The sequence below is a fragment of the Rhodanobacteraceae bacterium genome, from assembly GCA_024234055.1.
GTDB lineage: Bacteria > Pseudomonadota > Gammaproteobacteria > Xanthomonadales > SZUA-5 > JADKFD01.
On the sequence record JACKOW010000006.1, the window covers coordinates 173,015 to 230,685 of the forward strand.

Consider the following 57,671-nt stretch of genomic DNA (forward strand, 5'->3'; position numbering starts at 1 on the left):
GACGACAGCAGCACCAGCACCACGCCCCATGTCGCCCAGCCCGGCAGGCGCTTCAGGCGGGCCAGGTGGCGGCGGGAGGGATCGGGCTGGGGCATTGGGGGTCCGGGTGGGGTGGTTGGCAACTGGCAACTAGCGATGAGCGACTAGCAACTGGCAACTAGCAACTAGCAACTAGCGATTAGCGCGTCATTTTGGGGTTGATCGCAAGGGGCCTCAATGGGCGTTATTGCGAGCCACCTGTTTCGGCCCGACACTGCCCACGGGCCATGAACCACAACCTGCCTGTAGGAGCGACCTCGCGTCGCGACCGGCAAGCCGCAGGTCCGCCGCAGCGGTCGCGCCGCAAGGGCGCTCCTACGGTTGGGCGGCGCCGGGGACTTCAATCGCGGACAGAGTCCGCTCCCACAGGCAACCCCCACCCTTGCCAGCAACCGACAACCAACAACCGACAACCAACAACCCTAATCCCGGCGCACATCGACGCCGTACTTCTCCATGCGTCGATACAGGGCCTGGCGCGACAACCCCAGGCTCTGGGCGGCTTCGGCGACCACGCCGCCGGCGCGAGACAGGGCTTCCTCGATCTCGTCGCGGCTGGGTTCGCGCAAACCGTTGTCGCTACCGTGCTGTTGGTGGCTGGTCGCGGGTAGCCCGAGATCCTCCACCGTGACCACCCCGCCTCGGCACAGCAGGCTGGCGCGGGTGATGGCGTTCTTGAGTTCACGCACATTGCCGGGCCAGGGGTGGGCTTCCAGAGCGCGTCGGGCGCTGTCGGCCAGGCGCAGTTCGCTGCCCAGGAAATGCTCGGCCAGCGGCACGATGTCTTCCCGCCGATCGGCCAGTGCCGGCAGCTTCACTTCGATGACGTTGAGGCGGTAGTACAGATCCTCGCGGAATTCACCCTTGCGGATCATCGCCGGCAGATCGGCATTGGTGGCCGACAACACCCGCACCTTGACCTCGCGGGTGCGGTTGCTGCCCAGGCGCTCGAAGCGGCCGCTTTCGATCACGCGCAGCAGTTTCATCTGTCCGGCTGGTGGCAGATTGCCGATCTCGTCGAGAAACAGGGTGCCGCCATCGGCCGCCTCGAAACGCCCTTCCCGGGCCTTGCCGGCGCCGGTGTAGGCACCGGCCTCGGCGCCAAACAATTCCGCCTCCAGCAGATCCGAGGGCAGCGCGCCGCAGTTCACGGCAATGAAGGGGCCGTCCTTGACCCGTGAGTTGGCGTGGATGATCTCGGCGATGCGCTCCTTGCCGGCGCCATTGGGCCCGGTGATCAGGATCGGCACATCGGCGCTGGCAATCTGACAGGCCAGGCGCAGCACGCGCTCGGTGCTCGGAGCCGCATAGACCATGCCGCGCAGGTCGAATTCGCGCGCCAGCGAACGCCGACCTTCGGATTCGCGCACGGTCAGCTTGCGTGCCTGGCGGCTGCTCTCCGCCAGTTCCAGCAGATTGCGCACCGTGGTCAGCAGCCGCTGGTCATCCCAGGGCTTGCTCAGATAGTCAGCGGCACCGGCCTTGACCAGTTCAACGGCCTGTTCCAGATGCGACCAGGCCGTCAGCAGGATCACCGGCAGATCCGGATGGCGCTCGCGGATCTGCCGGAACAGCGCCACGCCCTCCTCGCCCGAGGTGGTATCGGCCGAGAAATTCATGTCCTGGATGACCAGGTCGATAGACTGGCTCGCCAGCACCTCCAAACCCGCGCGCGGGCTGGCTGCGGTGCTGACCGAGTGCCCGTCCAGACCCAGCAGCAGTTCCAGCGCGGTGCCGATGGCGGGGTTGTCGTCGATGATGAGGATTGCCGACATGACTATGTGTTTGCTCGGAGGTTGGTGGGGCAATCAGCAACTGGCAACTAGCGATTGGGGCGAGTTTCCTGTGGATATGCGTTGCGGTCGAGCGACTTGCGGAGCGATTGAAGCATTCGGCCGAGCTCGTTCGCCGAACGGAGCAGGGGGTCAATCGCCTCGCGCGTCAGTCCAAGTCGTGCGGCGAGCAGGCATTGCGTCTCCAATTCGGCCAGGGAACCCATTGCGATCGCGAGAAAGCGTGCGAATTCTCTGGTGGATAGGCGAGATCGCCCTTCCGCAATACACGAAGGAACCGAGACAGCAGATCGACGCATCTGTTGCGCGAGTCCGTAGCGCTCGGTGTCCGGTAACGACCGCGCAATTGGGTACGCGGCCTCTGCCAGATCCATCGCACGCTTCCAAACTTCGAGATCGCGGTAGCTCACGGGGACGCCGATATCAAGTTGAATTTGACGATTAGGGCGCATCACCAAGAGCCTGCGCAAGTTCCATAGGCATCGAACCCATAAGCAGCACCGAACTCCCTTCAGCGCGCCCCAATCGCCAGTTGCCAGTTGCCAGTTGCTGCTTTCAAGCTGACCGCGTCGCTATCGCCGGGGCAATCCGGCTGGCGCGCAGGGCGGGGCCGAGGACGGCCAGTTGACCGATGATCAGCACCACCACTGCGCCCAGCGGTAGCCAGGTCCAGGGCAGGCGATCGAAACCCAGGTACTGCACCAGCACCACGTTGATGCCCAGCGCCAGGGCCGAGCCGGCAGCGATGCCGATCAGGGCGATCAGGGCGTTCTCGGTCTGGAAGTAACGCACGATGTCGCGCTGGCGGGCACCAAGGGCGCGGCGGGTGCCGATCTGCTTGGTGCGCTGGGTCACCCAGAAGCTGGCCTGGCCGACGATGCCGAAGGCAGTGACCGCCAAGAGGGCGACGCCGATCACGGCCAGCAGCACGGCCATGGCGCGGTCATTGCGATAAGCCTCGGTGCGGATCTCGTCGAAGCCGCGGATGGAGGGAATGATGCGGTTGCGCTCGACCGCGAACAGCTTTTCCTCCACCTGCGACATGACTCGGTCACGTTCGCCGGGCTGCGTGCGCACGATGAAGCCACTGGATCCAATCAGCTTGTAAGGCGACACGATGGCGCGATCGGGATTGCGCGAGCGCGGCCAGGGGGTGGCGAGGTGATCGGTCACGCCGATGATGCGCTGCTGGGGCTCGCCGCGATCGCCGGTGATGTTGATCATCTTGCCGATCGCGCTTTCGCCGGGAAACAGCTTTTCAGCCAGACCCTTGCTCACCAGCACCACGGGGGGATTGGGCTGGTCACCTTGCGTGAAGGGCTTGATCTCGCCCGGCTCGAACATCCGGCCCTCGATGATCCGGGAGCCCAGCGCATCGAGGAACTGCTCGTCGCCCATGTACATGGCCGCCGAGCGATCAGCGCCGTCGGCCCGGTCCTCAGCCTTGAGCGCCACGCTGGTGTTCCAGCCGCTGCGGCCCATCGGAATGCTGAAGGTGGGGGTCACTGCCACCACGCCGGGGATGGCGCGCACGGTAGCCAGATCCTGATCGGTGGCCTGCTCGTCGGGGCGCACCTGTCCGATGTTCTGGTTGTGGAACAGGAACACATTGGGCTCATCGACGCCACTGGCGAGCGACATGGCCTCGATGCGCTCGTTCACGATGAACAGCACGTTGGCCAGGATGGCGAGGGTCAGCGCGATCTGTGCGGCGATCAGCGTCGCCGCCACCGGATTGCGCCTGAGGGAGGACAGTATCGGTCGGATTTCCATGGGGGATTCCTTGCGGGATGACTGGAGCGTAGGGCACGAGGGCATGAGGGCATGAGGGCGCGAGCGCACGTAAAGGCAAGGGCTCTTCGCTTGCCGCTCTTGCGTGCCCTCTTGCCCTCGTGCCCGCGCCTCCATCAATTGGTTTTCAGCTGCGAGGCCGGGGCGATGCGGCAGGCGCGCCAGGCCGGGTATGCGCCAGCGCCGATGGCGCCGATGATGGCTACCAGCAGCATCAGGCCGAACAGGCTGGTGTCCAGTGTCGCAACCTTGTCGAAACGCGGTATCAGCATGCGGACCATGGCCAGTCCGCCCAGGGTCAACGCCAGGCCCAAGACCGCACCCAGGGCTCCGATCAGTCCCGATTCGATCAGGTGCTGGGCGAAGATCTCCCGGCGCTTGGCGCCGAGCGCACGGCGAAGGCCGATTTCCCCACTCTTGCGCAGGAATTTGGCCAGCAGCAGCCCGGCAGCGTTGAGCAGGCAGACCACCAGAAAGGCCACACCGACGCCGGCAAAGATGCGGGAATCATCCGGCACTACCTGATTCTGGCTCAGCCATTCCATGACATTGCTGAGCTTGTTGTTGTCTGGGCGCGGGAAGCGACCGGACTTGCGCTGTTCGGCCACATAGGCGGTCAGATAGGCCAGGTATTCCTCGCGCGCCTTGGCGTCGGGCAGTTCCACCCAGTATTGGGTCATCACGCAATCTGAGGCTCTAAGGCCGTCAAAGCCAATGCCTGGTGGTGGCTCGAAGCAGTTGATGCTGCCGTCGATGTCCATTTCCTTGGCGGTGGCCACGCTGAAAGGCAAGAAGATGTCCTCTGGATTGCTCAGCGTGTCGGTGGTGATGTCGTAGAACAGCGGATTCAGTTTCCAGGTATCGAGCACACCGACGATCGAAAAGTCCTCGTCATTGAGACGAATGCGTTCGCCAACGACCTCGGTGCGCTTGAAGACGCGATCCGCCAGTTCGCGCGAAATCACGACGACTCGCGCCTCGTTCTGGTCGTCAGCCCTGGACCACGGGCCACCTTGCAGGAAGGGGGCATCGAACATCGCGAAGAAATCGGCGCCGGCAGCGCGCACGTTGGCCAGCCGCGGTCGTACCTCGGGATCGCTGGGAACCACACTGACACTGGAACGGCGCATGGCGGTCTGGCGCATGGCCTTGGCATCGGCCATCAGGCGCTCGGCATCGCCGTGCGTGAGTTGGTTGGGTGGCAGATTGTTTTCCTCGTCGAAAGCCGAATCCTTCGACCAGTTGTCCAGCTGCACCGCATAGAGCACATCACTCTTTTGCGGAATCGGATTGCCCGAGAGCCGGTAGAGGACCGTGAAGGCGGTCATGGCGGTCGCCAGGCCGAGCGCAATGGCCAACACCATCAGCGCCGACAGCACCGGCGTGCGCTTCAGGGCCAGGGTGGCGAGTTTCAGATAGTAGGTGAACATCGTGGGGAACTCCGAAATCTGGTCAGCTGCGGGACGGGGCAGGGGAAACGGGGCACGGGGCAGGGGAAGAGCCGGTACCGCGGGCTTCCGGGTTGTCGCTCCTCCCGCGCCCCGTTTTCCCTGCCCCCGCTCCATCAAGCCACCGCCCGCGGCTTGTCGACGCCGCGAATCGGGGCGAAATCGGCTTCGGCCAGATCCACCACCTGACCGTCGACGATGTGCACATGGCGGCGCGCGCGGCGGGCCAGTTCCAGATCGTGGGTGACCATGATGATGGTCGTGCCCTGACTGTTGATCTCCTCCAGCAGTTCCAGCACGCCGCGGGCCATGACCGTGTCGAGGTTGCCGGTGGGTTCGTCCGCCAGCAGCAGCTTGGGTTCACCGGCCAGCGCCCGGGCAATGGCCACGCGCTGCTGCTGGCCGCCGGACAGTTCGGCCGGATAGTGGTGCAGTCTGGAGCCCAGGCCCACCCGCGCCAGCGAGGATTCGATGCGGCGTTTGCGTTCAGCCTTGGGGAAGCCGCGGTAGCGCAGCGGCACATCGACGTTGTCGTACAGATCCAGATCGGCGATCAGGTTGAAGCTCTGGAAGATGAAGCCGATCTTCTCGTTGCGCAGGCGCGAGCGGGCATCGTCGTTGAGGTTCTTGACGTCGATGTCATCCAGTTTGTACACGCCATCGGTGTGCTCTTCGAGCAGGCCGGCGATGTTCAGGAAGGTGGTCTTTCCCGATCCGGAAGGGCCGGTGACCGCGACGAACTCACCGGCATTCACCGTCAGGGTCAGATCGCGCAGCGCGTGGGTTTCGACCAGCGAGGTGCGGAACACTTTGCGAAGGTTTTGCATGTGCAGCATGGTGATATCCCTTTCCGTAGAAGGCTTTACTGGTAGGTCACGTCCGCACAGCGGACTACCTGACATCTCGCGGCGGGGCTTGCGTGGTTGGCTGCGCAAGCAGCTGATCGGCATGCCTCGACACCGTCCTCATCGCGTCAACAACACTTCATCAACACCCGGCAGATCATCGATGCCGGCCAGGATCACCTGCTGTCCGGGCCTCAAGCCATCGACGACCTCGAAGGCCTTGACCGAGCTCGAACCCAGTTGAATCGGCTGACGCCGGGCCACATCGCCGTCGATGACCCAGGCAAAGGCGGGGTCGCGCTCGAAGGCCGGACCGCGTTCGACCAGGGTGACATCGGGTTTCTCTTCCAGCAGCACCCGCACCTGAACGCGCTGGTTCTGGCGCAGTGATCCGGCGCTGGCGTCGGTCAGGCGGATGCGCGCCAGCACCTGGGCATTCTGGACTTCCGGCGATACCAGCCTGACCTCGCCCTGGCGGCGCTCGGCGCCGATCGAGATCTCGGCACTGAGTCCGGGCACCAGCGCATCGGCATAGACTTCGGAGACGGCCGCTTCCACTTCCAGCTCGGTCAGATCGACCACCATCATCAGTGCCTGATTGGCAGCGACATTGGCGCGATCGGTCACCAGCCAGTTGCCGACGATGCCATCGAAGGGCGCGCGCACTTCCAGCGCTGCCACCCGACGCTGCAACTCTTCCACCAGCAGCCGTTGACTGGCCAGTTGCTCGTCGTAGGTCTTCAGATCCAGCACCAGCGAATCGCGCTCCAGGCGCAGATCGGCCTCGGCGCTGGACAGCGTGATCTTCGCGCCCTCCAGCACATCCTGGGCGCGCTTAAGATCGACCTCGGGCAGCACCCCCTTGGCGTAGGCCAGCTGGGTGCGCTCAAGCTCGCGCGCGGCGGCCTTCTGGGCGATGCCGGCGGCATCGATGGCACGCTGCTTTTCCAGCACCGTTCGGCGGTTGTTGATGTCCTGGCGTTCACGCTCGGCCGATACCCGGGCCAAGGTCGATTGCTCGCGCTTGAGTTCGCTTTCCAGCTCAGGGCTGTCGACGGTCGCCAACAGCTGATCCTTCTGCACCATGGCACCTGGTTCGACGGCAAAACGCACAATGCCCGGCGCCGAGGTGTAGAGCGAAGGGCTGCGGGCGGCGACTACCCGGCCTTGCGAGGTGAGATCGCGGACCAGCGTGCCCTGACTGACCTCGCCGATGCGCACGCGCTGACGCGAGAGCGTGTGTTCTGCAGTCAGGGTTGGCGCCACGGCAAAGCCGGCAGCCACCAGCACAACCAACACCGCAGCACCGAGCCACAGGCCGCGCCGGTGCAGCGGATTGGCGGTAGCGCGCAGAGGACGATCGGTGGCGGAGGTGTCTCGGATCATGGGGGCGCCGCAGCATGGGTGACGGAAAGGTCTAAGCATGACCCATGCCACTTTATAACTATATGATTGTACGACCTTATTCTCCCGTGTTCGGAAGATCGGACGCCCATCGGACGGTCTACGGACAGCGAAGTCGGGGCGGCCCGGGCAGGCTTGCCGTCGCCACCAGTCGGCGCCCGTCCCCGAGCCGCTTGCCCGACGGCACGCGCTGCCGTAGCGTGCTCGATTGCCATCCCGCAGCCGAGCGAGACCTACCATGCAATGTCCCAAGTGCCAGGCCGATATGGAAAAAGTGGCGACTGCCCACGGCGTGGTCGATCGCTGCACTGCTTGCAAGGGCCTGTGGTTCGATCTGATGGAACATGAGGAGCTCAAGGCCGATGCCGACATCATCGATATCGGCAGTGAGGAGCTTGGCCGCAGGCACAACGCGATCGACCGGATTCACTGCCCGGTGTGCCCGAACAGCCAGATGCTGCGCATGGTCGATCCTCAACAGCCCCACATCTGGTTCGAGAGCTGCCCGGTCTGCTACGGACGTTATTTCGACGCCGGCGAGTTCCGCGATTTGAGCGAACACAGCCTGGGCGATCTGTTCAAGCGCTGGCGCGCCAAGGCGCGCGACTGAGTCTGGGCGGCTGCCGACCGGCACTCTTCCAGCGAACTGAAGACGCCCCAGACCATGCAGCTGGCTGCACTCTCCATCCTCCGGTCCAAACAGTGGGTACCGCTGACAGCGGACGATCTGACCAGTCTCGACCGCGAAGGTGCGCGTGGCCTCAACAACGCAACCATGCACAGCCTGAGATTGGCCCATCGCCGAGCGTGGTCGGCGCTGGTCACCCTCGGTATTCTCGTCTTCGGTGCCCGAACCCTGGGATGGCCAGCTTCGGGACTGTTGGCCTTCCTCGCAGTGAGCGCCGCACTGCCGGTGTTGATGGATATCGTGCGTTGGAGCATGGCGCGCCGTTGGATCAGGTACAGCTACCTGCGGGAACACCGCACCCATGAGCTGCTGATGCTGGCTTGGCAGGTCGAACGCGAACAGAGCGTGCGGCTGGCCCCGACGTCGGCGCCGAGCGAAGGGAAGACGCTGATAGTCGCGGTGCTGTGCACGCTGTTCGGGCTGCCCGGCGTGGGTGCGCTGCTGGTGGCCCTGGACTGGACCAATCTCGAACAAATCTGGGCCAATTACTATCTGCCCTTGCTGACCCTGGGCTACGTCGTTTGGACGCTGGTGCGCGACTTCGCCGACATTCGCTACGTCATGGGCGCCAATGTGGGCACACGCTCGCTCTGTCTGGAGAGCGATGGCGCTCTGGACATTTATGCCTTGGCCGCTGTCTTCGGTGTGCTCATGCTGCCATTGGGCGCGGTGGGCGCCCTGGTCCTGCCGTTTCTGGTCCAGCTGCTGCGACTGGCTTGGTGCGTGTGGCGCTACGTATGGCTGCGGCAGGCGCGGCACATGCTCAGCCGACGCGTACACTTGCATCAGACCGCATCAGCCAGGGCTCTGGCCGGAGCAGCAGATGGCCAGACAGACGCAGGTTCAGCCGGGTGAGCCGAAATCCAGATAGCTGGGGTCATGAAAGGTCGCTACCCAGCGCGGCCGATAGGCAACAGCCAGTGTCAGCACTGCTCCGGTGGCAAAGCCTTCGGGAAACATCAGGGCTGGAACCGTGAGCAGGAAGTTCTCACCCAGGGTGCCGAGGTCAAAGACGCCAAGGCTGAGCAGGATCAGGCACTTGCCGATCTGAGCGGCGGCAATCGAGAGTGCGCCGGCCAGGAAGGCGTTGAACAGCAGATACACAAACAGATGCGCCGGCAGCCTTCGCTGCGCGAAATCCAGCAGTGCGGTTGTGATCAGCACCGGCAACAGACCGGTCAGCAGCAGATCCAGTGCCGGGCTGAGCCAGTAGCGCTGCCAGGACAGGGCCACCAGTCCTACCGCCAGCGCCTGCAGCAGGGTGGCGAAGCGCCAGCCCAGCATCAGTGCCGCAATGCTGGCGCCGAACAGATGCAGATCCAGCCCAGGCTGCAACTCGATGCGCCCCAGACGGGCACCCACGCTCAGGGCCAGCAGGGCGAAGAACACCGCCTGCGCCTCCAGATCACGCAAACGCCGCCATTCGATGCCGAGCAAGGCCAGCACCAACACAGCCAGCGCCAGCAGCATGGCGGCGACCGTCAGCCAAAATGGAAGTGCAGGCACTGCGCGGCAGTCTCATGTGATCCAGGCCAGCCTTGAGTCTGGCGCAGGCGGAAGCACTTCGGGCTGATCGGGATCAGATGCGGGGCAGGGGGCACGGGGCAGGGGGCACGGGAGAAGCCGGCGTCATTGCGAGCCACCTGTTCCGGCCTGAAACTGCCCACGGGCCATGAACCACAAACCCGCCTGTAGGAGCGACCTCGCGTCGCGACCGGCACCGCGACGACCCCGTCCTGAGGCAGGTCGCGGCAAGAAGCCGGACGCCGAGAACACGAAGGACAAGCAGAGAGAACACGAAGAAAAGCGTGAATATCTTCGATCTGCCCGGAAAACGGTCGTGCGTAGCCCGTTGTGCCGCGCAGCGCTCTGCGGGCGGTGACGCGAAAGCGTCCCGCTGAGCCGCTGCGCGGCACAACGGGCTACGACAGGCGGTTTTGCGCCAACTTCGTCAATTCAATGACCTACGATATGGGTTCATGGAGAGCGTAGCGAAGCAATCCGGGAGTGTGCGGCGCTACCTTGGATTGCTTCGTCGCCGCGCTCCTCGCAATGACGCATCAATAACCTACGACATGGGTTCATGGAGAGCGCCGGCCATTGTGGGTCCAGACAAGTCTGGACCGACAACAGCCAGAAGCCCGTAGCCTTTCCCGTGCCCCGTGCCCCGTGCCCCGTGCCCCGTGCCCCGTGCCCTCCTGCCCTCCTGCCCTGCCCTCGTGCCCTCCTGCCCTCGTGCCCTCGTGCCCTCGTGCCCTCCCCCCCCCGCCCTTCGACCAATGGTGAATAGCCGTTGCCGGCTGACGCTCGCACCATGCACCTGCCGCAAATCGCGGCGTGCGCCGAGTCTGACCATCAGGACCGCGGCGACGCCCGCACAGACTCAGATCGGAGGGGAGGACAGCATGAACGCAGGACAACCGAAGCGTCGCCCGCTGGCGCGCATCCTGGCACTGACGCTGGCGCTGGGTGCGCCTGTGGTCGGCTTTGCCCAGACCGGCAAGGAAGCCGAACTGGAGACGCGCATCCAGATGCTCGAAGCACAACTGGCGGAGCTCAAGGCCATGGTGGCCGAACAGAAGGCAGCCACAGCGCCGGCACCGGCGCCGGCTGCCGGTTCGCCGCCACCGATACAAGCGACCACGATCACGCCGGGGGCGGTCGCCGGAACCAAATTCACGGTGGGCGGTTTCGTGCGCACCGAGATGATGTACACCAAGACCGAAGACGGCGAACTCGCCGACAGCAGTGCCGGTCGCGACCTCTACCTGCCTGGCGCCATTCCCGTGGGCGCGCCCGACGAGGGTTCCGCCGACTACGATTCGACCATCAAGTTCTCCCGACTGTGGTTCGGTGTCGACAACGTCTCCGATGCCGGTGACAAGGTCACGGCGCGGGTGGAGTTGGACTTCTTCGGCGGCGCGCTGGGCAACGAGGTGGCCACCAATACCTACGGCGCCACCATCCGTCACGCCTTCGTCGGTTGGAATCAATGGCTGGTGGGTCAGACCTGGTCCAATTTCATGGATGTGGCGGCGCTGACCGAGGCCGTCGATTTCATCGGCCCCACCGATGGCACCATCTTCGTGCGCCAGCCGCAGGTGCGCTACAGCAACGGTCCCTGGAGCTTCTCGCTGGAGAACCCGGAAACCACCATCACCCCCTTCGGCGGTGGCGCCCGCATTTCCAGCGATGACGCCAGCGTGCCGGACTTCACCGCGCGCTACACCCACAAGGCGGCCTGGGGCCACCTCAGCGCCGCAGTCCTGGTGCGCCAGCTCAGTTATCAGACCGCCGGGGCCAACGGTTTCGACGATACCCAGGTCTCGATCGCCGGCTCGCTGTCCGGCCGCTACAACTTCGATGCCAGCAACGATCTGCGCTTCGCCATCAATGGTGGCGGCGGTATCGGTCGCTATCTGGGACTGGGTATCGCCAGCGACGCCGTGCTCGATGCCAATGGTGATCTGGATGCGCTCGACGGCATCGGTGGCTTTGTCGGCTTCCACCATGCCTTCAACTCGCAACTTCGGGGCAATATCTACTACGCCGCTTCGAAGTACGACAACAAGCGCGCCAACACCGGTACCGGCGTCACCGAGAGCGTCAGTTCGATCTCTGCCAACCTGCTGTATTCGCCGCTGCCCAAGCTGGATGTCGGCGCCGAACTGCGCTTTGCCGATCGCGAGCTGGAAAGTGGCGTCGATGGTTCGCTGACCCGACTGCAGTTCCTGGCGCGCTATTCGTTCTAGCCGGCGCAGAGCGAGGGCACGAGGGTACGGATCGAGGGCACGAGGGTACGGATCGAGGGCACGAGGGCGAGAGGGCACGAGGGCACGCAATGCAGACTCGGCGAGATTGAAAGTCTTCGTGCCCTGGTGCCCTCTCGCCCAATCGCGGGTTCGGGAGGATATGCGTGGCTCGCCATGACATGGCTCTGGTGGGTGCAGACTTGTCTCGACGCCTTTTTGCCGGGAATCCAGAAGCGTCCAGACAAGGCTGGACCGACCAAAGCCCTCACCCCTAGCCTTTCCCGTGTCCCGTGTCCCGTGTCCCGTGTCCCGTGTCCCGTGTCCCGTGTCCCGTGCCCCGTGCCCCGTGCCCCGTGCCCCGTGCCCCGTGCCCCGTGCCCCGGCACCTCCGCAACATTCCAAGCAGCGCCCACGACGGACTTCTATACTGCGGGTGAAACCGGGCCGGGGGGCCCGGGCGCCCTCTCTTGAAGTCCGTCCTATATGAAGAAGACCCAGCTCTATTTTCTGGCGTTTGTGGTTGCGGCTATTGGCCTGAGTTGGGCCTGGTACAAGTGGCAGGTATTGCAGTTTCCGCTGAGTCCGCGCGAGGAGGTGGAAGTCTGGTCGGTGGAAGCCCGCCTGGAATTCCAGGGCAATGGCGGGCCCAACAAGGTGCGCCTTCAGCTGCCTTCGCGTGGTCCGGCGGCCATACCCGGCTTCACCGTCATCGACGAACGGCTGATCTCGCGGGGTTACAGCGAGCAGGTCACCAAGACCAAGGAAGGCCGCCAGGTGGAGTGGGTGGTGCGCCGTGCCTCCGGTCGCCAGGTGCTCTACTACCGCGTCAATGTGGTCCGCGACAGCACGCCCTATGTCGAAACCGGCGAGCCCAAGCTGCGCACGCCGCCGGATCTGAGCGAGGCCCAGACCGCGGCCATCGACACCATCTTCGAAGACGTCAAGATGCGTTCGGCCGATGTCGCCACCTTTGCCCGCGAGTTCGTGCGCGAGTTCGCGGCCGAGGATCCGCGTGACGAGGCCCGGGTGCTGCTTGACGGTCTGGACACCATGGAAGACCGCGCCCAGTTCATTGCCCGGGCGCTGGCGATTCGCAGCATCCCGGCGCGCGTGCTGCACGGTCTGCCGCTGGGCGAGCCCACCGCCTTCGAACAGCTGCAGCCCTTCCTGCAGGTCCACAACGGCACTGACTGGATCAGCATCAGTGTCACCACCGGCGAGGAAGGTCTGCCGGAGAATTTCTTCCTGTGGACGCGCAGCGCCCGCGATCTGCTGGTGGTGCAAAGCGACAAGCGACCCAAGGTCGAATTTGCCGTGCAGCGCAACCTGGCCGATGCCGTGGCCATTGCCAAGCGCCGCACTGAGGTCCGCAGCGAGGGTCTGGTCAAGTATTCCCTGCTGGGCCTGCCGGTGGAAATGCAGGGCGTGTTCAAGATCCTGCTGACGGTGCCGATCGGCGCCTTCGTCATGCTGGTCATGCGCAATCTGATCGGCGTCAAGACCTTCGGTACCTTCATGCCGGTGCTGATCGCGCTGGCCTTCCGCGAAACCCAGATCATCTCCGGTGTCATCCTGTTCTCGCTGGTGGTATCGCTGGGCTTGCTGGCACGCTTCTATCTGGAGCGATTACGGCTGTTGCTCGTGCCCAGGCTGACCAGCGTGCTGATTCTGGTGATCCTGTTGATGAGCATGATCAGCGTGATCGCCCACCAGCTGGATATTCCGGTGGGCTTGTCCATTGCCCTGTTCCCGATGGTGATCATGACCATGACCATCGAGCGCATGTCCATCGCCTGGGACGAGCGCGGACCGGGCACCGCCATCAAGGAGGGCATCGGCACGCTGATCATCGCCTCGCTGGCCTATACCGTGATGACCTGGGCGCCGCTGGAGCATCTGGTGTTCGTGTTCCCGGAACTGCTGTTGGTGCTGCTCGGCATCACCCTGCTGCTGGGGCGCTATTCCGGCTATCGATTGACTGAGTTGTTTCGTTTCCGGGCGCTCGCCGCCGAGCGCGAAGAGGCGCTGAAGAAAGGGCCGCCGGCTGACACGGACGCCAAGCCATGATCAACCCCTTCCGCATTGCCAGGCGCTTGCGCGAGATCGGCCTGGCGGGCATCAATCAGCGCAACGCGGATTTCGTGCTGCGCTACAACGCCCGCCGCTTCTATCCGCGCGTGGACGACAAGGTGCTGACCAAGAAGCTCGCCATCGAGCACGGCCTGCCGGTGCCCGAGCTGTATGCCGTGGTTCGAGAAGAACACGAGATCGAGGAGCTGCACGCCACGCTCAAGGATCGCGAGAGCTTCGTTGCCAAGCCGGCACATGGCTCCGGCGGTGACGGCATCCTGGTGATCACCGGTCGCCGCGGCGCCAAGTACCGCCGCAGCAACGGCCAGCTGATGGATCAGGACGATTTCGAGCACCATCTGTCGAACACCCTGTCGGGCCTGTTCAGCCTCGGTGGCCAGCCAGACGCGGTGCTGATCGAATACTGCGTGCAGTTCGATCCCATCTTCGATCACGTCAGCTACAAGGGCGTGCCCGATGTACGCGTGATCGTGTTCAAGGGCTATCCGGTGATGGCCATGATCCGCCTGCCCACGCGCATGTCCGATGGCAAGGCCAATCTGCACCAGGGCGCCATCGGTGTCGGCATCGACATTCCCACCGGGCTCACCCGACGCGGCGTCTGGGGCAACGAGCCGGTCAAGGAACACCCCGATACCGAGCACTCGATCATTGGCCTGGAAATTCCACGTTGGGACGAACTGCTGATGATCGCGGCCCGGGCCAGCGAGATGAGCGGACTCGGTTACGTCGGCGTCGATCTGGTGCTCGACAAGGACCTCGGTCCGCTGATCCTGGAGCTCAACGCGCGCCCGGGTCTGGCCATCCAGATCGCCAACGGCAACGGCCTGGTGCACCGTTTGCGCAAGGTCGAGGCGCTCGAAGCCATCGACCCCGATCCCGCCGCCCGCGTGGCCTGGTCCCGCCGCGAATTCCCGACGCTGTAGCCGCGGCCCAGGGCCGTAACCCTGTGGGAGCGGGCTCTGCCCGCGACGGGCGATGCGCCAATCAGGGTCGTTCAGGTGCCGAGCCACGAGAGCGGGAAAACAGCCAGAATCATCAACGCGGAGAACGCAGAGAGTCGCGGAGAACGCAATGAGGAGCCGATCCAGGATCGCCCTTTGCGTTCTCTGCGTCCTGCTGCTGTCGTCAGGTCGCCGCGAGTTCGGGTTCTCGCGGAGGCCGTGAGCACAACGATCGCAACGCGAGGTCACCCCAACCTGTGTGCGGTCGCTGCCCGCGATCAGTGAATCGCCAGGTTCTGGGTTTGTCCGTCGCGGCTGAAGCCGCTCCCACAGGAAGAGAGGGTTGGCCTACTTCCCGCGCAGCTTGAACTTGGGTTTGCTGCGCGGCTCGAAGGCCTTGGGTGCCTTGACCGTCAGCTTGGCTTCGGCACTGGCGCCGTCCAGATCCAGGGCCAGGGTGTAGTCGCCCGGAGTCAGGTACAGCGGGTGTCCCAGACGCCGTGATTCGGCCAGTGGCGTCTTTGCCAGCACGCCCTCCAGGCTGGCGTTCTCGTCGGCATCCTGGTTGGCCTTGTTGACCCGGGCCACTTCGGCGGCGATGCCCAGTTCGGCATCGGCGAGCAGATCGTATTCGAGGCGGTTGATGCCGCGCTCGGCGGTGACCGGGATTTCGCGCACCAGATTCTTGTCTGCATCGAGCACCTTGAGCGTGCCGCTGCCGGCTTGCGCGGCCCAGTACTGGATCACCGATTTCGGCTTCTGCTCGTTGTGGTCGAACCACTCGCTCGGCTCCGAGCGCCAGCCGCGCGAATAATCGACGTCGGCCACGTGGAACAGATGCGCAGCCTTGGCCCGCACCTCGCTGCTCAGATCCTGAAGCGGCAGCACATCGACAATCCAGACGCTGCGGCCGTGGGTGCCAGCCACCAGTTCGCGATCGCGCGGGTGCACCACCAGATCGTGCACCGGCACGTTCGGCAGATTGCTCTGCAGGGATTGCCAGCTGCGGCCACGGTCGATGGACACGTAGACGCCCCGATCGCTGCCCACGTAAAGCACATCGGCATTGACCGGATCTTCCTTGATCACGTTGACCGGTTCGGCTGGCAGATTGGCGCTGATGCTGCGCCAGCGCTTGCCCAGATCGTCGGAGACATAGACATAGGCCGCCATGTCGTCGTCGCGATAGCCATTGAGACTGGCATAGACACGGTTGCGGTCATGGGCCGACAGCACCACGCGGCTGACCCAGCGATCCTTGACCAGACCGCGGGTGATCTCGCGCCACTCGACGCCGCCGTCTTCGGTGACCCACACCAGTCCGTCATCGGTGCCGGCTACCAGCAGGCCGAATTCACGCGGCGATTCGCTGACCGTGGTGATGGTGGCGAAGGGTACGTCGCCGCGATCCTGGCTGCGGCTGAGATCGCCGGAAATGGCGCGCCAGTGGCGGCCCTGGTCGAGTGAGCGGAACAGCTTGTTGGCGCCGAAATAGAGGATGTCCGGATTGTGTTCGGACAGCAGGATCGGGGTGTTCCAGTTGTAGCGCAGCGCGCTCTCGGCGAGTGCCGGTCGCGGTCGCACTTCGCCACCGTCCTTGCCGCTGCGTCGATACCAGCCGAACTGAAAGCCGGTGTAGTGCACGCTGGCGTCGCGCGGATCGATCTGCACCTGCATGCCGTCACCGCCATTGAGGAAACGCCAGCCATCGCCGCTCTGTTCCCAGAAGCTGCCTGGGGCGTCGAGGTCGATGCTGCTGGAACCTTTCCAGCTGCCGTTGTCCTGGAGGCCGGTGTAGACGTTGTACGGTTCCTCCATGTCGACCGCCACCGAATAGCTCTGGCCCACCGCCTGATGATCGAGCTTGAGCCAGCTGGCACCGCCGTCGTAGCTGACATCGACGCCGCCGTCATTGCCGTTGAGAATGCGCTCGGGATGGCTGGGGTCGATGGACCAGGCGTGATGGTCGACGTGGACCTGGGGGGCATTGATCCGGCCGCTCCAGCTGACGCCGCCATCCTCGCTGACCGCGGTCGGCAGTCCCAGCACGTACACCCGATCGGCGTTGTCGGGCGCGGCCTTGATGGCGCCGAAGTAGTAGCCGTAGGTATAGGTGAAATCGCGGATGGGCTCGCGGTTGACCTTGGCCCAGCTGGCGCCGGCGTCGTCCGAGCGCCACACTTCCAGACCCTTGATGTCGGTGTCGAACAGCGCCGCGTTGCCATCGCGCAGCTTGGCGCGCAGCTGATCCATGCTCAGCTCGTCGGACTTGATCCTGGCGATCAGGGTCTGGGCGTCGATGGTCGGATCAAAATCGTTGCCGCGGATGAACATCTCGATCTCGTCCGGGTCCTGGCGCAGGAACTCGTCCTTGCTCATGGTGCGCAAGGCGTTTGCTCGACAGCGGTCGGTCGCCGAGCCGGACCTGATCGGCGGGCAGCGGCTCCTGGTTGTCGATGCTGGCGTAGATGCGCTGCGGATTGGCCGCCGAGATGCTGAGACCGATGCGACCGACATGGGCGCCCCTGGGAAAGCTTGTCAGCCGCGTCCAGCTGTCGCCGCCATCGGTGCTCTTGTAGACACCGGAGCCAGGACCGCCCTCGACAAAATTCCAAGGCCGTCGCGAGCGCTCCCACATCGCCGCATACAGCGTGCCGGGCGCGGCCGGATCGATGACCAGATCAATGGCTCCGGTCCATTCGCCGTCACCGGCGAGGACTTGCTTCCAGGACTTGCCGGCGTCGTCGGTGCGATAGATGCCGCGCATGCCGCCCGGCGTATACAGCGGCCCCTGCACCGCCACATAGACGCGCTCACTGCGGGCCGGATCGACCAACACCCGGGCGATACGATCAGCGCCCGTCAGCCCGGCATGTTCGAAACTGGCGCCGCCGTCGCGGCTGACGAACATGCCCAGGCCCGAGTACGAGGAGCGCGAGGAATTGGCTTCGCCGCTGCCGATCCAGAGCGTGTCGGGTGCCTGCGGGTCGATCGCGATGTCGCCGCTGATCATGCTCGCCAGCTGATCGCTCAGGGGCGTGAAGGTGACGCCGTTGTTGGTGGTCTTCCACACACCGCCCGAGGCATAAGCCACATAGAAGGTATAGGGATGCGCTGGATGTACCTCGATGTCGACGATGCGACCGCCCTGCACGGTGGGCCCGATCGAGCGCCATTTCAGGCCCTTGAACAGACTCTGCTCTTGCAACTGCTGATGCTGCTCCCAGGCCTGCCAGCGGCTGTCGGCATCGGTGCGAGTGGTCTTGGCTGCCAGCGGTGCAGTGAGGGCCACGGCCAGAGCAAGTACGAGCATGGGGCGCATGGGTCCTCCCGGGGACGGCGCAATCGAGGTAGGCGCGAACGATAACCCGCAAAAGGAGGTTTGGAGCGGCCCGATCGTGCCAATCGGAGACGGGTGGGGGTATTGGGGGGCACGGGGCACGGGGGCAGGGGCAAGGGGCAAGGGGCACGGGGGGCAGGGGCAAGGGGCACAGGGGCAAGGGGCACGGGGCACGGGGAAAAGCCGGCGTCGTCCGGACGCTCGCCGTCCATGTTGCCAACAGCGCCCAGACAAGTCTGGACCTACGGAAGCCCTCAAGCCCGCAGCCTTGTCCCGAGTCCCGAGTCCCGAGTCCCGAGTCCCGAGTCCCGTGCCCTCGTGCCCTCGTGCCCCGCGCCCCCAAGTCCTCGGGAACGCGATAGGATGAGGCAGTGCTCACTCAGGAGAGGCCAATGCTGCCCGACGCTGCCCAAGCCTTGTGGAAGGCACTGCGCAAGACCGATCGTCAGGCGGCCAAGGATCGGGTCGCGGCGCTGCGCAAGCGGCTGCCGGATGCGCCGCCCGAGGAGCTGCACCGGCTGCTGGTGCAGAGCAAATGCCTGCAGGCCGGGGCCATCGGCGCGCTCTCGGCGGTGGTGGAACTGGTGCCCGGGGCCGGCAAGCTGGCGGGCGCGGTGTTGGGTCCGGTCATCGACGTCGGCACGGTCACGGCGCTGCAGTCGGAACTGGTGCTGGAGACCTTCGAGGTCTACAACGTCGATCTCGGCGATGCCGGTGAGCGCTTCGCCATTCTGGCCATTGCCGCCACCAATGTCGGCGCCACCCATGCTTCCAGCATCGTCGCCAAGCTGCTGAAGCGCTATGCCGGCGCGCTGATCGGCGGGTTCGTGCTCAAGCGCGCATTGCCGGTGACGCGCATCGCCACCGTCGCCACCAAGAACATTGCCCTGACCTATGCCATCGGCATGCGCGCCCAGGCCGTCGCCCGCTTCCGCGATGCCGATCTTGAAGAGTGGCCGAAGCTGATGCGCCAGGTCACCAATATCGACGAAAGCACCCTGGTCGAATGGGCCACCAGCGCCGCGCGTACCGCCATCGATCAAGTGCAGGAATCCACCCGCGCCTGGGTCGGCCGCGTGACCCATCTGTTGCCAACGCTGCCGACCATGAGCGATCTGCGGCGGATGGTGCCGGGGGCAACGGACGCGCAAGCGGTCGAAGACGTTGCCAAGCCGGCGCCCAAGGCGCGGAAGACTGCGGCGACCAAGGCCAGGCCCACGGCCAAGCCCAGGGCGAAGAAGGCGGTCGCGAAGCCGACGGCGGCAAAGCCGCGGACCCAGGCCGCGCCACCTGCCGCCAAGGCAGCCAAAAAGCCGCCAGCCCCAAGGAAGGCAGCCGCCAAGCCGGCCAGCAAGGGCAAGACCAGCATTAGTCGCCGCCGCAGCAGCTGAGAAGCCAACGCCAGAAGGTGCCCGTCACCCCGTGGGAGCGGACTCTGTCCGCGATCGGGATGCCACCGAGAGCCAATGATGGCCAGCGCGCGGGCTTGACCATGAGAGCGGCCTCGCGCCGCGACCGGCCAGCCACAGGACCCATGCCGTGATTGGGTTGCTACGGCGCTCCGACCAGCATGTCAGCGCTCACGAGGGCGTCACTCCCGGTGGAGGGCGTCACCGGCTTCGTTTCAATCCCGGTCAAGTGAGTGCATCAAGTTCCGGATTCACGCGCCGCACTCGTCGGAAAACGTGATTTTCCATGCGTATTTCCATCGAATCGACACAAACTCGCGCTATCTTCCGCTGTTCGGGCGCGTCAGGCGCGCCGATTTCTGATTTCCGGGGTCAAGCATGTTTCGAATTCTGCTGTGTGGGTTGTTGCTGGCTGGCTTCTCCAATGCCGCATCGGCGCAAGCCACCGATCTGATCATCTCCGAATATGTTGAAGGTTCGTCCAACAACAAGGCGCTGGAGTTCTACAACGGCACCGGCGCCAGCATCGATCTGGCTGCTGGTCAGTATCAGGTGGAGTACTACTTCAACGGTTCGTCGTCGGTCGGCCTGACCATCCCTCTGACCGGGACGGTGGCCTCGGACGATGTCTACGTGCTTGCCAATTCCTCGGCCGTCGCCGCCGTGACCAGTGTTGCCGACCAGACCGCCGGTGGCGGTTGGTACAACGGCGACGACGCCATCGTTCTGCGCAAGGGCGGTGCGGCGGGCCCCATCGTCGATGTGATCGGACAAGTTGGGTTCGATCCGGGTAGCGAGTGGGGCACCGGGCTGGTGTCAACTCAGGACAACACCATCGTGCGCAATGCCAATGTGTGCGCCGGTGACACCAACCCCAGCGATGTCTTCGATCCAGCACCTGAATGGTCAGGTTTCGCCTTGGATACCTTCAGCGGACTGGGTGCGCATACCGCGAATTGCTCGGGAGCCACGGATCTCTTCGTCTCCGAGTACATCGAGGGATCGTCCAACAACAAGGCGCTGGAGTTCTACAACGGCACCGGCGCCAGCATCGATCTGGCTGCCGGTCAGTATCAGGTGGAGTACTACTTCAACGGTTCGTCGTCGGTCGGCCTGACCATCCCTCTGACCGGGACGGTGGCCTCGGACGATGTCTACGTGCTTGCCAATTCCTCGGCCGTCGCCGCGGTGACCAGTGTTGCCGACCAGACCGCCGGTGGCAGCTGGTACAACGGCGACGATGCCATCGTTCTGCGCAAAGGTGGTGCGGCAGGTCCCATCGTCGATGTGATCGGCCAGGTAGGCTTCGATCCGGGTACCGAGTGGGGCACCGGGCTGGTGTCTACTCAGGACAACACCATCGTGCGCCTTCCTGCGGTTTGCGCCGGGGACACGATCGAAACGGATGCGTTTGATCCGGCGGTCGAATGGAACGGGTTCGCGCAGGACACCTTCACCAACCTCGGGTCGCACACGGCGACCTGCCTGGGCGGCGGCGGCATCAGCCTCAACATCGACGACGTCAGCCAGATCGAGACCGACGGCGCAACGACCACCTTCAGCTTCACGGTCAGCCTGAGCGCACCGGCGGGCGCCGGTGGCGTCACTTTCGACATCGCCACGGCCGACGACACCGCGACCATCGCCAACAATGACTACGTGGCGCGTTCGCTCAACGGTCAGACCATCGCTGCCGGCAACTCGACCTACACCTTTGACGTCACGGTCAACGGCGATACCACGGTCGAGGCCGACGAGACCTTCTTCGTCAACGTGAGCAACGTCGTCGGCGCCACCGTCGGCGACGGTCAGGGTCTGGGCACCATTCTCAACGACGACGTTGTCCTGACCCCGATCCACGACATCCAGGGAGCCGGCGCCAGCTCGCCGATCGTCGGCAGCAGTGTGACCACCCGCGGCATCGTCACCGGCCGCAAGAGCAACGGCTTCTTCATGCAGGAGCCCGATGCCACGGTTGACGCCGATCCGCTGACCTCCGAGGGCATTTTCGTCTTCACCAGTTCGGCCCCACCGGCGGCCGCAGCCGTGGGCAATCTGGTCCAGGTTACGGCCACGGTGGTCGAATTTGTCCCGGGTTCCGACCCCTTCCAGCCGCCGCTGACCGAGCTCAGTTCACCGACGGTGGTCCAGATCTCTGCGGGCAACCCCTTGCCGGCGCCGATTGCGCTGACGACCACATTCCCGGATCCGGCCGGCGCTTTCGACCAGTTGGAGGCTGTGGAAGGCATGCGCGTCTCCGTGGCTTCGCTGACGGTCAATGCCGCCACCGCGGGCAACGTCAACGAAACCAATGCCACCGGCAGCAACAATGGCGTGTTCCACGGTGTGGTCACCGGTGTGCCGCGTTCGCTGCGCGAGCCGGGTATCCAGCCGCCGGATCCGACCCCGGCCGGCACCATTCCGCCGATTCCGCGCTGGGATGGCAATCCGGAACTGATCCGCGTCGACAGCGACGGCCTGACGGGCCAGCCACAGCTGACGGTAGCCGTCGGCCAGACCGTGAGCAATCTGGTCGGGCCGCTGGATTATGGTTTCCGCCGCTACACGATCCTGCCTGACAACAGCCCGACGGCATCGGGCCCGAACGGCAGCGTAGCGGTCAGCGCGCCGCTGCCGACCGAAGTCACGGTGGCTTCCTACAACCTGCAGCGCTTCTTCGACGATGTGAACGATCCGGCCATCAGCGAGCCGGTACTCACGGCGACGGCTTATGCCAATCGATTGAACAAGGCCTCGCTCGGCATCCGCAACGAGCTGCAGACCCCGGATATCGTCGGCGTGGTCGAAGTCGAGAATCTGAGCACGCTGCAGGCGCTGGCGGCCAAGATCAACAGCGATGCCGTGGCCTCTGCTCAGCCCGATCCGATGTACGTGGCTTATCTGATCGAGGGCAACGATGTCGGCGGTATCGATGTCGGCTTCCTGGTCAAGACCGCGCCGGTCAATGGCCCGCTGCCGCGGGTGACGGTCAATGCCGTCGTCCAGGAGCTGGCCGGAACGCTCTTCGTCAACCCGGATACGAGCACCACGCTGCTGAATGACCGTCCGCCGCTGCGCCTGGATGCCGTGGTCAACAACGCCACCGGCCAGACCTACCCGCTGACCGTGATCGTCAACCATCTGCGCTCGCTCAGTGGCGCCACCGACACTGCTGTCGGTCCCAATGGTTGGGCCACCGACGGCGAGCGCATCCGCGCCAAGCGTCAGGCCCAGGCCGAGGATCTGGCCGTGCTGGTGCAGAACCGTCAGGCCGCCAATCCGAACGAGCAGATCGTGCTGATCGGCGATTTCAATGCCTTCGAGTTCAACGATGGTCTGGGCGATTCGATGAACGCCATCGCCGGCACGCCGACCCCGGACAACCAGACCGCAGTGGCTGGCGACGGCGCTGATCTGGTCAACCCGGATCTGGACAACCTGTTCGACACGGTCGCCGCCGACGAGCGCTATTCCTTCGTCTTCGACGGCGTCGCCCAGTCGCTGGACCACGCTCTGGTCAACGCTGCCGTGCTGTCGGCCACGACCGCTCCGCGCATCGAGCATGCCCGCATCAACGCCGGTTTCCCGGAAGTGGATCGCAATGACCCGATGACCGCACGACGGCTCTCGGATCATGATCCGCTGGTGGTCTACCTGACGCCCAACGGCTTCGTGCCGATCGACATCGCTATCGACAAGGTGGTCAACGGTGATCCGGTCACCGCCGGCACCCAGATCGACTACACCATCGAAGTCGAGAATTTTGGCCCGCAGGCGGCACTCAACTCGGTCTGGAGCGACACCCTGCCGGCCGGAACGCGTTTCGTCTCGCTGAGCAGCGTCGCTGGCTGGACCTGCACCACCCCGGCCGTCGGTGCTACCGGCACGGTCAGCTGCAGCAACCCGAGCGTGGCCGTGGGCAGCTCGGTCTTCACGCTGGTGATCAGCGTCGATGCCAATGTCGCCGCCGGCAGCGTGATCAGCAACAACGCCAGCGTCAGCACCGGTTCGCCGGACACCAATCCGATGAACAACTCGAGCACGGCGCAGTTCACCGTGGTGGCCGAATCGGATATGTCGATCACGCTGACCGACGCCCCGGATCCAGTGACGGCAGGTACCAATCTGACCTACACGGCCGTCGTCACCAACGGCGGCCCGTCCGATGCCACGGGTGTCACCATCACCCTGCCGGTTCCCGCCAACACCAGCTTCGTCTCCGGCTCCGTGTCGGGTGGCGGCAGTTGCTCGGGTGCGCCGGTGGTGTGCACGGTCAGCGGCAGCATTGCGCCCATGGGTTCGCGTACGGCGACCATCACCCTGCTGGTGTCGGCTTCAGCAGCCAATGGCAGCAGCATCAGCGCCACGGCCAGCGTGGCCACGGCGTCGATCGACAACAACGGGGCCAACGACAGCGCCAGTACCACCACGCTGGTGGCCGCCGATGCCAACCTGGACCTCAGCCTCAGCGCCTCCGCGCTGGAAGTGCTGATCAATGAGCCCGTGACCTTCACCGCGGTCAGTCTGAACCTCGGCCCGTCCGACGCCCAGAATCTGTCGATCACGATGACCCTGACGCCGGACTTCCGCTACAGCGCGCATACGGCAACCGGCGCGACCTGCACCACGCCTCAGGTGGGCACCAGCGGTTCGGTCACCTGTACCTGGGCCGGCGCCACGGCACCGAATGTCTCGCGTACCTTGCAGGTGGTGGCCTACAGCAACAACCAGGGTGCCACGGCGGTGAATGCCAGCACGGTGTCGGATACCTCCGATCCGGTGACCGCCAACAACGTCGGCAATGTCAGCGTCCAGGTGGGCTTCGCGGTCGAGGCCATTCCGACGATGAACGCCTACGGCCTGATCCTGCTGGGTCTGATGCTGGGCCTGATCGGCTTCGTCGCGGTGCGCCGCAACAGCTGAGCCCTGACCTTGCGGTGGAAGCCCTGCGCCAGCCGGGATTCCACCGATCAAGTCTGAGATGAACTGGAAAGGGGTGGCCATGTGCCACCCCTTTTCCGTTGCGCCGATGACAGCGTCACGCTGACATCGAGGCTGGCATGCTCTTCCCATCGCATTGGGACACCACGCCATGTCTGATTCCTCCACATTGCTGCGCAGCGACTTCAGCCTTCGTGAAGTCGTCGATACCCGAGTGTTGCCGGAAGTGGGTTCGCCCAGTCCGGGCGTGACCCGGCGAATGATCGAGCGCATCGGCGACGAGGTGGCCCGCGCCACCTCGATCGTCCGCTACGCTCCCGGTTCGAATTTCGCCGAACACCGCCACGAACTCGGCGAAGAATTCCTGGTGCTTGCCGGCGTGTTCGCCGACGAGTACGGCCGTTACCCGGCCGGCACCTATGTGCGCAATCCACCGGGATCTGCCCACTCGCCACGCACCGACGAGGGCTGCCTGCTGTTCGTGAAGCTCCGGCAGATGGCGCCTGATGACCAGACCCGCGTGGTCGTCGATACCCGCGGCGCCGCCTGGCGCCAGGGTCTGGTGCCAGGATTGCAGGTGCTGCCGCTGGGTGGATACCAGAACGAAAGCACGGCGTTGGTGCGCTGGGCGCCCGGCACCGTATTCCAGCCGCACACACACTTTGGCGGCGAGGAGATCCTGGTGCTGGAAGGCGTGTTCGAGGACGAGTACGGTCGCTATCCCGCCGGCAGCTGGATGCGCAGCCCACACGGCAGCCACCACGCGCCCTTCAGCCGCGAGGGCGCGCTGATCTGGGTCAAGGTTGGTCATCTGCCGATCGCCGCTGAAAGCTGATGGCGGCGGTGCAGGTCTGGTAGGACAGTCGGTGGCCTGACGGTGCGCGTGTGATGCATGGGGCAGGGAGCCCCGAGTTTCCCGTGTAGGCTGCCCTGATCGTGCCCTCGTGCCCTCGTGCCATTGCGAAGTGCTCAGGAGTAGCCCATGACCATCCAGGAAGTCGACGTCGCCATCATCGGCACCGGCTCGGCCGGCATGACCGCCTATCGCAGTGCCCGCGAGCACACCGAGTCGGTGCTGCTGATTGAAGGCGCCGAGTACGGAACCACCTGCGCGCGCGTGGGCTGCATGCCCAGCAAGCTGCTGATCGCTGCCGCAGACGCCGCCCACCACATTGCAGCGGCGCCGGGTTTCGGTGTGCGCGGTGGCGCGCTGCAGGTGGACGGCGCGGCGGTGATGCAGCGCGTCCGATCCGAGCGCAACCGCTTTGTCGGCTTCGTGACCGAAGCCGTCGAAGCCTGGCCGCAGGCGCATCGGCGCATCGGCAGGGTGCGTTTCGCAGACGCTCACACGCTGGAGTTCGACGATGGCGAACGCATTCGGGCGCGGCGCATCGTGATCGCCTGCGGCTCGCAGTTCGATCGTGCCGCAGGATTGGCGGGTCGATCTGGGTGACCGCCTGATCACCAATGACGATGCGTTTGCCTGGCAAACGCTGCCGGACTCGGTGGCGGTCGTGGGTGCTGGCGTGATTGCGCTGGAACTGGGCCAGGCCCTCCATCGCCTGGGCGTGCGCGTGCGCGTATTCGATCGCGGTGGACGATTTGGCGGGTTGAGCGACCCCGAGGTGATAACCGCCGCACGCCGGGTGCTGGCCGAGGATTTTCCGTTGACCACCGGTGCTGTCATCGAACGCGCCACGCGCGCGGGCGATGGTGTCCGCATCGACTATCAGCACCAGGGCACCGCGCACAGCGAGCATTACGACTTTCTGCTGGCGGCCCTGGGCCGTGCCCCGAATGCTGGCGCACTTGAATCTGGGCGTCACCGGCCTGCCGCTGGATCCTCGCGGTGTGCCAATCAGTGACCCCAGCACTGGACAGATCGGCGACAGCCATGTGTTCATTGCCGGTGATGCCTCGGCCCGGCGCATGCTGCTGCATGAAGCAGCCGATGAAGGCCGCATCGCCGGCGACAACGCCGGGCGCTATCCCGACGTGCGCGAACACCCGCGCCGCACCGGTCTGGCCGTGGCCTTCACCGACCCGCAGATCGCGGTCGCTGGTGCCAGTCATGCCGAGTTGCTGGCCTCGGGACGCAGTTTCGAAATCGCCGAGCTGGATTTCTCGGATCAGGGTCGCAGCCGGGTCATGCGCCGCAATCGCGGACTGTTGCGCGTCTACGGCGAGCATCACAGCGATCTCTTCCTGGGCGCCGAGATGATCGCCCCCGACGCCGAACATCTGGCGCATCTGCTGGCATGGGCAGTGCACGCAAGGATGACGGTTCAGCAGATGCTCGATGCACCCTTCTATCACCCGGTGATCGAGGAAGGCGTGCGTACCGCCCTGCGTCACCTGCAGCGCCAGCTGCGCATGGGCCCGCCGCCGGTCCCGCATTGCATGGACTGCGGCCCGGGGGCTTGAGCTCGCCGGCTTCATCCGGTGGGAGCGGGCTTTGCCCGCGAACTCTGATCGGGTAAGCCAGCAGATCGCGGGCAGAGCCCGCTCCCACAGTCAATGGCCCTGACGGCTTTGCGCAACATCCGCCAGCAGCTGCCTGCGCCACGCGCCCGGGGCCACTCCCATGCGCGACTTGAAGGCGCGGTTGAAAGCGATGGCGCTGCCATAGCCCACCTGTTCGGCGATCTGCGCCAGGCTGTGATCGCGCTGCAGCAGGTCCTGAGCCACGGCCATGCGCCATGCGGCCAGATAATCAAGCGGGGTTTGCCCGACCAGTTCCCTGAAGGCCTGGGCAAAGCGCGTGCGCGACATGTGCGCACGCGCCGCGAGTGACTCCAGTCCATGGGCTTCCTGCGGCGCCTCGTGCATGGCGATCAGGGCATGGCGCAGCTGCGGATGCGCCAGACCGGCGAGCATGCCGTCCTGCACCCGACCTTGTTGCATCAGTTCCCGCAGCAGTTGAATCAGCAGCACCTCGAACAGGCGATCGACGGCGATGCGTCCGCCGCAACGGCCGCCGAAGGCTTCGTCCACCAGCAGGTCCAGGGTCGCCGAGATCGCTTCGTGCTCGCGCAGCGGCAGTGCCAGAACCGCCGGCAAGGCGCGCACCAGCGGATTGTCGTCGCCGCCGCCGAAATGGGTGCTGGCGCACACCATGTCGGCGCCTGCTTGGGCATCACTGACGAAGCGATGGGCGACAGCCCGGGGGTAGAACAACAGCGTGGGCTCGGTGATCGTCATCGGTGGCAGATTGCCGTGCAGCACCTCTACCTCGCCAGCGCGGATGACATGCAGATGCCCGACTCCGGCCGTGGCCCCGATATCGTTGATGCCGCACAGCGGGCCGGCGTGAAACAGGCTGGTGCGCAGGCTGAAGCGTCGCAGCAGCGCATCAAGCCGGTCGGGTGGGGTGCTGGGTGTCATGGTGGTCTGGCTCATGAGAATCAGGGCTGGGGGCATGGGCTCGCGCGGCGTCATTGCGAGGAGCGCAGCGACGAAGCAATCCAGGACCTCGCCCAGATCATCCGGATTGCTTCGCTGCGCTTTCCATGAACTGCTGTCGGGTTGAGCCGTATCGCCATTGGGGAGGGCGCCGCGCTGCGGCGCCGCCTTGCCGAAAGATCAACAGCGGCCGCGCAGGCGCGCGTCCCTCCACAAGAGCGCTTCGGCACTCATGATTAATCATGAGGCACTAATGATAACCCCAAGTGCCGTCCAGCTGCCTATCGTTTGCCCTGTGCCGGCACTCGCCGAGCCACTGACCCCAAACAGGAGCAAGACCATGAGCACGATTGCACCGATCAACCCGCAGACCGCGGACGCCAACACCACCAAGACCCTCGAAGCCGTACGGGCCAAGCTGGGCCTGGTGCCCAACATGGTGCTGACGCTGGCGCACTCGCCCACCGCCCTCGGTGGTTATCTGCAATTCTCCGGCGCCCTGGCTGGCGGCAAGCTCTCAGGCAGACGCCGCGAAGCCATCGCCATCGCCGTGGCCCAGTCGAACAGCTGCGGCTACTGCTTGTCGGCCCACACGGCCATCGGTCAGGGCCTGGGCTTGTCGAGCAGCGATATCGCCGATGCCCGTCGTGGTCGGGCGGCAGATCCGGCAGACGCCGCCCTGGTAACGCTGGCCCAGCGCATCGTCGCCACTCAAGGTCATCCCAGCGCCTCCGACATCGCTGCCTTCCGCGCCGCCGGCTTCAGCGATGGCGAATTGCTGGAAGTCATCGCCAATGTGGCGCTGAACATCTACACCAACTACGTCAACCACATCGCCGGCACCGAGATCGATTTCCCGGTGCAGTCGCTGGAACTGGCGGCCTGAAGTCGTTCAGTCGAGGCGGGCTGCGGCCCGCTTCGGTTTCGCAACAAAGGTCACGGTCACCGCAGCCTTCGTAGAGCGGAGCTTGCTCCGCTGCTCTGGCTGGGCTTGGGCTTTTTTCATCCTGCCGCGGAAAGCCGCACACCTTGCCGAGCAAGCTCGGCACTACAAGAGCCTCGTACACCGTCGCCCTCATACACCGCAGCTGTCCGTGATCAGCGATGCGGCCAAACCTGGCTACGGATTGCCCAGCTTGCGTCCCACCGGGCACTGCCCGCGGGCGCCGCAGCCGGCGCAGGCGCCGGTGGGTGTGGCGGCGGCGCGCTGCAGGCCCGGGATCAGAGCCTGCATTCTGCCTCGGCGGCAACGGCTTGCGAGGGCGGCCACGGCGTTCTGGCGCAGAGAGGCCGGCGTCAGATGCCAGACGCTGTACACGGCGGCAGCGGCGACGATCACACCCACGAGCAGGTGCTCGATCATCAGCCCAGTCCCAGCCACACGGCAGTCTGGTAGGTCACCAGCGAGGCCAGATAGGCCATGGCGAACAGATACACCGCCATCAGCAGCGGATAGCGCCAGCTCTGAGTTTCGCGCTTGACCACTGCCAACGTGGCCAGACATTGCGGTGCAAACACGTACCAGGCCAGCAGCGACAGCGCGGTCGCCAGTGACCACTGTGCCCCGATCAGGGTGCCGAGCTGGGTGGCGACTTCCTCGTCGCCGCCCTGCAACGAATACACCGTGCCAAGCGCGCCGACCGCCACTTCGCGCGCGGCCATGCCCGGAATCAGCGCAATGCAGATCTCCCAGCCAAAACCGATCGGCGCAAACAGCGGCTGGATCAGATGCCCCAGGCGTCCGGCGTAGCTGTAGTCGATGGCGGCGCCGGTGAAATCGGCCGGTGGCGCCGGAAAACTGGAGAGCGCCCAGATCACGATCATCATTGCGAGGATGATGCCGCCGACGCGACGCAGGAAGATGCGCACGCGTTCAAGCAAACCGATCAGCAGATTGCGCAGATTGGGGATGCGCCAGGTCGGCAATTCCATCATCAGCGGATGGTGCATGCCGCGGCCAACGGTGCGCTTGAGCACAAAGGCCACGACCACCGCACCCAGGATGCCGGCCAGATACAGCGCGAACAGCACCAGACCCTGAAGGTTGACGAGGCCGCCGATCTGGCGCTCCGGCACGAAGGCGCCGATCAGCAGCGCATACACCGGCAGACGCGCCGAACAGGTCATCAGCGGGGCGATCAGGATGGTGCTCAGGCGGTCGCGCCAATTGCTGATGACCCGTGTGGCCATGATTCCCGGAATGGCGCAGGCAAAGCTCGACAGCAGCGGAATGAAGGAGCGTCCGGACAGTCCGACCTTGCCCATGAAGCGATCCAGCAGAAAGGCCGCGCGCGGCAGGTAGCCGGAATCCTCCAGCGCCAGGATGAAGGCAAACAGGATGACGATCTGCGGCAGGAAGATCAGCACGCTGCCCACACCGCCGATCAGGCCATCGACCAGCAGGCTGCGCAGCGGGCCCTCGGACATATGGCGCCCCAGGGTCTCGCCCAGCCAGCCCATGCTGCCCTCGATCAGGTCCATCGGTGCCGCGGCCCAGCTGAACACGGCCTGGAACATCAGGAACAGCACTGCCGCCAGAATCATCAGGCCCAGCACCGGGTGCATGATGACGCGATCGATGCGCTCGTCCCAACGCGTGTCCACGGTCGGCAGCTGCACCGCGTCGGCGAGGATGGCCCGCACCTGTCGATGGGTCTCTGTGATCTCCTCCAGCGTTGGCGTCTGCCAGGACTGGGATTCCGGTGGCAATGCCGGTAGCCCCATGCGATCGAGTTCGGCCAGCAGCGCATCGGCGCCGCCGCGGTGCACGCCCACGGTGCTGACCACCGGCATGCCAAGCGCGGCCGAGAGCTTGTCGGTATCGATGCGGATGCCGCGGCGCTCGGCCAGGTCGCTCATGTTCAGCGCCAGCACCATCGGAATTCCCAGCCGCCTGACCTCGAGCACCAGACGCAGATTGAGGCGCAGATTGGTGGCATCGGTCACGCACACCAGCACTTCGGGACGGGCTTCACCGGCGCGCTGACCGAGCACGACGTCCCGGGTCACGGCCTCGTCGGCGCTGTCGGCATTGAGCGAATAGGCGCCCGGAAGATCCAGCACCCGGTAGCCGTGGCCGGCGGCCGAGCGGGCAATGCCTTCCTTGCGCTCGACGGTGACACCGGCGTAGTTGGCCACCTTCTGGCGACTGCCGGTCAACAGATTGAACAAGGCAGTCTTGCCGCAATTGGGATTGCCCAGCAGCGCGACACGGCGAAATTCGCCGTCAATGGCCGCTGCCGCCGTACTCATTGCGCCGATTCCACCGCCGTGACGTAGATGTGCTCGGCCTCATGGCGACGCAGGGCAAACATGGTGCCGCCCACGCGCACCGCGATCGGCTCCATCCCGCCCGGACCGGTGGCGACCACGCGCACGCTTTCGTCCGGGACAAAGCCGATCTCCAGCAGGCGCAGCACCAGATTGCGGTCGTGGCCGTGACCCGCTCTGGGCATGGCCACGCGCAGTACGCGGGCACGCTGTCCGGGTTTCAGCCCCGCCAGCGTCGGCACTTCCATCGGCGGCGAGTTCACGGCGGCGCTGGCGGCATCGGGCAGAGCTTCACTGGCGGTGGTCAGCATGGGCGGTCATAGTCCTGAGCATGCGCTGATCTTAGGCCTTCGCGAGCCGTTCGTAAATGCGAATGACTATCAAACGCCAACTTTGCTCAGGCTGTCTTGATGCAAATCAAGGTTGGAATGGGCGCGCGGAACGGCAGAGGGGCACGGGGCACGGGGAAAGGCTGGCATAACTCAAGCTCTCGTGGGTCCAGACTTGTCTGGACGCTCTTGGTCAGGTGCCGAAGAAGCGTCCAGACAAGTCTGGACCTACAGAAGCCGCAAGGCCGTAGCCTTTGCCCGAGTCCCGAGTCCCGAGTCCCGAGTCCCGAGTCCCGAGTCCCGAGTCCCGAGTCCCGAGTCCCGAGTCCCGAGTCCCGAGTCCCGAGTCCCGAGTGCCCCGTGCCCCGTGCCCCGTGCCCCGTGCCCCGGATCCCCATTGAAGCGCTGCTTCAGGCAAGGCTGTTATTCTCTGCCACCTTTTTCCGTCCAGTGACTCCCAGTGAAAGAGCATTTGCAGGAACTCGTGATGCAGGCGCTGCTCGACGTCCGTCGCAAGCAGCAGGTGGAATTGCCTGAGACCCCCGAGTTTGCCATCGAGCGCACCCGCCAGAAGGACCATGGCGATTTCGCCACCAACGCCGCGCTGGTGCTGTGCAAGGCCTTGGGCATGAAGCCGCGTGATCTGGCGCAGGCCATCGTTGATCATCTGCCGGAGTCCAGGCACGTGGAAAAGGTGGCCATCGCAGGCCCCGGCTTCATCAATTTCACGCTCAGCCGTAGTTGTCTGCTGGGCACCCTGCGTCGGGTGCTGGAACGGGGTGAGGCCTATGGCAGCAACGAGCCGGACGAAAACGAACACCTCACGGTCGAGTACGTCAGTGCCAATCCCACCGGGCCGCTGCATGTCGGCCACGGTCGTGGAGCCGCCTTCGGCGCCAGCTTGACCAACATCCTCGAAGCCTGCGGCGTCAAGGTGCAGCGCGAGTATTACGTCAATGACTACGGTCGGCAGATGGACATCCTCGCCACCAGCGTCTGGCTGCGCTATCTGGATCTCACCGGCAATCCGGTGCGCTTCCCGGACAACGGCTACAAGGGCGATTACGTTGTCGATGTGGCCCGCACCCTCAAGCATGCGCACGGCGATCGCTTCCGCCGCAGTCCTTTCGAGGTCACGGCCAATCTGCCGCCCGACGAAAGCCAGGGCGGCGACAAGGAAGCGCATGTCGATGCACTCATCGGCCGCGCTCGCGAGCTGCTCGGGGCAGATGACTTCGACCTGATCTACAAGCTGGCGCTGGACAGCCTGCTGGGCGCCATCCGCGACGAACTGCTGGCCTTCAACGTGCGCTACGACAACTGGTTTTCCGAGCGCAATCTGGCCGAATCGGGCGCTGTCGACCGCGCCATCGAGCGGTTGACGCGTCTGGGCCACATGTACGAGAAGGACGGTGCCAAGTGGTTCCGGGCGACCACCTTCGGCGACGAGAAGGACCGCGTGGTCATCCGCGAGAATGGCCAGAGCACCTATTTCGCCTCGGACATTGCCTATCTGCTGAACAAGTTCGAGCGCGGCTTCACCAAGGCCGTGTACGTGCTCGGCGCCGATCATCATGGCTACATCGCGCGCCTGAAGGCGGCGGCCAGCGGGCTTGGCCTCAATCCGGCCAATGTCGAGATCGTGCTGGTGCAGTTTGCGAAGCTCTACAAGGACGGCAAGGAAGTGTCCATGGGCAAGCGCGAAGGCAACTTCGTGACCCTCAAGGACCTGCGTACCGAGGTCGGCACCGATGCCGCGCGCTTCTTCTATGTGATGCGCAGCCACGAACAGCACCTGGATTTCGATCTGGAACTCGCCAAATCGCAGAGCAAGGACAATCCGGTGTACTACGTGCAGTACGCCCATGCCCGCATCGCCAGCGTGTTCCAGAAACTGGCCGAACAGCGACAGACCCACAACCGTTCGGCCGGCGATGCCGCCCGCCAGCAGCTCAGCAACGAACACGAGCTGGATCTGCTGAACCTGATGCTGCGCTATCCGGAGACGGTCGAGCGCGCCGGCGAACAGCGTTCGCCGCATCTGGTCGCCAACTATCTGCGTGAACTGGCTGCCGCGCTGCATGGCTATTACGACGGCGCCCAGGTCAAGATTCTGGTCGAAGACGATGATCTGCGTAATGCCCGACTGAATCTGCTGCTGGCGGTCAAGCAGGTGCTGGCCAACGGCCTTAGACTGCTGGGCGTATCGGCGCCCGAGCGGATGGAAAGGCAGGAGCCCTGATCACGGGTCAGCCAGAAGCCACAAGCCGGCCGGCGGCCGCCGCTATGCTGGCAGTGCATCAAGGACAGGACGCGGAAACATCATGGCCAAGGGCAAACAAGCAGTACGCGGCGGCGGCAGCGCGCCTCTGCCGTTCTGGGTATGGCTGCTCACCGGGTTCGCGCTCGGTGTTGGCCTGTCGATGTTCTTCATCCTCCGGGATGGCATGCCCGCTGCCGGGCCGCGCCCGAATCCGGCCGCTGAATCCAAGACCGATGGCGACAAGCCACTGGTGGAACTGGCGGCCGGCGACAGCCGCTCGCGCGAGGCCGAAACCAAGAAGCCCCGTTACGATTTCTATTCGGTGCTGCCCGAGATCGAGGTGGTCATCCCCGACGCCGAACTGACGGCGCAATCGCAGAAGCCGCCGGAGCCGGTGGCTCCCGGTCCCGCCGCGCGCATGTTCCTGCAGGTGGGCAGCTTCAGCAATTCCGGCGATGCCGAAGCCTTGAAAGCGCGCATGGCGCTGCTCGGGGTGCAGGCGCAGGTGACGCCAGTCAAGATCAACGACCGCACCTGGCATCGCGTGCGCGTGGGCCCGTACAGCGACGCCCGCGCCATGGAGAGCGCCAAGCGTGAGCTGGCGGCAGCCAGCATCGAGGCCATCGCGCTGCGTGAGACCGGGGGTTGAGCCTAGCCGCCCCTGGCGGTGCGCTTGTTCGGGCATCGAACAGGGGGCGGGGGGCAGGGGGCAGGGGACCCACGTCGCGGCACGGTCAGATCATGCGTCGTGGTTGGACCCCTGCCCCTTGCCCCCTTCCTTTCTGCTTTTCCTTGGCGTCCTTCGCGTCCTGCTTTTTGGCTCCAGGCAAGTCCAAAGCCCGGTTTTCGCCGACGACCAGGGCGTTACACGCCGCGAGCGCGCAGGCTGCCTATACTCGGGCGTATTGAAATGAAGGAGCCCAGCGCCATGAGCGAACGCGATGTGATGCAGTACGACGTGGTCATCGTCGGTGCCGGGCCTGCCGGATTGGCCTGCGCCATCCGCCTGAAACAGCTCAAGGCCGAATTGTCGGTCTGCGTGATCGAGAAGGCTTCGGTGGTGGGCGCCCAGATCCTGTCTGGTGCGGTGATCGAGCCGCAGCCCCTCGATGATTTGCTGCCCGGCTGGCGCGATGCGCCGCCGCCGATCTGCGTGCCGGCCAAGCGCGACGAATTCCGGATGCTCACGCGCACCCGGGCGTGGTCGATGCCGACGCCGCCGCAGATGCACAATGCCGGCAATTTCATCGTTTCGCTGTCGGCCATGTGCGCCTGGATGGCGCCGCAGGCCGAAGCGCTCGGCGTGGAAATCTTCCCCGGTTTTGCCGCGGCCGAGAGTCTGATCGATGACGCTGGCAAGGTCATCGGCGTGCGCATCGGCGACATGGGCGTCGCCAAGGATGGGTCGCACAAGGCTGAATACACCCAGGGTATCGATATCCATGCCGGTGTCACCATCCTCGCCGAGGGCGCCCGCGGCCATCTGACCAAGCAGCTGGTCAAGCGTTTCGAGCTGGATGCAAACAGCGATCCGCAAACCTATTCGATCGGCATCAAGGAGCTGTGGCAGGTCAAGCCGGGCACCGCCGAAGCCGGTCTGATCCTGCACACCATCGGCTGGCCCATGGACAGCGCCACCTACGGCGGCAGCTTCCTCTATCACATGGATCAGGATCGCATCGCGCTGGGCGTGGTTTGCGGGCTGGACTACAAGGATCCGCTGTTCCAGCCCTACGAGGCCTTCCAGCAGTGGAAGAATCATCCCTACATCAAGCCTCTGCTGGAGGGCGGCTCGATCATGTCGGCCGGTGCCCGCGCCATCGTCACCGGCGGCTACCAGTCATTGCCCAAGGTGGAGATGCCCGGTGCCATGCTGATCGGTGACACCGCCGGCCTGCTCAATGTGCCGAAGATCAAGGGCACGCACCAGGCCATCCGCTCGGGCATGCTGGCCGCCGAGCACTATGCCGAAACCGGGCGCGCCGAGGGCTGGGATGCCAAGTTGCGCGGATCGGCGGTCATGAATGAGCTGCGCAAGGTGCGCAACATCAAGCCCGGCTTCAAGAAGGGCTTGTGGGCGGGTCTGGCCAATGCCGGCTTCGAGACGATCACGGCCGGCGCCAGTCCATGGACGCTGAAGAACAAGGCCGACTACGCCCAGCTGCGCAGCGTCGACAGCTACGAGAGCCCCAACCGCCACTGGGGCGAGCGTACGCTGCCGCCGCGTGATCGACTGCAGGGCGTTTACTACGCCAGCACCGCCCACGAGGAAGACCAGCCGGTACACCTCAAGGTGGCCGACACCTCGATCTGCATCGACCAGTGCGCCCGTGAGTACCAGAATCCCTGCACCCGATTCTGCCCGGCCGGCGTTTACGAGATGGTCGAGGAAGAGGGTGGCAAGCGCCTGCAGATCAACGCCTCCAACTGCGTGCACTGCAAGACCTGCGACATCAAGGATCCCTACCAGATCATCAACTGGGTCACGCCCGAGGGCGGCAGCGGGCCGAATTACCAGAACCTTTGAGGCTGGTTGCTGGTTGCTGGTTGCTGGTTGTCGGTTGTCGGTTGTCGGTTGTCGGGACTCGGGACTCGGGACTCGGGACTCGGGACTCGGGACTCGGGACTCGGGACTCGGGACTCGGGACTCGGGACTCGGGACTCGGGACTCGGGACTCGGGACTCGGGACTCGGGACTCGGCCTTTGTGGGTCCAGACAAGTCTGGACCTACGAATGCCGGCGCTTGCGGCTGCTTCCGCATTCTGTGGGAGCGGACTCTGTCCGCGATGGCGGCGCCTGCCGTCACGTAGTCCGCTGCGCGGCCAGATGACCCACGGCGGATCGCGCGCGTCGGACTCGCTCTTTCCGACACCGACACCAACAACCGACACCGGCTTCCCCGCACCGACACCAACAACCGACACCGGCTTCGCCAGCCCTGCCGTCGCGGACAGAGTCCGCTCCCACGGTAGGCTTGTGCTTCTCCCCGCGTCCTCCGCGTCCCCGCGTGATTCGGCTCCGACCAGCCACCGACAACCAGCAACCAGCAACCAGGCTCAAACCGGCAAGGCATCCAGTGATTGCTGCATCCAGCGCAGGAAGCGGCGCATGTCCAGCGGTTTGGCGAGGAAGCCGTTGGCACCAGCCTTCTCGGCGGCAGCGCGGGTGCGGGCGTCGCTGGCGCCGGAGAACACGATGATGGCGCCCTCGTATTCCTTGAGGCGCAATTCCTGGGTCAGCAGCAAGCCGGAGCGCGTGCCCAGATCGACGTCGATGATGATCAGTGCCGGATCGAAGGCCGCGGTTCGGGCGTGCAAGCGGTCGGCATCCTGCAGCGTTTCCGTGGCGTAGCCGAGCTCGCGCAGCGACCACTGCAGCAATTCGCAGATGTCCGGATCGTCGTCGACGATCAGCACCCGGCGGTTGCTCAGGTTCAGCGCCGGCTCGTCGCCGCTGGGCGCCAACACGATGGGAGTGGGCTCCTGGGTCTGCTCTGGCAGGTGCACGTGCACGCGGGTGCCGACGCCGGGTGCCGAGCTGAGCTTGAGCTCGCCGTCCATCGATTCGACCAGTTGGCGCACGATCGACAGACCGAGACCCGCGCCCTCACGGCCTTGCTGGGCGCCACGGTTGAGGGGCTCGAACACCCTTTGCTGGTACTCCGGGGCAATGCCGATGCCGGTGTCGGTGACCACCAGATCGATCGCTTCGCCATCCCAGCTGAGTTCGGCCCGGACCTCGCCAGCCTGGGTGTAGCGCACGGCATTGGACAGCAGGTTGACCAGGATCTGGTGCAGCTTGATCTGATCGAAGAAGGGCATGCGGGTGCCGCTCGACTCGGCACTGACCTTCAGCTCCAGACCCTTGCCATCTGCCATCGGCCGGATGATCAGCTCGATGTCCGCCGCCAGATCCTCCAGCGCGAAAGCGTGCCGCTCGACTTGGGCATCCGGGTGTCCCTGGCGGGCCAGCTCCAGCAGATTCTCGGCCAGGGACCTGAGATAGACGGCATTGCGCTGGATGGCTCCCAGTGCCCGATGCAGCGGCGTGTTGTTCTTCAGATGCGGTTCCAGCAGTGCGGCATAGCCGCTGATCGAGGTCAGCGGCGTGCGCAGATCATGCGCCGGCGTGTCGATCAGACGTTGCTGGAACTGTTGCGTCTCCAACAGCGAGCGCTCGCGCGACTCCAGCTGCTTGCGCACCGATTTCAACTCGCGGATGGTGCGCGATTTCTCGATGCTGGCCAGGGCCGACTCGTTGGCCTGCTGCTGGCGCTCGGTGAGCTCGGCATTGCACAGATCCGAGTCGGTCATGACCACGTGGCTGAAGGGCTGGTCGGGAATCCAGTGCAGCGCCACATGGTGGCCGCTGTCGATGGCCACCAGCGGCCACAACAGGGGCTGCGAGTCGTCGGCTCCGACCTTCATGTTGGACACCAGCTCCAGTATCGGGGCCAGCTGGTCGGTGGCCAGACCGTAGTGGGCAGCATTGCCCTGCAGCTCACGAACCTGACCTGCGGCATCAATGCTGATCACCAGCGGCTGCGCCCGGTCGATGAGATGGCGGGTGAGCGCATCGGCGACCTTCGGTGGGTAGCGCTTCACGCTTCGCCTCCGAGCAGCAGTCGACCGAGTTCGGAGAAAGCCGCCTCCACGCCCTCGCCGTCGAGGGCACTGGTCCTGAAGGTGGGCAGGCTCTGCTGCAGTCGGGAAATGTCGCTGGCCGATACCTCCCAGCGATCGATCAGATCGAGCTTGTTGACCATCAGCACCACCGGTACGCCAGGCAGCTGCTTCTGCGATTGCATCAGCAGATACAGTGCAGCACGCAGACTGGCCTCGCGGGTACCGTCCGCCACCAGCATCAGTCCGTGGGCCCCACGAATGTAGCTGCGATTGAGGCTGTCGAGCTCGGACTTTCCGGCCAGATCCCACAGCACCAGCTTGACCGCGCCACTGCCCTCGATCTCGACGCGCTTGCTGTCGACCTTGACGCCGACGGTGGTCAGATACTTCTCGGAGAAGGTGCTGCGCACATAGCGCCCGACCAGGCTGGTCTTGCCGACCGCGAAATCCCCCAGCATGCAGATCTTGCGGGCGACTTCAGTCATGGGGCCGGCTCCAGTTGCACTTCAGCCGTGGCCGCCGGCGTGCCCAGACCCTGGTCATCAGTTTCAACGATGAACACGTCGGGCGGTATCCCCTGACTCACGAGTACCTCCTGCAAGGCCTGTGCGCGGGCTGCACGCAAATCGGCGTTGAGCTTGTCACTGCCGCCGTCATCACTCCAGCCCCGCAAGCGGATTATTGCGCCTATTTCATTGTCACGTGCCAGCGCCAGTGCTTCCCGCAGTACTGTCGCCAGCGCCTGGGCCGCGGGCAAGGCAAGGGGCTCCAGCTGACTGCGTCCGCGCCGAAATGGAATCGGGCGTGCGGCGACGTCGGCCTGCAGGGCTCTCAGGCGCGCCAGATCGGCGGCATCGGGCGTCACCGTGAGCGCCGAGACGTCGATGCTGATCACCCCAGGCAACCACGGGCCCAACTGCTGCAGTCGCTGCACCCAGCTGCGCTCGGCGCTGCCTGTCACCTGCAAGCGACCTTCGCGGAAGTTGAGCTCGGTGCCGACCGCCGGCTGCAGCAAGCGCCGCGCGCGGGCGGCCACCAGCGGCTCGTCCAGCGCCAGGAAGGATTGTTCCTCGATCTCGACCTGATCACTCGGAAGGTCAACCAGGTCCGCCAAGGCTGCGCTCGGCTCCGAATCCGGATCGCGCAGCAGCTTGAGCTTCCAGACGCCATCGTGATCCAGGGTCAGCAGCTGCCAGCCGGGCATGGCCGTCACCGCCGCGCGCAGGCGCTGGCCGGTTTCGGCGCGCTGCCAGCGCTGGTAACCGAGCGCGCCCAGCAGTCCGAGCAGGAGCAGCAACAGCAGGATCATCGGCCAGCGCGGTGGCCGTACGACCTTCGGATCGACATTGCTCAATTGCGACATGGCATCGATGCCGAGTACACGCGAGGCTTCCAGTTCCCAGTCAAAAGCCTCGCCGGCCGCATCCTGTTCCCGATGCAGATCCTCCAGCGCCGTGCGCAGATGCGCCGACAGCTCGCTCGGCGGCACGCCCTGGATGAAGCAGGCCAGCACCGCGCGCGGGCCCTCGTAGACCTGCAGCAGGTGCTCGCCGATCGTCGCCGAGGCCAGCCCGGACTCCGTGTCCTGATCGGACTGCACCGAGTCACGCACGAAATCGCCGATGGCGGTGAGCATGCCGGCGATGGCGTCGGCATCCAGATCGGGCAGTTCCGGCGCGGTGTAGCGGTGCAGCAGCAGGCCCGATTCGCGCTCGATCAAGAACAGATGATCGATGCGATAACGCAAGGTGTGCTTCATCACCACCTGGGAAAAAGGCACGCCGGTGCGCCAGGACTCCAGCCGCCAGCGCAGGCCGCGTGGTGTCAGGCTGTGGTCCAGTGCTCGATTCAGATCCGCGGCAAAAGCCCGCAGCGCCTCGGCAATGGCCTTGCGGATGGACGGGCCAATGATCGGAAACAGCGCATCGACGATGCTGCGGCGGTCACGGCGCACGGCGTCGGCCAGCGAGGCTGCCACCACCGGTGCCAGCACCCGGTGCAGGGACTCGCGGCGGGCGCCGCTCTCGACCTGATCGAGCATCTCCGGCAGCCGATCCGGCAGATCGGTCTGGGCCTGCTGCAGGGCCTCGATGGCCGCCCGCTGTTGTTGCAGCTCGCCCTGCTCGGGAGCCAGCAACAAAGTCCGCAGGCGCTCAAGCTCGCTCATGCCGGATCCGGGCAGGGCTCAGCCTCAGCCGCGCGCGGTCGGAAGTTCGAACTCGCCGTTGAGGCGCAGGGCCACCTCCGTCAGCAGCGCCGCCAGATCGCTGCGGCCGACCTTGTCCTTGCGCACCTCCTGGTCCGAGCGCGACAGCGCGGCGTTGATCTCGCTGACGCGCGTGGCCAGCAACTGCCGCAGTTCTGCCAGCGATTCGCGCTGGCGTTCATCCTTGGCCGACAGATCCGCCTCCAGCGCCTGCAAGCCACCCTGCAGCTCGCCGCGCAAGGTGCGCTGGCCCTGCTGCATGCGCGTTTCCAGATCATCCAGGCTCTGGGTGCGGTCGCTGACTTCCTGGCGCAGCAACTTGCCAAGCTTCTCGAACTGGTCATCGACGCGCTTCTCCAGCTGCGCCAGTCGCTTGTCCAGATCATTGTGCAAGCGCTGGCTCTCGCTCTCCAGGCGCTGCGACAGGTCCAGAAAGCGGCGTTCGTAATCACGCATCTGGCCACCGAACAGGATGTCGCGGATCTGGTCGACGTTGTTGGCGCTGTCATTCATGGGTGTACTCCGGCGGATTTCGGGCTTGGCTGCTGCAGCGGGCGCGGCGGCCTCTGGACTGGCGCGCGCAGGCGCTGGCTTGGACTGGGTCTTTGCAGCGGTCTTGCTGACGCTTTTCTTGCTGGCCATGCCGTGCCCTCGCCCGATCATCGCTATGACCCCGTCAAGTTAGCGCAATCCGGGTGCGCGTGGCCATCGAATCGCTTGTCGGCGATGGCTTGACAGCATCGCGGCCGACGCTGATCGTCCGGCTCATGACTGCTCCGATGCTAAGACTGAACCAGCGCGCCATCGATCTCAGCGAGGTTGACCCGGCCGAATCCCTGCTGCGCTGGCTGCGCCGCCAGCAACGCCTGACCGGTACCAAGGAAGGCTGCGGCGACGGTGATTGCGGTGCCTGCACCGTGGCCTTGCTGGAACGCGATGAGCAGGGGCGCGGGCGTTATCGCGCCGTCAACGCCTGCCTGTTGCCGATGGGTCTGATGGCCGGACGCGAAGTGCTGACCGTGGAAGCGCTGGCCGATGGCGATCGGCTGCATCCGGTGCAGCAGGCCATGGTCGACAGCGCCGGTTCGCAATGTGGTTATTGCACACCCGGCTTTGTCATGAGCCTGTTCGCCGGTTATTACGACGGCGAATTCAGTGATCACGTCATCGAAGGCAATCTCTGCCGTTGCACCGGCTATCAGTCCATACGCCGAGCTGCCGCCAGCCTGGCGGCGCTGACGCGCGAGCCCGACCGCTTCAGCGATTGCCTGCAGCGCGGGCCCGAGGCTGGCGACCAGCCGGCGGCGCCCGGCGGCTGGCATTCGCCGACCACGCTGGCGCAGGCGCTGGCGCTGAAGGCCGAGCATCCGGACGCTCTGTGGATCGCCGGGGCCACGGATCTGGGCGTGGCCCTGAGTCGGGGCTTGCCGCTGCCGGCGGGCCTGATTGCGGTCGATCGGGTGCGGGAACTGCATGAGTTGCAGATCAGCGAGCACAGCGTACGCATCGGTGCCGCCGTCCCGCTGTCGCGTCTGGAAACGGAGCTGGCGGGGGTGTTCGCGGCGCTGGACCAGATGCTGCCCTGGTTCGCCGCACGCCAGGTCAAGAACCGGGCGACGCTGGGCGGCAATCTCGGCAGCGCCTCGCCGATCGGCGATCTGCTGCCCTGGCTGCTGGCGCATGAGGCGGTGGTCGAGGTGCAAAGCGCTGCCGGGGCCCGGGAACTGCCGATCGACGGCTATTTCCTCGATTACCGCAAGACTGCGCTCAGGCCGGAGGAGCTGATCGTGGCCGTGCGGGTACCGCGCAGCTCAGCCATCCAGGCCGCCTACAAGGTCGCCAAGCGCCAGACCGACGACATCAGCATCGTCGCCGCCGTGTATCTGCTGGCACTCGACGATCAGCGCCGCGTCACGCACGCCCGGCTGGCCTACGGTGGCGTCGCCGCCATCCCGCGCCGCGCCGTCGCCGTCGAGCAGTACCTGCTCGGCCGGGTGCTCGATCCCGACACCGTCGCTGCTGCCTGCGAGTTGCTGCGTCAGGAATACACCCCACTCAGCGACCACCGCGGCAGCGCCGACTACCGCCGCGCTCTGGTCGCCAGCCTGTTTGCCAAGTTCGTCGAGGAGCAGGTGCGATGAAGCTGAACTGGGGCGCATCTTGGGGGAAGAGCTTTGGACGCGAAGGACGCAAAGGACAAGCAGAAAGGACGCGAAGAAGAGCGAAGGATTCATCGGTCAGGGGCGATGCGAGTTTCGCGCTGCGGACGACTGCATGTCGACATTCTTGTTCCGATCAACGACCAGGTGGCTTCGGCGCGCCGGCCGCTGTCTTGATCGACTCTGAACCCCGCCAGCTCGGAGCTGAGCGACCGTTCCTCAACAACACCTTGAGCCAACTCGTCCATTTCCCTTCGCGTTCTTTCTGCTTTTCCTTCGCGTCCTTCGCGTCCGAGTCTTTTCCCCACACTCGCCCGAGTACCCACCCATGAAGCACGAGAGCGCGGTGGGGCATGTGACGGGGCGGGCGGTCTATACCGATGAGCAATCGATGCCGGTGGGGCTGCTGCGCTTGTGGCCGGTGCAGGCACCCTTTGCGCATGCCGAGATCCTCGGCATCGACGCCAGTGCGGCGCTGGCCGTGCCGGGCGTGCACGCCGTACTGACGGCGGCCGACATCCCCGGTGTCAACGACACCGGCCCGATCAAGCACGATGAGCCGCTGATCCCGGCCGATCGGGTCAGCTACCACGGCCAGGCGGTGGCCTGGGTGGTAGCCGGCGACACAGCCACCGCCCAGCGCGCGGCGCAAGCGGTGAAGGTCGAATACCGCGAATTGCCGGCTTGCCTCAGCATCGATCAGGCCATCGCCGAGCAGCGCTTCCACCTGCCGCCGAGCCGCATCGTCCGCGGCGATGTCGATACCGCGATGGCGGCGTCTTCCCACCGGCTACGGGGCGAGGTGCGCTGTGGCGGTCAGGATCATTTCTACCTGGAAACCCATGCCAGCTGGGTCAGCATCGATGGCGATGGGCTGGTGCAGATCGTGTCCTCGACCCAGCATCCCTCGGAAACCCAGGCGATCGTCGCCCATGTGCTCAGCTTGCCGTCCAACCGCGTGGTCTGTCGCTGTCTGCGCATGGGTGGCGGGTTTGGCGGCAAGGAGACCCAGGCCAACGCCTTTGCCGCCGTCGCGGCGCTGGCGGCGCAGCGCAGCGGGCGGGCGGCGGCGATCCAGCTGCCGCGCATGCTGGACATGCAGCTGACCGGCAAGCGCCATCCCTTCCTCGGCCGCTTCGAGGTCGGTTTTGATGCAAACGGTTTGTTGCAGGCGCTGGAGGTGGAACTGGTTGCCGATGGCGGCTGGAGCTGCGATCTGTCGCCGCCGGTGCTGATGCGGGCCATGGTCCATGTCGACAACGCCTACTACCTGCCGCACGTGCGGGTGATCGGGCGGATCGCGGCGACGAATCTGCCGTCGAACACCGCCTTCCGCGGCTTTGGCGGGCCTCAGGGCATGCTGGTCGGCGAGGAAATCCTCGATCGCGTCGCCCGCCACCTGCAGCTGCCGCCCGAGCAGGTGCGTGAGCGCAATTTCTACCGGCCCGATGCGACACCCGAGCGCAACACCACCCACTACGGCCAGCCGGTGGTCGACAATCATCTGCCGCAGCTGTGGGCCGAACTCAAGCGCAGCAGCGCCTTCGACCGCCGCCGCGCCGAGGTGGCTGAGTTCAACCGCAGTCACCCCACGCGCAAGCGCGGACTGGCGATCACCCCGGTCAAGTTCGGCATCTCCTTCAACAAGACCGAGTACAACCAGGCCGGGGCACTGCTGCTGATTTACCAGGATGGCAGCATCCAGCTCAATCACGGCGGTACCGAGATGGGTCAGGGCCTGCACACCAAGATGCTCGCCGTCGCCGCGCGCACCCTCGGGGTATCGGCCGGGCGGATCCGGATCATGACCACCAGCACCGACAAGGTGCCGAACACCTCGGCCACCGCCGCCAGTTCCGGCTCCGATCTCAACGGACAGGCGGTGCGCAATGCCTGCCTCACCGTGCAGGTGCGGCTGGCCGAACTGGCCGCGGCCCGGCTGCAGTGCGAGCCGGGCGAGCTGCGGTTCGAGCAGGATCAGGTTTACGTCCATGACCGCCCCCGGGGCGAGCGGCTCAGCTTCGAGGAACTGGTGCGCGCGGCCTACAGTGCCCGCATCAGCCTGTCGGCCACGGGCTACTACCGCACCCCGCTGATCCACTGGGATCCGCAGGCCGGGCAGGGGCATCCCTTCTACTATTTTTCCTACGGCGCCGCAGTCAGCGAGGTCGAGATCTGCGGCCACACCGGGGTGCCCCAGCTGCGTCGGGTGGACTTGCTGCATGACGTTGGCGAGACGCTGAACGAGGGCATCGATCGTGGTCAGATCGAGGGCGGATTCGTGCAGGGGTTAGGCTGGCTCAGCTGCGAGGAGCTGTGCTGGAGTGCCGGCGGCCGTCTGCTGACCGATGCCCCCAGCACCTACAAGATCCCGACGGTGGCGGATGTGCCGCTGGATTGGCACCTGGACCTGTACCGGCGCCCGACCGATCCCAGCACCGAGGTGATCTTCGGCAGCAAGGGCGTGGGCGAGCCACCGCTGATGCTGGCACTGAGTGTGCGCGAAGCGCTGCGTGATGCCGTCGCGGCCTTCGGTCGCGGTGGCGCGGTCACGCTGGACTCGCCGGCGACGCCGGAAGCCATCCATGCCGCCATTGCCCGAGTGAAAGCGGCTTGAGCGAGCGTCTGTTCGTGCGTCTGGCAGAGCGTCTGTGCTCGGCGCCACAGGTGCTGGCCAGCGTGCTGCACACCCGCGGTGCCACCCCGCGCAAGGCCGGCGCGCGCATGTTGATCGGAACTGCCGACAGCGAGTTCAGCATCGGTGGTGGCCTGGCTGAGGCCCGCGTGCTGACGGCGGCGCGCAGCTTGCTGATCGCTGCCGAGCGATCCTCGTTGCTGACCATTGACCTCAGCGGTGGCGTCGACTCCGCAGGCATTTGTGGCGGACAGATGCAGATCGCGCTGCGGCGCTGGGAGGGTGCCGCCGATCTGGCCCGCGCCACGGCCATCGCCCGCGATTTGACGGCCGGCTTCGGGGTTGCATTGACTGCCGACGATATCGGCGACCCCAGGGGGGCGCGGTACCTTCCGTCCGATCCCCGCTTGCTGATCGTGGGCGGCGGCCACTGCGGCCTGGCCCTGTATGAACTGGCACTACACCTCGACTTCGAGTTGTGGCTGTTCGATCCGCGGCCTGAGTACGCTGATCCGGCCCTGTATCCGGGAGCCACCGTGCGCGGGGGGGCGTACGCTGGCCTGGCTGAAGCCATCGACACCCGCCGGGCCATCCATGCGGTGCTGCTCAACCGCGATTTCGCCAGCGATGTCGCGACCCTGCGGGAGCTGGCCGGTGCCGATTTCGCATTTCTCGGCATGATGGGCAGTCGCAAGCGCATCAACGCTGTGCTGGCGCAGCTCAGCCCCAGGCAGGCGCAGCAGCTGGCGCAGCTCAAAGCGCCGGTCGGATTGGAGATCGGCGCCCAGACCCCGCATGAAATCGCCATCAGCGTTCTTGCGGAGCTGATTCAATCCCGATCCACGCAACGCTCAGGCGGGCTCGAAAGGCTGGCGTGATGCGTCGCCCCTGGCGACTGCCGAGCGCTGGTCCCGCCCGGTCCACGCCCTCTTGTCTGCGGCCGGCAATCCGGTCAGGATGACAGTCCATGCAGCATGGTTCCCCCTCGATGACGCTTCGACCTTCGGTTTTCCTGGCGATCGCGCTGGGTCTCATGAGCTTGCATCCGACCACCACCTTTTCGCAGGAAATCGAGCGCATGACCGCTGTTGCCAAGGGATCCTTCACCGTCGAAATGGCGCCGCAGGGCGAGCCCGAAGTCGCCGATGGCGTCGCGCTGGGCCGCATGGCGCTGAACAAGGCTTTTGTCGGCGATCTGGAAGCAGTCGGTGTCGGTCAGATGCTGACGGCACTGACGCCGACCAAGGGCTCTGCCGGTTACGTGGCGATAGAGCGCGTCAGCGGCAGTCTGCATGGTCGCAAGGGCAGTTTCGTGTTCCAGCACAGCGGCCTCATGAACGAGGGTGCCCGGCAGCTGTCGATCAGCGTGGTCCCCGGATCGGGCACCGGCGAACTGGCGGGATTGGCTGGAACGTTCACCCTCGAGATCGTCGATGGCGAACACCACTACCAGTTCGAATACTCCTTGCCGGAATGACGTGCACCCGTCGCGCCGTTCTTGCTGAGTACGTACGCGCCTCGACGTCTCAACGGGACTGATCGACCGCTCTGCCGGGGATCTGCCCGGCCCAGCGGACCAGGGCCGCGGCGACCTCGTCGGCATGACTCAGAAATGGTGCGTGACCGGCGCGATCGATGCGCAGGAACTGCCCATCTGCTGCCTGATCTGCCGCGAGCTGCAGAGCTTGCCAGGGCACCAGCCGGTCGCGCTGGCCCCCGATCCACAAGCTCGGCAGCGCCAGTCGCGGCAATTCGGCGCGATGATCGGTGTCGGCCAGCAGCGCCAGACCGTCAACCAGGATGCGCGGATCGCAGGGCGGCCTTTCCGCCAGTCGCTGGCGCAACCAGCGGATTTCCTGTCGAGCGCCGGCATCGCCATGGACTTCCAGTGCCAGAAAGCGGTCGATGGTGGCGCCGTAGTCCTGCGCCAGATCGGCAGCGAACTGTTCAAATACGCTGGGCGCGACGGCATGCGGCCAGTCGCCCGCGACCACAAAGCGCGGCGAGGCCGCCATCGACACCAGACCGCGCACGCGCTCGGGAGCGCGCGCCGCCGCCTCGAGCGCGAACAGACCGCCGAGTGACCAACCCAGCCAGATCGCAGGCGGCAGCAGCGCCAGCAGGCGCTCCACCGTGGCGTCAAGCGCCAATCCGTCCCGCTCCTCACTCAGGCCATGACCGGGCAGATCGACGACATGACATTCAAAGTGGGCCCCGAGTCGGTCCAGCAGCGGCGCAAACACACCGCCATGCATGGCCCAGCCATGAATCAGTACCAGGGGTGGGCCGCGGCCGATGATGTCCAGATGCATGGTCAGGCGGAAAAAGGGAAAGGGAAAATGGAAAAAGGTGAGAGCGCGAGAAGGCGAGGTCTGGGGCAGGCAGCTTGTCGTGAAAGTAGGTCACGTTGACCGCGCAGCGGTCTACGTGACACTGGTCTGGCGATGTCATCCGGGCCATGAATCGTGATCAAGGTGTAGGTTGGGCTAAGCGCAGCGTGCCCAACGGTTTGCATTGATGTTGGGCACGCTGCGTTTAGCCCAACCTACCTGCTTGGCCGGACGTTCATCACGGGCCCCGGCTCTTGCTCTCACCTTTTTCCTTTCTCCTTTTTCCCCCTTCCCCGCCCCATCAATGCCAGGCCACCTTGTGCCGGGTCCAGGCTTCGGGCGGGTGGGGCTCGCATTGAGGGCGCAAAGCGTCGGCGTTGACCAGATACCAGCGGCGGCGATTGGATTCGCCGACCACGGTGGCCTTGTCGACTTCGAAGCAGGCTTTGAGCGACAGCTTCTGGGCCATGATCCAGCGGTTCTCCGGCGCTTCGCGCAACCAGGCCACGGCCTTGAGCTCCTGCTCGGCCCGCGGCGCCAGAAAGCCGAAAACCGTGGCCGGCCGGTCAGCCATCAGCAGATTCTGTTCTTTCCAGCTGAGCAGGCCGAGTTCGGCATCCGGGCCGATCAGCGTGCCGGCCTGCTGCATCACGCCGCGGGCCGAGCGTGAATCGTTGATCACCGGATAGGCCCAGTAGCTGTAGATCAGCCAGATCGCGGTCAGCGAACCCGCCAGCGCGAGGGCGCCGCGCCGCGGTCTGAACGCGATCAGGCAGGCCAGTGCGCACAGGCCCATGGTCAGGGTGATCGGCCAGGGGTCGAGTCCGCGCAGGCTGCGCAGCCGCTCGGCGAAGGCCGGCTCGCCGTAGATGGCATAGAGCGATCCGACCGTCAGCCCCACGGCCAACAGGGCGGCCATCGCGAACAGCAGGCGCTGGGCAGCGGGTTTGCGCAGGATGCCGGGTAACAGCGGCGCCAGCGCCAACACCAGCATCGGCAGTGCCGGCATGATGTAAACGTCGCGCTTGCCGCCTGACAGCGAAAAGAAGAACACGATCAGTACGGCGAAGCTCAGCGGCAGCCACACCCGTGCCGGTCGCCAGCCGCGGCGCCAGCCCCGCCACCAGTGCGGGATGGCCCAGATCAGGGCGAAGGAGATCGGCAGCCACATACTGGCGATCATCTGCAGGTAGTACCAGGGCGGGTGCAGATGATGGGTGGGGGTGAGATAGCGCGAGGCCGTCTGCCCCAGCAGGATGTCGCGGGCGTAGTCGGTGTAGGCCGGATCGTCCAGTCGCCAGACCGTCCACAGCATCGGCACCAGCCACAGCGACACCGCCAGCACGAAGGCCAGAACGGCGAGCGCGATCTTCCCGGGCGACATTGCCCGTCGCGGCGGCAAGCCCTGCCAGCCCAGCCGCCGCCCGGCCAGCGCCAGGGGTATCAGCAGCAGCGCCAGAAAGGCCACGCCCTTGGTAATGGTGCCGATGCCGGCGGCAAAGCAGCCGATCCACAGCCAGCGCCAGTTCGGCCCCAGCAGCAGATGGCGCAGCAGGCCGTAACAGGCCAGGGTCATGATGCCGAGCAGCGTGGCATCGATCTGCGCTGCGCGCACCTGGAAGGTGAATTGCAGCGTGAACAGCAATCCCAGTGCGGCGACCAGCGCCACCCGCCGACCGTGCAGGCGCCGCGACAGATCGTAGACCAGCCCCAGCGTGAGCAGCCCGGCCAGCAAGGACGGCAGCAGAAAGGCGATGCGCCAGGAGCCGGTCAGCGCATGGGCGCTGGCCTGCATCCACATGAACATCGGCGGCTTGTCCGAATACAGCTCGTTGCCGCGATGCGGAAACAGCCACTCACCGCTGTCGACCATCTGCTTGGCCACCAGCGCAAAGCGCGGCTCATCGGCCGGCCAGGGATCGCGCAAGCCGATCCCCGAGGCCAGCAACAGCACGGCGAAAGCCAGCAGCAGCCAGAACTGACGGCGCTGGCTCTCGCCCAGACTCAAGGCGTCTGCTCCAGGCGCACGCCCAGCGGGCCGAGCACTTTCTGATCCCATTTGATGGCAATCAGTCCCTTGCCGTCATAGTGGAACAGCAACTCGGGTTCGGCCTCGAATCGCGGGCTGGTCTGCACCTTCGGAATGGTCAGGCGCGCCACCACCTGCACCCCACGCTGGAACCACAACCCTTCAAGCGTACGCGGCTGCTTGCCGAAGGTCAGGGTCATCTGGCCATTGGGGTTGAGCTTGATCGACACCTGCGAGCCATCCTCCAGCGTGCCGGCGAAATCCGATTGCACCCGCGGGATCAGATGGCGTGTTTCACGATGGGCGTCATACAGCGCCAGCGTGCCCACCGCGTCTTCCAGATCAGCCCGCAGTTCGCCAAAACGACCGCGGGCCTTGCTCTGATCCGAGCGCACCACGACATAACCGGTCTCCGGCGAGGTCAGGGTCAATCGACCGGGGCCCGCAGCGCCCTTGGCAGCGGCCTCGCGCCACGGCGTCAGCTTCACCCGGTAAATGGTCACCAGCGGCTGCGCGGCGCCTCGCTTGTCCTTGAACTCGACCACCAGCGCCGCTTGTGCCAGCTCGCTCAGCGCCCGGGCCTCTTCCGGATCGAGTGCCCGCCAGCTGACGTCCTCGCCGCGCCAGGATTCAGGCAGGGTCAGGGCAACGCCGACATCGCGCGAAGCCACGCGCCCCGGCGGCGGTTCGGTGCTTTCTTCCAGGATCGGACCGGGGGCCCAGGACGGTGTTGCAGCGGCTGCTTTCGGATCGGCAGTCGGCGCCTGCTCCTCGGCATGGACGCTGGAGATACAAAGCAAGAGGGCGACAAAGCCCCAGCCAGGAATACGCATGATGTGTGCACTCTGAGTCTGCAAACCGGTCGCGAAGCATAGCGGACCCGGGCTGCGGCGAAATCAGACGGCAGTAGGACCGTGTTGCCTGGAGTCAGACTGGCTTACGCACCATCAACCAGAAAATGCCGATGACCGACAGAAAGGCCGGCCAGCCCAGAATGAACCAGATCCACATCTGGCGTGCGAATTCGGGCGGCAGTGCCTGCTGCCGGGCCTGTGCTGTCGCGGCCAGCCGGGCCAACCGAATCTGGATGAACACCACCGGTATCCAGCAGGCCCCGGTGAGTGCGTAGAGCACCAGCGCCGCGGCGACCCAGGGCGTGGACCAGGGCAGCGACAGCAGATGCAGCAGTGCGACACCGGTCAACAGTTGCGCAATCACCGCCGGCGTCGTGAACACGAAATCGGCCAGCACCGTCAGTCGGGTGACCCGGGCGATAGCGCCGAGATCGCCGCTGCGCCAGGTCATCCACTGGAAGAAGGCGATGCCCAGTCCCGTGCCGAAGAGAATCGTGGACGACAGGATGTGTAGCCATTTCAACAGCAGATAGGTGCTCATCGGCGGTCGGCCAGCACCAGCCAGACCATGGTCGCGGGGATCACGACCAGGTTCTTCGCCAGCGCGCCCCAAGGATCCAGCCAAAGGCCGGGCAGCATCCAGCCCAGCACCACGGTGTAGCCGAGCACCAGCAGCAGCAAAGCCCGACCGGCAGCGCGCGCATGCCAGTTGCCAATCAGCAAGGCGCCGAGCACGGCATCGAGCAGACTGCCCCCGTAGCCGCCCAACCAGCCCAGCCACTCGGGCCAATGCAAGGGCGCTGCCAGCACGCTGATCTGGGCCGGCGGAGTGGCGAATCCGGCCATCGCCGACAGCAGACACATCAGGCCAAGGCTCCAGCGCAGCACCGGTGCCAGCGGATACAGCCGCGCCTGCCAGCGGTCCTGCACTTCGGCAGGCTGGCGCGCCGCCCAGACGGCGAAGCGCTGTGGCGCGTGACCGAAGCGGGCGCCGAGCGCCTCGGCATCGGCGATGCTGGTGCTGTTGCCGCGGGCCAGCATGCGCACCATGGCCGAGCCCAGCGGCCCGTCACCGATGCGGTCGCCGAGCGCGCCGGCCAGGCGCAGCAGAGCCATGGGCAGCGGCAGCATCCAGGCCTTCGGCAGGCGCAACCATTGCCGCATGGCGCGCAGGAAGTCGCCCAGGGTCATGATCTCGGGGCCGACCGCGGGCCAGATCTGAACGCTCTGGTCGCCGACTTCTGCGCTGACCGCGGCGACCACGATCTCGGCCAGATCGCGTACATGCAGGGGTTGAATCGGCTGTAGCCCGCGCCCGGGCAAGGGCACGATGCCCGGTGCTGCCGCCAGCGCCCGCAACAGCGAGGAGCCGCCATAGCTGCCGCTGAAGGCGTAGACCAGCGAGGGCCGCAGCACCGTCACCGGCAAGCCGCAATCCAGCAGGGCCTGATCGGCGCGATGCTTGCTGGCGACAAACTCGGCATCCCTGGGGTCGCCGAGCGCCGAGATCTGCAGGAAGTGTCGCAATCCCAGCTCGGCCGCCGCCCGGGCCACGGCCAGCGGCGTCTGGCAGTGAATCCGATCGAAGTCGGCGTCGCTGGCCTTGAGGATTCCGGCGGCGTTGACGACCGCGTCGATCCCGGCGAGGCGCGGCAACCACAGCGCCGGGTCGTTGTCCTGCCTCAGATCGGCTTCAATACAGGTCATGCCCGGCGCCATCTCAGCAGCTCGGCCAGGGCGAACTACCGCCACGACCTCATGCCCATGCGCCTGTAGCGCCGACACGACATGGCGACCAATGAATCCCAGTGCTCCGAGAACCAGAATCCTCATCGTGTCCGCGCCCTTGGCTGCCCAGCTGTCATACCATAGCTGCGTGCCGGGGCCTTTGCAGGCGCCAATTTTCGGGTTGAAGGGAGCTGCTGGCGTTGCGCCTGTTTTGCGCATCAAGCGCTTCTGGAGGGCGCGAGGGCACGAGGGCGCGAGGGCACGCAAAGGCAAGCTCACCGCTAGCTCTTGATCTTGCGTGCCCTCATGCCCTCTCGCCCTCGTGCCCTCAATTCAGTCATTCACGATATGTTTGCTGGGAATGCCGGAACCCCGCCATGAACGACATGCCTGACGCCGATGTGCTGCTTGGCCTGACCGTTGCCCTCGGGCTGGGCCTGCTGATCGGTATCGAGCGCGAGCGCAACAAAGGTAGCGGGCCGGGGCGGGCCGCTGCCGGAATGCGCAGCTTCACGCTGGTCGCCCTGATGGGCTCTCTGGCCAGTCATCTCGGCACGCCAGCCATGGTGCTGGCCGGTCTTTTTGTCTCAGCCGCGGCGCTGATTGCCTTCCTGCGCTCGAATCGGGATGACCCTGGCCTCACCACTGAAATTGCGCTGCTGCTGACCTATCTGCTGGGCGTGCTGGCGCAGACCGAGGCCGGACTGGCTGCGGCTCTGGGCGTGCTGGTGGCCATCCTGCTCGCCGGCAAGAGCAAGCTGCATCGCTTTGCGCAGACCCTGCTGACCCCTCAGGAGATCCATGACGGCCTGCTGCTGCTGGCCTCGGCGCTGATCGTGCTGCCGCTGCTGCCGACGACGGCGATTGATCCCTGGGGCGTGCTCGAAGTGCGCAAGCTCTGGGCCATCGTGGTCTTGATCATGGCCATCGGCGCTGCCGGCCATGTCGCCTTGCGGGTGTTCGGGCCGCGTATCGGACTGCCGGTGGCTGGCTTCGTCGGCGGATTCGTGTCCAGTTCGGCCACCATCGCGGCCATGGGCCAGCGCGCGCAATCGGATCCCACCCGCGCCGTCGCCGCGGCCGCCGCGGGCATGGCCAGCAGTGTGGCGACCACGGTGCTGATGGCGATTCTGCTGGTCAGCGCCTCTCTCACCCTGCTGCGAGCGGTCTGGCCGATGCTGCTCGCCGGCACGGTGACTGCACTGGTGGCGACCGTGCTGCTGGCGCGGCGAGCACGCACCAGCACTTCCGATCCCAGCGAAACCAGTGGCCGTCCGTTCAATCCGGTCGATGCCCTGATCTTTGCCGGGCTGCTGGCGACGGTGCTGCTGGCGTCTGCCGTACTCAAGGCCTGGCTGGGACCGCAGGCCATCTGGCTGGCAGCCGCCAGCGCCGGTCTGGCCGATGTGCATGCCGTGACGCTATCGATGGGGCAGTTGGTGGCCACCGATCAGATTGGTGTTGGCACCGCGCGTTGGGCGCTGGTGCTGGGCTTCGCCAGCAATATGGCAACCAAGATGTTCCTGGCGCGCCGTGCCGGGCGCGAGTACCTCGGCCATCTGTGGCCCGGCCATCTGGCGATGTTGCTGGTGTTTGCGGGAATGGCGCTGCTGTTGCCGGCAGGCTGAGGGCAGGAGGGCAGGAGGCGCGAGGGCAGGAGGCCGCGAGCGCGGCAAAGGACGTAGGTCACGTTGACCCGAAGGGTCTACGTGACGGCACGCCATTCACCTGGGCCACTACGTATCCAAAGGCGAGCTCCATCAAGATCTTCGCGGCGTGGGAACTCGGCGAGTGCGTTCTCTCCATGAACCCATATCGTAAGTTGTTGATGCGTCATTGCGAGGAGCGCAGCGACGAAGCAATCCAGGGTGGCGCCGCACGCCCTTGGATTGCTTCGCTACGCTCTCCATGAACCCATATCGCAAGTCGTTGATTTCTTCCTCCGCCTGTAGGAGCGCCCTTGCGGCGCGACCGCTGCTTCGAAGGTGCAGCTTGCCGGTCGCGACGCGAGGTCGCTCCTACGGGCGGGTTTGTGGTTCATGGCCCGTGGGCAGTTTCGGGCCGAAACAGGTGGCTCGCAACGCTCTCAGGATTCAGGCGATGGCATCGCGGTGGTTGCGTCCCGCGGCACCACCGAGCCCTCGATCGCTGCCATCGGGCGCAGTGAGGCAGCCATCGAGAGCCCGGTGTCGATATGGTGGGTCAATCCCTTTCGAAGCTGCCGCCAAACAGTTCGGTGGTTTCGAAGGAGCCGGCCGCACCGATCCTGTCCGGCAGCGCCTTGGGCGCCTGCACGGCGACGACGTCGGTTGAGTTCCGGATTTCGGTGGTCCGGTGCACGCCGAAAACGGCGGCCACGATAGCCAGGCTGGCCGCGGCACCCGCCAGGGGTCGCCACCACTGGTGGGCGGGCGCGCTTGCCGGCGTGGCTGCGCTGACCCAGTCCCGCGCCACTTCGGCGCTGCCATCGGCCAGGCGCAGCGCCAGCTTCAGCTCGGCGGCCAGTTGCGGATCACGCAGTGCGCGGCGTGCCAGATCGCGACGGGCATCCACGTCCAATCGACCTGCGGCCAGCTCAGTCAGGGTCCGGGTCTGTCGCTCGAAAGTCTGGGTCACGGTCCTTCACCTCTTGGTCCCTGGCCTGGGCGCGGAGTGCTTCCAGGCTGCGATACACGATGTTGCGTGCCTTGGCTTCAGTCCAGCCCATCAGCGAGCCGATCTCTGCGGTCGTGAAACCCTGCAGATGAAGTCCCAATGCCTCGGCACGTTCAGCATCGACCTGCTGCAGCTCCTCAAGCACCGCCAGCAACTGCGTGCGATCCTCAAGTGCCCCGCTGGCATCGATCGACTCTCCGGTGGACCAGGGCTCTACATGCTCCAGTCCCACGTGTTCGGCACTGCCGCCTCTGACCTGCCGACGACGGGCCGCGTCGATCGCGACGCTCAACACCACACTGCGAATAAAAGACGCGGGCTTGTCCCAATTCCTCTCACGACTCAGCGTCTGCCACAGCCGCAGCCGGATTTCCTGCTCGATTTCCTCGAGGTCGGCTTCATTGCGACGATGATCCAGACTCACCAGGGTCTTGCGCACAAAGCCGCTCCAGCGCTCGATCAGACGCTTGAATTCGGCTTCCTGGGGGACACGGCGGCGCAGGAACACGGGGGCGGGAGGCTGCTGGGCGGGCCCGACAAGTTAGCGGAGCCCTGCGGCGAAGGCCAGCATCAAGCGCGGCGCTGCCGGCATACTGACGCCCCGGACCCGCCACGACGCTGCCATGCCCACACCGACCGATATCCGCCTGCACCAGACCTCACGCGTGCTGGAGATCAGCTTTGACAGCGGCGAGGTGTTCCGATTGCCCTGCGAGCTGCTGCGCGTCTACAGCCCCTCGGCCGAAGTCCAGGGCCATGGGCCCGGGCAGCGGGTACTGCAGGTGGGCAAGGAGCGGGTCAACATCAAGGCCATTCATCCGGTGGGCCACTACGCCGTGGTGCTGGAATTCGACGATGGCCACAACACCGGCATCTACTCCTGGACCTTGCTGCACGAGCTCGGCAGCCATCAGGGCGATTACTGGCAACGCTACCTGGACGAACTGGCCGCCGCCGGCGTCGAGCGGCAGGCGCCGGAGTAGCGGAAGCGGCGCCGCGGCGCGACCGTCACAAGCCAGCCTTCAGGACCGCGCAAACAGGATCTTCAACGCAGAGAACGCAGAGATTCGCGGAGAACGCAGAGAAAGGCGTATCCATCATCGCCTTTGCCTTTCTCCGCGTTCTTTCTGCTTTTCCTTTGCGTCCCCTGCGTCCTGCTTCTGGCCTCAACGCTCGGCGAGTCCCGGTCGTCGCCCCGACCCTGTGGGAGCGGGCTCTGCCCGCGATCGGTGGTGCGTCGGATCTAGGGGGTGGAGATCGCGGCTGAAGCCACTCCCACAGCCTGTTTTTCGGCGCCTGTTACCGACTACGCCGCGCCCCAGGCCAGCGCCTGGTCCAGATCGGCGATCAGATCCTCGGCGTGCTCCAGGCCGACCGACAGCCGCAGCAGCGTCTCCGGCGTCGGGCTGGTCGGACCCTCGACGGATTGCCGATGTTCCACCAGGCTCTCGTAGCCGCCCAGGCTGGTGGCGTTGATGAACAGCCGCAAGCGACTGGCGACCTCGATCGCCCGAGCGCGCGTGCCGGCCACCTCGAAACTGAGCATGCCACCCGGGCCGCGCATCTCCGCCAGCACGGTCGCCCGTTGCGGATGGCTGTCGAGGCCGGGGTAGTGCACCGCGCCGACCCCTGCGTGACCCTGCAGGAACTGGGCGACCGCCTTGGCATTGCGCTGATGCCAGTCCAGCCGCGGCGCCAGTGTGCGCAGGCCGCGCAGCACCAGCCAGCTGGCGAAGGGGTTGGCCACGGCGCCGAGCAATTTGCGCGATTCGCGCACGGCGCTTGCCAGTTCATCATCGTTGGCAAAGATCAGGGCGCCACCGCCGACATCACTATGGCCGGCCAGATACTTGGTGGTCGAGTGCATGACCACATTGGCGCCCAGCGCCAGCGGCTGCAACAACAGTGGCGTGGCAAAGGTGGCATCGACCACCAGCACGGCACCGGCGGCGCGGGCGATATCGGCCAGTGCGGCCACCGAGCTCAGCTTCAGCAGCGGGTTGGAGGGTGTTTCCGCCCACAGACAACGGGTATTGGGACGCAGCGATCTGCGGACCTGATCGGCATCGCTCATGTCGACCAGGGTCAGTTCCAGATTCCAGCGCGCAAACCAGGTCTGGGCCAGCTTGCGCACCGCGAAATAGGTGTCGTCAGCCATCAGCACATGGCTGCCCGGCGCCAGATTCTGCAGCAGCGCCGCTACGGCGGCCATGCCCGAGGCAAAGGCCAGCGCGCAGGCGCCGCCATCCAGCGCCGCCAGCGCGGTTTCCAGCCGATCCTGGGTGGGATTGGCATAGCGGCTGTAGAGAAAGCCGCTGGTCTCTCCGGCATCGGCCGGATGTTCGAAAGTGGTGGACAGATGGATCGGCGGCGCCACCGCGCCGGTTTCCCGATCGACTTCTGCTGCCGCATGCACGGCAATGGTTTCCAGGCGCATCTTCGACTCCGGCGTGCGGCAATCTGCGGACGATAGCGCCTCGGCTATGCTCGCCGACATCCGCCAGCCGTCGAGACTGACCCTATTCCTCCCTCATGTGCCTGTCCCTGCACCCCACCAGCGCGCACGCCACCCCACCACTGAGCTTCCCAGCATGAATCTGTTCGTGGTGGGCACCGATACCGGTATCGGCAAGACCTTCATCAGCGCTGGCCTGGTCCGTGCCCTGCGTATGCTGGGCCGCGATGCCGTGGCCCTCAAGC

45 protein-coding genes and 3 pseudogenes (2 of these 48 running past the window's edge) are annotated in these 57,671 nt (G+C 65.6%); 22 read left to right on the forward strand and 26 right to left on the reverse strand.

Annotated elements, in window-relative coordinates; genetic code table 11:
• The 7 genes from H7A19_12440 to H7A19_12470 form a co-directional block, all read right to left on the reverse strand.
• Window positions 1-95: the 5' portion of an ATP-binding protein gene (locus H7A19_12440; GenBank protein ID MCP5475636.1), read on the reverse strand. Its footprint begins 1,054 nt before the window's first position; the window shows 95 of its 1,149 coding nt (coding positions 1-95); its start codon is at window positions 93-95; its stop codon lies off the left edge, out of view.
• Window positions 96-461: 366 nt separating this feature from the next.
• Window positions 462-1,814, reverse strand: coding sequence for a sigma-54-dependent Fis family transcriptional regulator (locus tag H7A19_12445; protein ID MCP5475637.1), 1,353 nt, complete (start codon window positions 1,812-1,814; stop codon window positions 462-464).
• A gap of 47 nt (window positions 1,815-1,861) precedes the next feature.
• Window positions 1,862-2,284 carry a four helix bundle protein gene (locus tag H7A19_12450; protein MCP5475638.1) on the reverse strand — a complete coding sequence of 141 codons (423 nt, stop codon included), beginning with the start codon at window positions 2,282-2,284 and terminating at the stop codon, window positions 1,862-1,864.
• Window positions 2,285-2,387: 103 nt separating this feature from the next.
• Complete coding sequence (locus tag H7A19_12455; GenBank protein ID MCP5475639.1) at window positions 2,388-3,605, reverse strand: ABC transporter permease; 1,218 nt, start codon at window positions 3,603-3,605, stop codon at window positions 2,388-2,390.
• A gap of 134 nt (window positions 3,606-3,739) precedes the next feature.
• Window positions 3,740-5,053 carry an ABC transporter permease gene (locus tag H7A19_12460; GenBank protein MCP5475640.1) on the reverse strand — a complete coding sequence of 438 codons (1,314 nt, stop codon included), beginning with the start codon at window positions 5,051-5,053 and terminating at the stop codon, window positions 3,740-3,742.
• 134 nt (window positions 5,054-5,187) lie between these two features.
• Window positions 5,188-5,907 (reverse strand): ABC transporter ATP-binding protein, encoded by a 720-nt coding sequence (locus H7A19_12465; protein ID MCP5475641.1) that lies wholly within the window; start codon window positions 5,905-5,907, stop codon window positions 5,188-5,190.
• A gap of 129 nt (window positions 5,908-6,036) precedes the next feature.
• Window positions 6,037-7,302, reverse strand: a complete 1,266-nt coding sequence (locus H7A19_12470) for an efflux RND transporter periplasmic adaptor subunit (GenBank protein MCP5475642.1) — start codon at window positions 7,300-7,302, stop codon at window positions 6,037-6,039.
• A gap of 256 nt (window positions 7,303-7,558) precedes the next feature.
• On the opposite strand from H7A19_12470, the gene H7A19_12475 reads away from it, so the two are divergent.
• Entirely contained in the window at window positions 7,559-7,930 is a 372-nt protein-coding gene (locus H7A19_12475) for a zf-TFIIB domain-containing protein (GenBank protein ID MCP5475643.1), read from the forward strand.
• A gap of 54 nt (window positions 7,931-7,984) precedes the next feature.
• The gene (locus H7A19_12480; protein ID MCP5475644.1) at window positions 7,985-8,863 is read left to right on the forward strand and encodes a hypothetical protein; all 879 of its coding nucleotides are present in this window, start codon (window positions 7,985-7,987) and stop codon (window positions 8,861-8,863) included.
• Here the strand turns inward: H7A19_12480 and H7A19_12485 are convergent.
• On the reverse strand, window positions 8,852-9,514 hold the full coding sequence (locus H7A19_12485) for an energy-coupling factor ABC transporter permease (protein ID MCP5475645.1): 663 nt from the start codon (window positions 9,512-9,514) through the stop codon (window positions 8,852-8,854). The genes H7A19_12480 and H7A19_12485 overlap by 12 nt on opposite strands.
• A gap of 899 nt (window positions 9,515-10,413) precedes the next feature.
• Between H7A19_12485 and H7A19_12490 the strand changes: the two genes are divergently transcribed.
• The 3 genes from H7A19_12490 to H7A19_12500 all read left to right on the forward strand — a co-directional run bounded on the left by H7A19_12490 (window position 10,414) and on the right by H7A19_12500 (window position 14,777).
• On the forward strand, window positions 10,414-11,760 hold the full coding sequence (locus H7A19_12490; GenBank protein MCP5475646.1) for a hypothetical protein: 1,347 nt from the start codon (window positions 10,414-10,416) through the stop codon (window positions 11,758-11,760).
• Between the two features lie 483 nt (window positions 11,761-12,243).
• Entirely contained in the window at window positions 12,244-13,827 is a 1,584-nt protein-coding gene (locus tag H7A19_12495; protein ID MCP5475647.1) for a UUP1 family membrane protein, read from the forward strand.
• Window positions 13,824-14,777, forward strand: coding sequence for an alpha-L-glutamate ligase-like protein (locus H7A19_12500; protein ID MCP5475648.1), 954 nt, complete (start codon window positions 13,824-13,826; stop codon window positions 14,775-14,777). The genes H7A19_12495 and H7A19_12500 overlap by 4 nt, the downstream gene beginning before the upstream one ends.
• A 366-nt stretch (window positions 14,778-15,143) precedes the next feature.
• On the opposite strand, the gene H7A19_12505 is transcribed toward H7A19_12500, so the two are convergent.
• Window positions 15,144-17,183, reverse strand: a complete 2,040-nt coding sequence (locus H7A19_12505) for a hypothetical protein (protein MCP5475649.1) — start codon at window positions 17,181-17,183, stop codon at window positions 15,144-15,146.
• Window positions 17,104-18,108 (reverse strand): hypothetical protein, encoded by a 1,005-nt coding sequence (locus H7A19_12510; protein MCP5475650.1) that lies wholly within the window; start codon window positions 18,106-18,108, stop codon window positions 17,104-17,106. The genes H7A19_12505 and H7A19_12510 overlap by 80 nt, the downstream gene beginning before the upstream one ends.
• Before the next feature lie 419 nt (window positions 18,109-18,527).
• Here H7A19_12510 and H7A19_12515 point away from each other — a divergent pair, with 419 nt between their 5' ends.
• The 6 genes and pseudogenes from H7A19_12515 (at window position 18,528) to H7A19_12540 (ending at window position 26,909) form a co-directional block, all read left to right on the forward strand.
• The gene (locus H7A19_12515; protein MCP5475651.1) at window positions 18,528-19,526 is read left to right on the forward strand and encodes a hypothetical protein; all 999 of its coding nucleotides are present in this window, start codon (window positions 18,528-18,530) and stop codon (window positions 19,524-19,526) included.
• 396 nt (window positions 19,527-19,922) lie between these two features.
• A pseudogene (locus H7A19_12520) lies at window positions 19,923-20,492 on the forward strand (lamin tail domain-containing protein).
• 447 nt (window positions 20,493-20,939) lie between these two features.
• A pseudogene (locus H7A19_12525) lies at window positions 20,940-21,323 on the forward strand (hypothetical protein).
• A gap of 174 nt (window positions 21,324-21,497) precedes the next feature.
• The gene (locus tag H7A19_12530) at window positions 21,498-24,467 is read left to right on the forward strand and encodes an IPTL-CTERM sorting domain-containing protein (GenBank protein ID MCP5475652.1); all 2,970 of its coding nucleotides are present in this window, start codon (window positions 21,498-21,500) and stop codon (window positions 24,465-24,467) included.
• Window positions 24,468-24,636: 169 nt separating this feature from the next.
• Complete coding sequence (locus tag H7A19_12535; GenBank protein ID MCP5475653.1) at window positions 24,637-25,320, forward strand: cupin domain-containing protein; 684 nt, start codon at window positions 24,637-24,639, stop codon at window positions 25,318-25,320.
• 147 nt (window positions 25,321-25,467) lie between these two features.
• A pseudogene (locus H7A19_12540) lies at window positions 25,468-26,909 on the forward strand (dihydrolipoyl dehydrogenase).
• Between the two features lie 90 nt (window positions 26,910-26,999).
• Here H7A19_12540 and H7A19_12545 read toward each other — a convergent pair.
• Window positions 27,000-27,869: an AraC family transcriptional regulator gene (locus tag H7A19_12545; protein MCP5475654.1), complete on the reverse strand. Its 870-nt coding sequence runs from the start codon at window positions 27,867-27,869 to the stop codon at window positions 27,000-27,002.
• Window positions 27,870-28,227: 358 nt separating this feature from the next.
• Between H7A19_12545 and H7A19_12550 the strand changes: the two genes are divergently transcribed.
• Complete coding sequence (locus H7A19_12550; protein ID MCP5475655.1) at window positions 28,228-28,773, forward strand: carboxymuconolactone decarboxylase family protein; 546 nt, start codon at window positions 28,228-28,230, stop codon at window positions 28,771-28,773.
• Window positions 28,774-29,007: 234 nt separating this feature from the next.
• On the opposite strand, the gene H7A19_12555 is transcribed toward H7A19_12550, so the two are convergent.
• The 3 genes from H7A19_12555 to H7A19_12565 are packed head-to-tail and all read right to left on the reverse strand — an operon-like array spanning window position 29,008 to window position 31,468.
• Entirely contained in the window at window positions 29,008-29,250 is a 243-nt protein-coding gene (locus H7A19_12555) for a hypothetical protein (GenBank protein MCP5475656.1), read from the reverse strand.
• On the reverse strand, window positions 29,250-31,139 hold the full coding sequence (gene feoB / locus H7A19_12560; GenBank protein ID MCP5475657.1) for a ferrous iron transport protein B: 1,890 nt from the start codon (window positions 31,137-31,139) through the stop codon (window positions 29,250-29,252). The genes H7A19_12555 and feoB overlap by 1 nt, the downstream gene beginning before the upstream one ends.
• Complete coding sequence (locus H7A19_12565; protein MCP5475658.1) at window positions 31,136-31,468, reverse strand: ferrous iron transport protein A; 333 nt, start codon at window positions 31,466-31,468, stop codon at window positions 31,136-31,138. The genes feoB and H7A19_12565 overlap by 4 nt, the downstream gene beginning before the upstream one ends.
• A 478-nt stretch (window positions 31,469-31,946) precedes the next feature.
• Here H7A19_12565 and H7A19_12570 point away from each other — a divergent pair, with 478 nt between their 5' ends.
• The 3 genes from H7A19_12570 to H7A19_12580 all read left to right on the forward strand — a co-directional run bounded on the left by H7A19_12570 (window position 31,947) and on the right by H7A19_12580 (window position 36,276).
• Window positions 31,947-33,728 carry an arginine--tRNA ligase gene (locus H7A19_12570; GenBank protein ID MCP5475659.1) on the forward strand — a complete coding sequence of 594 codons (1,782 nt, stop codon included), beginning with the start codon at window positions 31,947-31,949 and terminating at the stop codon, window positions 33,726-33,728.
• Between the two features lie 82 nt (window positions 33,729-33,810).
• Window positions 33,811-34,398 (forward strand): SPOR domain-containing protein, encoded by a 588-nt coding sequence (locus H7A19_12575; GenBank protein ID MCP5475660.1) that lies wholly within the window; start codon window positions 33,811-33,813, stop codon window positions 34,396-34,398.
• Window positions 34,399-34,677: 279 nt separating this feature from the next.
• Window positions 34,678-36,276: an electron transfer flavoprotein-ubiquinone oxidoreductase gene (locus H7A19_12580; GenBank protein MCP5475661.1), complete on the forward strand. Its 1,599-nt coding sequence runs from the start codon at window positions 34,678-34,680 to the stop codon at window positions 36,274-36,276.
• Window positions 36,277-36,806: 530 nt separating this feature from the next.
• On the opposite strand, the gene H7A19_12585 is transcribed toward H7A19_12580, so the two are convergent.
• Genes H7A19_12585 through H7A19_12600 form a run of 4 tightly spaced genes read right to left on the reverse strand, consistent with a single transcriptional unit; the run spans window position 36,807 to window position 41,223 of the window.
• A complete protein-coding gene (locus H7A19_12585; GenBank protein ID MCP5475662.1) occupies window positions 36,807-38,354 on the reverse strand; it encodes a response regulator in 1,548 nt (515 codons plus the stop codon).
• Window positions 38,351-38,860: a GTP-binding protein gene (locus H7A19_12590; GenBank protein ID MCP5475663.1), complete on the reverse strand. Its 510-nt coding sequence runs from the start codon at window positions 38,858-38,860 to the stop codon at window positions 38,351-38,353. The genes H7A19_12585 and H7A19_12590 overlap by 4 nt, the downstream gene beginning before the upstream one ends.
• A complete protein-coding gene (locus H7A19_12595; protein MCP5475664.1) occupies window positions 38,857-40,542 on the reverse strand; it encodes a hypothetical protein in 1,686 nt (561 codons plus the stop codon). Before H7A19_12595 ends, H7A19_12590 begins: the two co-directional genes overlap by 4 nt.
• Before the next feature lie 24 nt (window positions 40,543-40,566).
• The gene (locus tag H7A19_12600; GenBank protein ID MCP5475665.1) at window positions 40,567-41,223 is read right to left on the reverse strand and encodes a hypothetical protein; all 657 of its coding nucleotides are present in this window, start codon (window positions 41,221-41,223) and stop codon (window positions 40,567-40,569) included.
• A 137-nt stretch (window positions 41,224-41,360) separates the two neighbouring features.
• Between H7A19_12600 and H7A19_12605 the strand changes: the two genes are divergently transcribed.
• From H7A19_12605 to H7A19_12620, 4 genes are all read left to right on the forward strand, one after another.
• Entirely contained in the window at window positions 41,361-42,722 is a 1,362-nt protein-coding gene (locus H7A19_12605) for an FAD binding domain-containing protein (GenBank protein MCP5475666.1), read from the forward strand.
• 346 nt (window positions 42,723-43,068) lie between these two features.
• Window positions 43,069-45,357: a xanthine dehydrogenase molybdopterin binding subunit gene (gene xdhB / locus H7A19_12610; protein MCP5475667.1), complete on the forward strand. Its 2,289-nt coding sequence runs from the start codon at window positions 43,069-43,071 to the stop codon at window positions 45,355-45,357.
• The gene (locus H7A19_12615; GenBank protein MCP5475668.1) at window positions 45,354-46,253 is read left to right on the forward strand and encodes an XdhC family protein; all 900 of its coding nucleotides are present in this window, start codon (window positions 45,354-45,356) and stop codon (window positions 46,251-46,253) included. The genes xdhB and H7A19_12615 overlap by 4 nt, the downstream gene beginning before the upstream one ends.
• 200 nt (window positions 46,254-46,453) lie before the next feature.
• Window positions 46,454-46,852 carry a DUF3224 domain-containing protein gene (locus tag H7A19_12620; GenBank protein MCP5475669.1) on the forward strand — a complete coding sequence of 133 codons (399 nt, stop codon included), beginning with the start codon at window positions 46,454-46,456 and terminating at the stop codon, window positions 46,850-46,852.
• 49 nt (window positions 46,853-46,901) lie between these two features.
• Here H7A19_12620 and bioH read toward each other — a convergent pair whose 3' ends face one another.
• From bioH to H7A19_12645, 5 genes are all read right to left on the reverse strand, one after another.
• Window positions 46,902-47,687, reverse strand: a complete 786-nt coding sequence (gene bioH / locus H7A19_12625) for a pimeloyl-ACP methyl ester esterase BioH (GenBank protein MCP5475670.1) — start codon at window positions 47,685-47,687, stop codon at window positions 46,902-46,904.
• A 319-nt stretch (window positions 47,688-48,006) separates the two neighbouring features.
• Window positions 48,007-49,764, reverse strand: a complete 1,758-nt coding sequence (locus H7A19_12630; protein MCP5475671.1) for a glycosyltransferase family 39 protein — start codon at window positions 49,762-49,764, stop codon at window positions 48,007-48,009.
• The gene (locus tag H7A19_12635; GenBank protein ID MCP5475672.1) at window positions 49,710-50,567 is read right to left on the reverse strand and encodes a hypothetical protein; all 858 of its coding nucleotides are present in this window, start codon (window positions 50,565-50,567) and stop codon (window positions 49,710-49,712) included. The genes H7A19_12630 and H7A19_12635 overlap by 55 nt, the downstream gene beginning before the upstream one ends.
• A gap of 94 nt (window positions 50,568-50,661) precedes the next feature.
• On the reverse strand, window positions 50,662-51,129 hold the full coding sequence (locus H7A19_12640) for a DUF2269 domain-containing protein (GenBank protein MCP5475673.1): 468 nt from the start codon (window positions 51,127-51,129) through the stop codon (window positions 50,662-50,664).
• Window positions 51,126-52,421, reverse strand: coding sequence for an NAD(P)H-binding protein (locus tag H7A19_12645; protein ID MCP5475674.1), 1,296 nt, complete (start codon window positions 52,419-52,421; stop codon window positions 51,126-51,128). Before H7A19_12645 ends, H7A19_12640 begins: the two co-directional genes overlap by 4 nt.
• Window positions 52,422-52,693: 272 nt before the next feature.
• On the opposite strand from H7A19_12645, the gene H7A19_12650 reads away from it, so the two are divergent.
• Window positions 52,694-53,944, forward strand: coding sequence for an MgtC/SapB family protein (locus H7A19_12650; GenBank protein ID MCP5475675.1), 1,251 nt, complete (start codon window positions 52,694-52,696; stop codon window positions 53,942-53,944).
• A 574-nt stretch (window positions 53,945-54,518) separates the two neighbouring features.
• Here H7A19_12650 and H7A19_12655 read toward each other — a convergent pair.
• A complete protein-coding gene (locus tag H7A19_12655; GenBank protein ID MCP5475676.1) occupies window positions 54,519-54,932 on the reverse strand; it encodes a hypothetical protein in 414 nt (137 codons plus the stop codon).
• Window positions 54,892-55,410: a hypothetical protein gene (locus H7A19_12660; protein MCP5475677.1), complete on the reverse strand. Its 519-nt coding sequence runs from the start codon at window positions 55,408-55,410 to the stop codon at window positions 54,892-54,894. Before H7A19_12660 ends, H7A19_12655 begins: the two co-directional genes overlap by 41 nt.
• 184 nt (window positions 55,411-55,594) lie before the next feature.
• Between H7A19_12660 and H7A19_12665 the strand changes: the two genes are divergently transcribed.
• Window positions 55,595-55,954: a DUF971 domain-containing protein gene (locus tag H7A19_12665; GenBank protein MCP5475678.1), complete on the forward strand. Its 360-nt coding sequence runs from the start codon at window positions 55,595-55,597 to the stop codon at window positions 55,952-55,954.
• 323 nt (window positions 55,955-56,277) lie between these two features.
• On the opposite strand, the gene H7A19_12670 is transcribed toward H7A19_12665, so the two are convergent.
• Window positions 56,278-57,408, reverse strand: coding sequence for an aminotransferase class I/II-fold pyridoxal phosphate-dependent enzyme (locus tag H7A19_12670; protein ID MCP5475679.1), 1,131 nt, complete (start codon window positions 57,406-57,408; stop codon window positions 56,278-56,280).
• Window positions 57,409-57,562: 154 nt separating this feature from the next.
• Here H7A19_12670 and bioD point away from each other — a divergent pair, with 154 nt between their 5' ends.
• On the forward strand, window positions 57,563-57,671 hold the 5' end (the start) of the coding sequence (gene bioD / locus H7A19_12675; GenBank protein MCP5475680.1) for a dethiobiotin synthase. Its footprint extends 605 nt past the window's final position; 109 of the gene's 714 nt are visible here — the first part of the coding sequence; the start codon lies at window positions 57,563-57,565; its stop codon lies beyond the right edge, outside the window.

Excerpts from the sequence above, each read along its gene's own strand:
- H7A19_12445 (MCP5475637.1), bottom strand. The coding sequence starts at position 1,814 with ATGTCGGCAATCCTCATCATCGACGACAACCCCGCCATCGGCACCGCG.
- H7A19_12450 (MCP5475638.1), bottom strand. The coding sequence starts at position 2,284 with ATGCGCCCTAATCGTCAAATTCAACTTGATATCGGCGTCCCCGTGAGC.
- H7A19_12455 (MCP5475639.1), bottom strand. The coding sequence starts at position 3,605 with ATGGAAATCCGACCGATACTGTCCTCCCTCAGGCGCAATCCGGTGGCG.
- H7A19_12460 (MCP5475640.1), bottom strand. The coding sequence starts at position 5,053 with ATGTTCACCTACTATCTGAAACTCGCCACCCTGGCCCTGAAGCGCACG.
- H7A19_12465 (MCP5475641.1), bottom strand. The coding sequence starts at position 5,907 with ATGCTGCACATGCAAAACCTTCGCAAAGTGTTCCGCACCTCGCTGGTC.
- H7A19_12470 (MCP5475642.1), bottom strand. The coding sequence starts at position 7,302 with ATGATCCGAGACACCTCCGCCACCGATCGTCCTCTGCGCGCTACCGCC.
- H7A19_12475 (MCP5475643.1), top strand. The coding sequence starts at position 7,559 with ATGCAATGTCCCAAGTGCCAGGCCGATATGGAAAAAGTGGCGACTGCC.
- H7A19_12480 (MCP5475644.1), top strand. The coding sequence starts at position 7,985 with ATGCAGCTGGCTGCACTCTCCATCCTCCGGTCCAAACAGTGGGTACCG.
- H7A19_12490 (MCP5475646.1), top strand. The coding sequence starts at position 10,414 with ATGAACGCAGGACAACCGAAGCGTCGCCCGCTGGCGCGCATCCTGGCA.
- H7A19_12495 (MCP5475647.1), top strand. The coding sequence starts at position 12,244 with ATGAAGAAGACCCAGCTCTATTTTCTGGCGTTTGTGGTTGCGGCTATT.
- H7A19_12500 (MCP5475648.1), top strand. The coding sequence starts at position 13,824 with ATGATCAACCCCTTCCGCATTGCCAGGCGCTTGCGCGAGATCGGCCTG.
- H7A19_12510 (MCP5475650.1), bottom strand. The coding sequence starts at position 18,108 with ATGCTCGTACTTGCTCTGGCCGTGGCCCTCACTGCACCGCTGGCAGCC.
- H7A19_12515 (MCP5475651.1), top strand. The coding sequence starts at position 18,528 with ATGCTGCCCGACGCTGCCCAAGCCTTGTGGAAGGCACTGCGCAAGACC.
- H7A19_12530 (MCP5475652.1), top strand. The coding sequence starts at position 21,498 with ATGCAGGAGCCCGATGCCACGGTTGACGCCGATCCGCTGACCTCCGAG.
- H7A19_12535 (MCP5475653.1), top strand. The coding sequence starts at position 24,637 with ATGTCTGATTCCTCCACATTGCTGCGCAGCGACTTCAGCCTTCGTGAA.
- H7A19_12545 (MCP5475654.1), bottom strand. The coding sequence starts at position 27,869 with ATGACACCCAGCACCCCACCCGACCGGCTTGATGCGCTGCTGCGACGC.
- H7A19_12550 (MCP5475655.1), top strand. The coding sequence starts at position 28,228 with ATGAGCACGATTGCACCGATCAACCCGCAGACCGCGGACGCCAACACC.
- H7A19_12555 (MCP5475656.1), bottom strand. The coding sequence starts at position 29,250 with ATGATCGAGCACCTGCTCGTGGGTGTGATCGTCGCCGCTGCCGCCGTG.
- feoB (MCP5475657.1), bottom strand. The coding sequence starts at position 31,139 with ATGAGTACGGCGGCAGCGGCCATTGACGGCGAATTTCGCCGTGTCGCG.
- H7A19_12565 (MCP5475658.1), bottom strand. The coding sequence starts at position 31,468 with ATGCTGACCACCGCCAGTGAAGCTCTGCCCGATGCCGCCAGCGCCGCC.
- H7A19_12575 (MCP5475660.1), top strand. The coding sequence starts at position 33,811 with ATGGCCAAGGGCAAACAAGCAGTACGCGGCGGCGGCAGCGCGCCTCTG.
- H7A19_12580 (MCP5475661.1), top strand. The coding sequence starts at position 34,678 with ATGAGCGAACGCGATGTGATGCAGTACGACGTGGTCATCGTCGGTGCC.
- H7A19_12590 (MCP5475663.1), bottom strand. The coding sequence starts at position 38,860 with ATGACTGAAGTCGCCCGCAAGATCTGCATGCTGGGGGATTTCGCGGTC.
- H7A19_12595 (MCP5475664.1), bottom strand. The coding sequence starts at position 40,542 with ATGAGCGAGCTTGAGCGCCTGCGGACTTTGTTGCTGGCTCCCGAGCAG.
- H7A19_12600 (MCP5475665.1), bottom strand. The coding sequence starts at position 41,223 with ATGGCCAGCAAGAAAAGCGTCAGCAAGACCGCTGCAAAGACCCAGTCC.
- H7A19_12605 (MCP5475666.1), top strand. The coding sequence starts at position 41,361 with ATGCTAAGACTGAACCAGCGCGCCATCGATCTCAGCGAGGTTGACCCG.
- xdhB (MCP5475667.1), top strand. The coding sequence starts at position 43,069 with ATGAAGCACGAGAGCGCGGTGGGGCATGTGACGGGGCGGGCGGTCTAT.
- H7A19_12620 (MCP5475669.1), top strand. The coding sequence starts at position 46,454 with ATGACCGCTGTTGCCAAGGGATCCTTCACCGTCGAAATGGCGCCGCAG.
- bioH (MCP5475670.1), bottom strand. The coding sequence starts at position 47,687 with ATGCATCTGGACATCATCGGCCGCGGCCCACCCCTGGTACTGATTCAT.
- H7A19_12630 (MCP5475671.1), bottom strand. The coding sequence starts at position 49,764 with ATGGGATCAGAAAGTGCTCGGCCCGCTGGGCGTGCGCCTGGAGCAGAC.
- H7A19_12635 (MCP5475672.1), bottom strand. The coding sequence starts at position 50,567 with ATGCGTATTCCTGGCTGGGGCTTTGTCGCCCTCTTGCTTTGTATCTCC.
- H7A19_12640 (MCP5475673.1), bottom strand. The coding sequence starts at position 51,129 with ATGAGCACCTATCTGCTGTTGAAATGGCTACACATCCTGTCGTCCACG.
- H7A19_12645 (MCP5475674.1), bottom strand. The coding sequence starts at position 52,421 with ATGAGGATTCTGGTTCTCGGAGCACTGGGATTCATTGGTCGCCATGTC.
- H7A19_12650 (MCP5475675.1), top strand. The coding sequence starts at position 52,694 with ATGAACGACATGCCTGACGCCGATGTGCTGCTTGGCCTGACCGTTGCC.
- H7A19_12665 (MCP5475678.1), top strand. The coding sequence starts at position 55,595 with ATGCCCACACCGACCGATATCCGCCTGCACCAGACCTCACGCGTGCTG.
- H7A19_12670 (MCP5475679.1), bottom strand. The coding sequence starts at position 57,408 with ATGCGCCTGGAAACCATTGCCGTGCATGCGGCAGCAGAAGTCGATCGG.